Origin of the sequence: Mucilaginibacter sp. (genome assembly GCF_964263795.1) — a bacterium.
Lineage (GTDB): Bacteria > Bacteroidota > Bacteroidia > Sphingobacteriales > Sphingobacteriaceae > Mucilaginibacter.
Genome location: NZ_CAXVWK010000097.1, coordinates 1 through 57671 on the forward strand (window position 1 = coordinate 1; position 57671 = coordinate 57671).

Annotated in this window: 51 protein-coding genes, 1 tRNA gene and 1 pseudogene (1 of these 53 running past the window's edge); 15 read left to right on the forward strand and 38 right to left on the reverse strand. The window is 41.0% G+C overall.

Annotated elements, in window-relative coordinates; translation table 11 throughout:
* The 19 genes and pseudogenes from ACE5CV_RS15690 to ACE5CV_RS15780 all read right to left on the reverse strand — a co-directional run.
* Positions 1-368: pseudogene (locus ACE5CV_RS15690) on the reverse strand (UDP-GlcNAc--UDP-phosphate GlcNAc-1-phosphate transferase); the annotation flags it as partial.
* 42 nt (positions 369-410) lie between these two features.
* Positions 411-1301, reverse strand: a complete 891-nt coding sequence (locus tag ACE5CV_RS15695) for an NAD-dependent epimerase/dehydratase family protein (protein ID WP_374951139.1) — start codon at positions 1299-1301, stop codon at positions 411-413.
* A gap of 1 nt (position 1302) precedes the next feature.
* On the reverse strand, positions 1303-2139 hold the full coding sequence (locus ACE5CV_RS15700; RefSeq protein ID WP_374951140.1) for a glycosyltransferase: 837 nt from the start codon (positions 2137-2139) through the stop codon (positions 1303-1305).
* Positions 2129-3061, reverse strand: a complete 933-nt coding sequence (locus ACE5CV_RS15705) for an NAD-dependent epimerase/dehydratase family protein (RefSeq protein ID WP_374951141.1) — start codon at positions 3059-3061, stop codon at positions 2129-2131. The genes ACE5CV_RS15700 and ACE5CV_RS15705 overlap by 11 nt, the downstream gene beginning before the upstream one ends.
* A gap of 7 nt (positions 3062-3068) precedes the next feature.
* Entirely contained in the window at positions 3069-4181 is a 1113-nt protein-coding gene (locus ACE5CV_RS15710) for a glycosyltransferase family 4 protein (RefSeq protein ID WP_374951142.1), read from the reverse strand.
* Positions 4178-5089: a glycosyltransferase family 2 protein gene (locus ACE5CV_RS15715; RefSeq protein WP_374951143.1), complete on the reverse strand. Its 912-nt coding sequence runs from the start codon at positions 5087-5089 to the stop codon at positions 4178-4180. The genes ACE5CV_RS15710 and ACE5CV_RS15715 overlap by 4 nt, the downstream gene beginning before the upstream one ends.
* Positions 5068-6417, reverse strand: a complete 1350-nt coding sequence (locus ACE5CV_RS15720) for an oligosaccharide repeat unit polymerase (RefSeq protein ID WP_374951144.1) — start codon at positions 6415-6417, stop codon at positions 5068-5070. Before ACE5CV_RS15720 ends, ACE5CV_RS15715 begins: the two co-directional genes overlap by 22 nt.
* On the reverse strand, positions 6417-7121 hold the full coding sequence (locus ACE5CV_RS15725) for a glycosyltransferase family 2 protein (protein WP_374951145.1): 705 nt from the start codon (positions 7119-7121) through the stop codon (positions 6417-6419). Before ACE5CV_RS15725 ends, ACE5CV_RS15720 begins: the two co-directional genes overlap by 1 nt.
* 53 nt (positions 7122-7174) lie before the next feature.
* Entirely contained in the window at positions 7175-8389 is a 1215-nt protein-coding gene (locus ACE5CV_RS15730) for a glycosyltransferase (RefSeq protein ID WP_374951146.1), read from the reverse strand.
* Positions 8390-8439: 50 nt separating this feature from the next.
* Positions 8440-9567, reverse strand: a complete 1128-nt coding sequence (locus tag ACE5CV_RS15735) for a DegT/DnrJ/EryC1/StrS family aminotransferase (protein ID WP_374951147.1) — start codon at positions 9565-9567, stop codon at positions 8440-8442.
* Between the two features lie 7 nt (positions 9568-9574).
* Positions 9575-10930 carry a lipopolysaccharide biosynthesis protein gene (locus tag ACE5CV_RS15740; RefSeq protein WP_374951148.1) on the reverse strand — a complete coding sequence of 452 codons (1356 nt, stop codon included), beginning with the start codon at positions 10928-10930 and terminating at the stop codon, positions 9575-9577.
* Positions 10931-10958: 28 nt separating this feature from the next.
* Complete coding sequence (locus tag ACE5CV_RS15745) at positions 10959-11588, reverse strand: acetyltransferase (protein WP_374951149.1); 630 nt, start codon at positions 11586-11588, stop codon at positions 10959-10961.
* 3 nt (positions 11589-11591) lie between these two features.
* Complete coding sequence (locus ACE5CV_RS15750) at positions 11592-12680, reverse strand: lipopolysaccharide biosynthesis protein (RefSeq protein WP_374951150.1); 1089 nt, start codon at positions 12678-12680, stop codon at positions 11592-11594.
* Between the two features lies 1 nt (position 12681).
* The gene (locus tag ACE5CV_RS15755; RefSeq protein ID WP_374951151.1) at positions 12682-15195 is read right to left on the reverse strand and encodes an SLBB domain-containing protein; all 2514 of its coding nucleotides are present in this window, start codon (positions 15193-15195) and stop codon (positions 12682-12684) included.
* A 93-nt stretch (positions 15196-15288) separates the two neighbouring features.
* The gene (locus tag ACE5CV_RS15760; RefSeq protein WP_374951152.1) at positions 15289-16620 is read right to left on the reverse strand and encodes a nucleotide sugar dehydrogenase; all 1332 of its coding nucleotides are present in this window, start codon (positions 16618-16620) and stop codon (positions 15289-15291) included.
* A gap of 205 nt (positions 16621-16825) precedes the next feature.
* Complete coding sequence (locus ACE5CV_RS15765) at positions 16826-17371, reverse strand: DUF4199 domain-containing protein (protein WP_374951153.1); 546 nt, start codon at positions 17369-17371, stop codon at positions 16826-16828.
* 29 nt (positions 17372-17400) lie between these two features.
* Entirely contained in the window at positions 17401-18069 is a 669-nt protein-coding gene (locus tag ACE5CV_RS15770; protein WP_374951154.1) for a hypothetical protein, read from the reverse strand.
* 10 nt (positions 18070-18079) lie between these two features.
* The gene (locus tag ACE5CV_RS15775; RefSeq protein ID WP_374951155.1) at positions 18080-19333 is read right to left on the reverse strand and encodes a dihydroorotase; all 1254 of its coding nucleotides are present in this window, start codon (positions 19331-19333) and stop codon (positions 18080-18082) included.
* A 19-nt stretch (positions 19334-19352) separates the two neighbouring features.
* Positions 19353-21404, reverse strand: a complete 2052-nt coding sequence (locus tag ACE5CV_RS15780; protein ID WP_374951156.1) for a BatA domain-containing protein — start codon at positions 21402-21404, stop codon at positions 19353-19355.
* A gap of 106 nt (positions 21405-21510) precedes the next feature.
* Between ACE5CV_RS15780 and ACE5CV_RS15785 the strand changes: the two genes are divergently transcribed.
* Positions 21511-22242 carry a DUF72 domain-containing protein gene (locus ACE5CV_RS15785; RefSeq protein WP_374951189.1) on the forward strand — a complete coding sequence of 244 codons (732 nt, stop codon included), beginning with the start codon at positions 21511-21513 and terminating at the stop codon, positions 22240-22242.
* A 6-nt stretch (positions 22243-22248) separates the two neighbouring features.
* Here ACE5CV_RS15785 and ACE5CV_RS15790 read toward each other — a convergent pair whose 3' ends face one another.
* The 4 genes from ACE5CV_RS15790 to ACE5CV_RS15805 all read right to left on the reverse strand — a co-directional run bounded on the left by ACE5CV_RS15790 (position 22249) and on the right by ACE5CV_RS15805 (position 27736).
* Positions 22249-22992, reverse strand: coding sequence for a PliI family lysozyme inhibitor of I-type lysozyme (locus tag ACE5CV_RS15790; protein WP_374951157.1), 744 nt, complete (start codon positions 22990-22992; stop codon positions 22249-22251).
* A 15-nt stretch (positions 22993-23007) separates the two neighbouring features.
* Positions 23008-25323: a family 20 glycosylhydrolase gene (locus tag ACE5CV_RS15795; RefSeq protein ID WP_374951158.1), complete on the reverse strand. Its 2316-nt coding sequence runs from the start codon at positions 25321-25323 to the stop codon at positions 23008-23010.
* A gap of 201 nt (positions 25324-25524) precedes the next feature.
* The gene (gene trxB / locus ACE5CV_RS15800; protein ID WP_374951159.1) at positions 25525-26481 is read right to left on the reverse strand and encodes a thioredoxin-disulfide reductase; all 957 of its coding nucleotides are present in this window, start codon (positions 26479-26481) and stop codon (positions 25525-25527) included.
* A 79-nt stretch (positions 26482-26560) separates the two neighbouring features.
* Entirely contained in the window at positions 26561-27736 is a 1176-nt protein-coding gene (locus ACE5CV_RS15805) for a dipeptidase (protein ID WP_374951160.1), read from the reverse strand.
* Between the two features lie 112 nt (positions 27737-27848).
* On the opposite strand from ACE5CV_RS15805, the gene ACE5CV_RS15810 reads away from it, so the two are divergent.
* Entirely contained in the window at positions 27849-28991 is a 1143-nt protein-coding gene (locus ACE5CV_RS15810; RefSeq protein ID WP_374951161.1) for an FAD-dependent oxidoreductase, read from the forward strand.
* A gap of 82 nt (positions 28992-29073) precedes the next feature.
* Here ACE5CV_RS15810 and ACE5CV_RS15815 read toward each other — a convergent pair whose 3' ends face one another.
* The 8 genes from ACE5CV_RS15815 to ACE5CV_RS15850 all read right to left on the reverse strand — a co-directional run bounded on the left by ACE5CV_RS15815 (position 29074) and on the right by ACE5CV_RS15850 (position 36514).
* On the reverse strand, positions 29074-30702 hold the full coding sequence (locus tag ACE5CV_RS15815) for an acyl-CoA carboxylase subunit beta (RefSeq protein ID WP_374951162.1): 1629 nt from the start codon (positions 30700-30702) through the stop codon (positions 29074-29076).
* A 186-nt stretch (positions 30703-30888) separates the two neighbouring features.
* Positions 30889-31209, reverse strand: coding sequence for an LOG family protein (locus tag ACE5CV_RS15820; RefSeq protein WP_374951163.1), 321 nt, complete (start codon positions 31207-31209; stop codon positions 30889-30891).
* 23 nt (positions 31210-31232) lie between these two features.
* On the reverse strand, positions 31233-31466 hold the full coding sequence (locus ACE5CV_RS15825; RefSeq protein WP_374951164.1) for an LOG family protein: 234 nt from the start codon (positions 31464-31466) through the stop codon (positions 31233-31235).
* Positions 31467-31499: 33 nt separating this feature from the next.
* The gene (locus ACE5CV_RS15830; protein ID WP_374951165.1) at positions 31500-31790 is read right to left on the reverse strand and encodes a hypothetical protein; all 291 of its coding nucleotides are present in this window, start codon (positions 31788-31790) and stop codon (positions 31500-31502) included.
* A gap of 69 nt (positions 31791-31859) precedes the next feature.
* Positions 31860-33329: an IMP dehydrogenase gene (guaB, locus tag ACE5CV_RS15835; protein WP_374951166.1), complete on the reverse strand. Its 1470-nt coding sequence runs from the start codon at positions 33327-33329 to the stop codon at positions 31860-31862.
* A 189-nt stretch (positions 33330-33518) separates the two neighbouring features.
* A complete protein-coding gene (locus ACE5CV_RS15840) occupies positions 33519-34802 on the reverse strand; it encodes a M16 family metallopeptidase (RefSeq protein ID WP_374951167.1) in 1284 nt (427 codons plus the stop codon).
* 18 nt (positions 34803-34820) lie between these two features.
* The gene (locus ACE5CV_RS15845) at positions 34821-36089 is read right to left on the reverse strand and encodes a M16 family metallopeptidase (RefSeq protein ID WP_374951168.1); all 1269 of its coding nucleotides are present in this window, start codon (positions 36087-36089) and stop codon (positions 34821-34823) included.
* A gap of 119 nt (positions 36090-36208) precedes the next feature.
* Positions 36209-36514, reverse strand: a complete 306-nt coding sequence (locus ACE5CV_RS15850; protein WP_374951169.1) for a DUF3175 domain-containing protein — start codon at positions 36512-36514, stop codon at positions 36209-36211.
* Positions 36515-36578: 64 nt separating this feature from the next.
* Between ACE5CV_RS15850 and ACE5CV_RS15855 the strand changes: the two genes are divergently transcribed.
* Entirely contained in the window at positions 36579-37151 is a 573-nt protein-coding gene (locus ACE5CV_RS15855) for a hypothetical protein (RefSeq protein ID WP_374951170.1), read from the forward strand.
* 105 nt (positions 37152-37256) lie between these two features.
* On the opposite strand, the gene ACE5CV_RS15860 is transcribed toward ACE5CV_RS15855, so the two are convergent.
* From ACE5CV_RS15860 to clpB, 3 genes are all read right to left on the reverse strand, one after another.
* Complete coding sequence (locus ACE5CV_RS15860; protein WP_374951171.1) at positions 37257-37601, reverse strand: phosphoribosylpyrophosphate synthetase; 345 nt, start codon at positions 37599-37601, stop codon at positions 37257-37259.
* A gap of 150 nt (positions 37602-37751) precedes the next feature.
* A complete protein-coding gene (locus ACE5CV_RS15865; RefSeq protein ID WP_374951172.1) occupies positions 37752-39368 on the reverse strand; it encodes a hypothetical protein in 1617 nt (538 codons plus the stop codon).
* A 210-nt stretch (positions 39369-39578) separates the two neighbouring features.
* A complete protein-coding gene (gene clpB, locus ACE5CV_RS15870; RefSeq protein ID WP_374951173.1) occupies positions 39579-42170 on the reverse strand; it encodes an ATP-dependent chaperone ClpB in 2592 nt (863 codons plus the stop codon).
* Between the two features lie 184 nt (positions 42171-42354).
* Between clpB and ACE5CV_RS15875 the strand changes: the two genes are divergently transcribed.
* The gene (locus ACE5CV_RS15875) at positions 42355-43686 is read left to right on the forward strand and encodes an ATP-binding protein (RefSeq protein ID WP_374951174.1); all 1332 of its coding nucleotides are present in this window, start codon (positions 42355-42357) and stop codon (positions 43684-43686) included.
* Positions 43687-43713: 27 nt separating this feature from the next.
* Here the strand turns inward: ACE5CV_RS15875 and ACE5CV_RS15880 are convergent, their stop codons facing one another.
* Positions 43714-45141 (reverse strand): ATP-dependent RecD-like DNA helicase, encoded by a 1428-nt coding sequence (locus ACE5CV_RS15880; protein ID WP_374951175.1) that lies wholly within the window; start codon positions 45139-45141, stop codon positions 43714-43716.
* Between the two features lie 65 nt (positions 45142-45206).
* On the opposite strand from ACE5CV_RS15880, the gene ACE5CV_RS15885 reads away from it, so the two are divergent.
* From ACE5CV_RS15885 to coaD, 4 genes are read left to right on the forward strand one after another with little or no spacing between them, the layout of a single operon-like run.
* Positions 45207-46019 carry a DUF3822 family protein gene (locus ACE5CV_RS15885; protein ID WP_374951176.1) on the forward strand — a complete coding sequence of 271 codons (813 nt, stop codon included), beginning with the start codon at positions 45207-45209 and terminating at the stop codon, positions 46017-46019.
* On the forward strand, positions 45995-46546 hold the full coding sequence (gene rsmD, locus ACE5CV_RS15890; RefSeq protein ID WP_374951177.1) for a 16S rRNA (guanine(966)-N(2))-methyltransferase RsmD: 552 nt from the start codon (positions 45995-45997) through the stop codon (positions 46544-46546). The genes ACE5CV_RS15885 and rsmD overlap by 25 nt, the downstream gene beginning before the upstream one ends.
* Positions 46539-47120: a GDP-mannose pyrophosphatase NudK gene (nudK, locus tag ACE5CV_RS15895; RefSeq protein WP_374951178.1), complete on the forward strand. Its 582-nt coding sequence runs from the start codon at positions 46539-46541 to the stop codon at positions 47118-47120. Before rsmD ends, nudK begins: the two co-directional genes overlap by 8 nt.
* 42 nt (positions 47121-47162) lie before the next feature.
* Positions 47163-47624, forward strand: a complete 462-nt coding sequence (gene coaD / locus ACE5CV_RS15900; protein WP_374951179.1) for a pantetheine-phosphate adenylyltransferase — start codon at positions 47163-47165, stop codon at positions 47622-47624.
* Here coaD and ACE5CV_RS15905 read toward each other — a convergent pair whose 3' ends face one another.
* Positions 47625-48266 carry an NUDIX hydrolase gene (locus tag ACE5CV_RS15905; protein ID WP_374951180.1) on the reverse strand — a complete coding sequence of 214 codons (642 nt, stop codon included), beginning with the start codon at positions 48264-48266 and terminating at the stop codon, positions 47625-47627.
* Between ACE5CV_RS15905 and pyrE the strand changes: the two genes are divergently transcribed.
* The 6 genes from pyrE to ACE5CV_RS15935 all read left to right on the forward strand — a co-directional run bounded on the left by pyrE (position 48265) and on the right by ACE5CV_RS15935 (position 54833).
* The gene (pyrE, locus tag ACE5CV_RS15910; RefSeq protein ID WP_374951181.1) at positions 48265-48906 is read left to right on the forward strand and encodes an orotate phosphoribosyltransferase; all 642 of its coding nucleotides are present in this window, start codon (positions 48265-48267) and stop codon (positions 48904-48906) included. The two genes, ACE5CV_RS15905 and pyrE, sit on opposite strands and share 2 nt — an antisense overlap.
* Before the next feature lie 7 nt (positions 48907-48913).
* Positions 48914-49309: an SRPBCC family protein gene (locus ACE5CV_RS15915; RefSeq protein WP_374951182.1), complete on the forward strand. Its 396-nt coding sequence runs from the start codon at positions 48914-48916 to the stop codon at positions 49307-49309.
* Positions 49310-49675: 366 nt separating this feature from the next.
* Positions 49676-51304 carry an ABC-F family ATP-binding cassette domain-containing protein gene (locus tag ACE5CV_RS15920; RefSeq protein ID WP_374951183.1) on the forward strand — a complete coding sequence of 543 codons (1629 nt, stop codon included), beginning with the start codon at positions 49676-49678 and terminating at the stop codon, positions 51302-51304.
* 63 nt (positions 51305-51367) lie between these two features.
* Complete coding sequence (locus tag ACE5CV_RS15925; RefSeq protein ID WP_374951184.1) at positions 51368-52153, forward strand: carboxypeptidase-like regulatory domain-containing protein; 786 nt, start codon at positions 51368-51370, stop codon at positions 52151-52153.
* Between the two features lie 95 nt (positions 52154-52248).
* A complete protein-coding gene (locus tag ACE5CV_RS15930) occupies positions 52249-53271 on the forward strand; it encodes an LLM class flavin-dependent oxidoreductase (protein ID WP_374951185.1) in 1023 nt (340 codons plus the stop codon).
* 104 nt (positions 53272-53375) lie between these two features.
* Positions 53376-54833 carry a TonB-dependent receptor gene (locus ACE5CV_RS15935; RefSeq protein ID WP_374951186.1) on the forward strand — a complete coding sequence of 486 codons (1458 nt, stop codon included), beginning with the start codon at positions 53376-53378 and terminating at the stop codon, positions 54831-54833.
* A gap of 167 nt (positions 54834-55000) precedes the next feature.
* Here the strand turns inward: ACE5CV_RS15935 and ACE5CV_RS15940 are convergent.
* Positions 55001-55073, reverse strand: a tRNA-Lys gene (locus ACE5CV_RS15940).
* Between the two features lie 291 nt (positions 55074-55364).
* Between ACE5CV_RS15940 and ACE5CV_RS15945 the strand changes: the two genes are divergently transcribed.
* Entirely contained in the window at positions 55365-55628 is a 264-nt protein-coding gene (locus ACE5CV_RS15945; RefSeq protein ID WP_374951187.1) for a hypothetical protein, read from the forward strand.
* A gap of 2 nt (positions 55629-55630) precedes the next feature.
* Here the strand turns inward: ACE5CV_RS15945 and ACE5CV_RS15950 are convergent, their stop codons facing one another.
* A protein-coding gene (locus ACE5CV_RS15950; protein ID WP_374951188.1) for an alpha-galactosidase crosses the window boundary here: on the reverse strand, positions 55631-57671 show its 3' portion. Its footprint extends 164 nt past the window's final position; only the last 2041 of its 2205 coding nucleotides appear in the window; its start codon lies off the right edge, out of view — the gene reads right to left on this strand; the stop codon is at positions 55631-55633.

Here is a 57671-nt window from a genome sequence, read left to right on the forward strand (position 1 = left end):
CCGTCCATAAAATTAATGGCATTAATGGTTCCTATAACGAATACAAAACCAATGAGAATCAAATATATTGGCAAATTGTATAATCCAAGCTGATTAAAAAGTAAAGCCACTGCAGCAAGATGAAAAACCAATCTAATGCTGCTGCTAATGGTTTTGATATCATCTATGAAACTTATCAATCCTATGATAAACAACCCAACAAGAAAATATGGGTAATTTGTTGAGGTAAAGGGAGCGCTAATTAATAATGACAAACAAAATATGATACCTCCACCTCTAATATTTACATAGGAATGCGAACTACGGTGATTAGGGCTATCTATAATGTTAAAAATATCAGCGACTTTAAAATACAAAAGTTCAATCACTATTAGTATTAAAAAAATTGATAAATAAAACATTATTTGTAGCTATTTTATTTTGAAACCGGTCAATACTGTTGTTGGATGCCAGTTTAATATTTGCCGGGCTTTGGAATCATCAAAGGTTAGATCCGAAGTGATTTTTAATAATTTGCTGGAATTTATGGGAGCTTTTGCTCCTAATAAGTCGCCGACATTTGCAAATAGCCTTGCCAGCCATTTGGGTATATTTGGCGGATTTTTTTTATTTGTTTGTACTGCAATCAAATCAGATAGCATCTTAAAACTGGGATGATCACCGTCTGTAAGATTATAAATACCGCCAATATTGGCAACGACAGGTATCAGGACTGAAACATCCTCCGCAAGTACAATACTTTTTTTTGCCTTGCCTCCATCAATATTAAAATAAAAACCTTTTTTAATCCCGTTTATCATTGATCGCAAATTACCCGGAGGGTTAGGCCCTGCAATTAATGGCAACCTTAATATTGTACATATTACCTTGTTATGTTTGCACCAGTCTTTCACAATTAATTCGGCCTCAATTTTACTGCGGCCGTAAGGATCGGCTGCGTTCAACGGAGCTGTCTCAGGAATAAGAGTTCCAGTATCAGCCCCATATACTGCAACGGTACTTATAAAAATAAAAGACTTTGGTAATACAGCACTCTCTAAACCTTTTAGCAAGTTTAATGTACCGGTAACATTGACATCAAAAAAAGCTTGCTTTTCAACATTAGTTTTAGGCACAGAATGCGCTTTACCAGCCGCATGCACTACAATTTCTACCTCCGGCAAAAATTCGGGTATCATTTTACTTAAGTCAATTGCAAAATCGGCTTCGCTCCTGCTCAGGGTTACGATATGTTGATTGTTCAAATACTTACTTATTTCTCTACCAAGAAAACCATTTGCTCCAGTTAAAAGAATCGACATATCATTTTTTTCTTAAAAACTTTTTGTAAACAAGGCTGAGAAAACTTACAGGTAATAATCTTAAACAAAATTTCAAGCTCAAAAAGACTTTGTATTCAAAATAGTTTATAAACTTGTCTTTATAAAACTTACTCATTAATTCGTTTTCAAATTGGTAATAGGCATATCCGCTTCTGCGGCCAACCATATTGTTCCCTATTCGCGCTTTAACTAAAATATTCTGAATGTTATAAAAACGGGCGCCTACCTTGAACATTTCATACCACAGATTATAATCTTCAAAATACCTTTTTTCCCAATAACCACCGGCTTCTATAGCTTTATTTTTTCTGAAAGCTACAGTCATATGATTTATAGGGTTTCTTAGTTTCATAAATTTAATAATGTCTTCATGATGTTCTGGCATCACCCTAAGCTGTTTTAAATCTCCAACAACCTCCTTAAATTCTTCTGTAGCAGTCCCTATTACATCATACTTATTTCGCTTTATCACTTCAATCTGACGCTCAAACCGGTCATTTTCAGCAATATCATCAGAATCCATTCTGAAAATCCAATCGTACCGGCACTGATTTAAGCCAAAATTCATAGCCTTACCCATACCCTGATTTTTATCCAGTTTAATTAACCTGATTATTTGGGGATACAATTTAAAATACTTAACTAATACCTCTGTTAATGGCACTGTAAGCGGTCCATCTTCAACAATTACAATTTCTGTAGGGTTTATAGATTGGCTTCGCAAAATACTGTTTAAGGCTAAATCTATATAAGCCGGGTTTTCTTTGGCATATACCGGCATTAAAACAGAAAATTCGAAAACATCTTTAGTACTCATTCTTTAAAATTTTATGTAGATCAGCGATGCCAATTTGCAGATCTATATTTTTTTGGAAACCAAACCGTTCATTCAATAGCCGCACATCTAACACGTTAGTAGGAACATCAAAACTTCTTGATTTTAAATAGGTAACTTTTAATTGTGGCTCAAGGTTCGATTTTATCATGTCCAATATTTTATTGAGTGATGTACCTGTCCCGCTGCCCAAATTGTAAATACGTTCAGGAGTATCAATCTCAATTGCTTTAACAAGTACTTTTGTAACATCCGTTATATGTATATAATCTCTTACCACATCTCCGTCGCCCCAAACTTCAATTGTCTCGTTATGTATAGCTTTATATAAAAAAACTGGTATAACACCCTGCTTAGCTTTAGGATTCTGTTTTTTCCCATAAGGATTGGACAGCCTGAAGATGCAGGTATTAACACCCCACAATTGATTGTATAAAGTAAAATAACTTTCAATAGTCCTTTTAGTAATACCGTAAGAATTTATAGGGTTGGATGCATGATTTTCCTTAATAGGTATACTTTCCGGAATACCGTAAACGGTTCCACCCGAAGAAATAAATACAACTTTTTTAATATTGCTTTCAACACAAAATTGTAGTAATTTAATTGTGGGTATTAAATTACTTTCAACATCATAACTTGGATTCAGTACTGAATTTGCTGGTAGTGTAGTACTTATCAGATGGTAAACGTAATCAATTCCAACAAGCGCCTCTTTAATATCTATCGGGTTATTAAAATCACCTTCAACAATTTCAATATTTTGTGCATATTCATCTATATTGCGACGCGAAAAATTTTTGACATCAAAAATCTTTACATCATACCCGCCATTTAACAGGCCTTCTACCAAATGCGATCCGATAAAACCGCCGCCACCAAGAATTAAGCATTTTTGCTTCATAACTATTTTATCGTGAATATAACAGCTGATAATTTTCAGCCATTTTTGTTGAATTTATATGATCATCAATAACCTCCCTACATTTTGAACTTAAAATTGCATAATTATCTGCTTGGATTTTGTTGATCCTATCGGTAAGAACTGTGTTTTGATTTACCGGAAATAAATATTGCCAACTGTCAATTTTATCAACTAACTCTTTATGAGGATCAATTGCAGATAATATTACCGGTAAACCACAGCCCATTGCTTCCATAACCGAGGTTGGCAACCCTTCAGAATAAGCAGTGGCAATATAAAAGTCAGAAGCGCTAAGAAATTTGAGCGTTTCAGGTTGGTTTCCAAAAAAAGTAACCTTTTCTACATGCTCTGCACAAACATCTTTACAATCTTGCATCAACGGGCCATCTCCAAGTACTATTAGGTGCGAATTCTCTAAATTAGTGTTGTTGAGAAATCCTTTAATAGCGGTGACCGGATCTTTTCGAAAAATCAAACTCCCAATAAAAACAAAAACCTTTTTGCCGGCTGGTAAATCAAGATTTTTTTTAGCCGTCCTTTTATCTTCCGTCGAGCTTACCTTGTAAAGATTTTTTGGTATGCCGTTGTAAATTACTCTTGTACGTATTTTATACCTCTCATATAATTTATCAGAAACAAATTGTGAACAGGCAATCGGAGTTTTTCCTCTTAAAGATCTGATATGCAGCCAAGCCATTAACGTTCCTCTTCGCTTACCATATAACATCGAGTAATCATCAAATATATTACTGTTTAATGTACTGATTATTTCTACTCCCTTAAAATCCTTGGGAAGAATAAGTAGATCTCCCCTAAAACCCATCAGATGTATAGCATGGACACCTTGGCTTTTAACAAATCGTTTAATTTGCCGCCTGCCTGATAAAATTCCTTCCAAACGGGATAGATGAAGTGAATGAACGTCGACATTGATATCAACAAAGCTCCCTTTAGCACTCGGAAACTTAGTTTCCTCAGGTGATAACGTTAATATCACCGGTTCAAACTTGCTACGGTCCAACTCATCAATTAAATTATAAAGTACGTTTGTAGGGCCTGATCTTTTCAGAGTTGAGACAATATATAGTATTTTGATCATTTCTTTCTTTTCGCTACAAATCTTATTAATTTATTGGGTTCTAAAAAATAAATAACATTTCTCCAAAGGCCGGTTATCTTATTTATAATTTGCATATCCTCTCTTAAGGCAAACTTTACCCGCAAAATATCTTGTGCTACAGTTCTTTCATATAATCTCAAATCAGTTTCGTTCTTTAATATTTCCCAATTTTCAAGGGTGCTTCTTTTTAAATTTTCACCATCAGCACTATAATTATGATTATGTATAAAGGCGACATAATTAGAATTCTTAATGTAAAAAGGCTTTATCTTTTTGCCATTTTCAATGAATAATTTTATCCAAAAAAACCTGTCGTCAGCGCCTTTAAATGTTTTAGGCTCTGGAAAAAATTTCTCTCCAAGTAAGCCACGTGAAAATATAACTTGTCCGGGTGATCTAATGTAGTCACCTTTAAGCAAGCCGGCTATGCTTAACTGAGGGGTTAAATAATATAATTTATGGCTATTGTATTTAGTATCTGAATAATATACTATTCCGTTGGTAAGTATAAAACAGTTATCTACAAGCAATGGGGCTGCTTCTAAATAAAAGGTTTCGCTAACTGCATCATCCTGATCTATGATATGCAGATGGCTTCCCTTAGCGATTGATATAGCTGCATTACGCGTCGCTGCAACACCAATATTAATTTTATTTTTTTGAATTATTATTTCGTTAAAATCCTTCCGATAGGTATACTCGCTTATTAGTGACGTTAAAATATCTACTGATGTTTCCATAGAATCGATAAAAACTATCAATTCAAAATTTAATGTAAGTGGTTGGCAATTGCCTATAGCTACACTAATAGAATTTAATAACCTGGGCAAGTAAGTTTCACCATTATAGAACGGAATAATAATACTTATCTTTTTGTTGTGGACCATTCTACTAAAGGGTTGTATTTAAAAAATTCCATCACTATAAGATAGACAAAATATAAAAATGGAAAAATGAATACCAAGTTGTTAAAGTATGTAATAGTAAGCATAGGGTCAGTATCGATAGCGGCGCCTTTGCACATTAAATAGGTAAAGATAAATCCACCTAAAACATTGCCCGGTAACATATATGGCAGCTTGTTGCGAATAAACCCCAATGTCAATCCTATTAAAAAAGAAAAGAATATACTTCCTGAATAACCGTAGTATATCAAACCGAAAATATTATGCCGTGCATTAGGTCCTTGTAAAATATCGCTGGGATGGTGTATATTTTTTAAGGTTATACCTATTGCCTGTGGCATTTCATCCCAGCTTTGTAGCCTCAATAAGCCAAGCGTATCATCAAATAATGCCGTAAACCAATGGTCGGAAGGTATACGTAAATAAACGTTATTGGGGTAGGCATACCAGTAAACGTCGCCACTGTGCACAAACCGCAAGCCTAAAGCCAATATGGGATTCAGACCAGTAGATGTAGGATCATCGACAACGGAGCGGGACTGGATATATATAATAAAAGTAACCACTATTAAACTCAAAACAAGTATCCCTTTTATATTTCGTTTTAATAATCGCAGATATGAAACATAATCCTGACCTTTAATAATGGCGAAGATAATATAGCACCAAAAAATATTAAAAACAATTAAAAAGCTACTTTTACTTCCACTTAATAAAAATGTACAAAATATCATCATCAAAATGAAATACTTTGGTAGTTCTGTAAGCCTGAACTTGTCTAACTTGATAATAGAAAAGAAAAGATAAATGCTGATTACTGACGAAACATCAGTTATACGCCCCAATATTCCGGCCCCCCCTCCACTTGCAAATGTCTCCAGCCGTGACTCCATGAACAGCGGTATTCCTTTCAATAAGTATATCAAACACTGAAAAAAAAGGTATATAAAAGAGTAATAGTAAAAGGCCACAAGCCTGGCGTTAATATTTCTTTTTCTTAATTCTAGAGTCGGCACTGGAGATTTAAGTGATAATATTTTTAAATTAAAGGTATATAGGCCTAAAATAAAAGCCAGTTGTGTAAAAACGTAATTCGAGAAAACATACAAAGTAATATTTTGCGTGAAATAAAGCAAAAAAACATCCGCCAGGCAAAATACAGAAGAAAGTGTTGGTAAAAAATACGGATCTAAAACTGAACGAACTTGTTTACGAAAAATAAAATAATGCAACAAAAATGATCCAACCAAGATGCCGAAAAACAAATTAACATTATTCAATGCCACCGAATAAAATTCGTAGTTATTCATTAACAGTAAAATGAAACTATTTTTGTTCGTAAGTAACGATACAAGTAAATAAATAAATTGAAGTTTTGTCTTATTATTGCCATCCTATCATCCTCAAAGTTTATATCTTGAGTTTTAAGGCCAGATGCGCCGTGATCATTATAAATCGCAATTGTTAATGGTATATACTTAAATTTAAACTCTTTACTATCAAAAAGTCGTAAGTTAAGATCATAGTCTGCAAAAATAATATAACGTCTATTAAAGTTATGTTTCTTAAAAACGTTAATAGGATAAAATATACTTTGGTGGCTAATATTACGGGTAACTAATTTAAGCGAATTGAACCTGCCATCATATATTATGTTTTTGTGTTTAAAACGCACGTTACCATAATAAATCGTTTTTCGATCTGTTAGTCTGCCAACAACTTCATTTAATACGCCGGGAAGCAACACATCATCCGCCCCCAAAAAATATACCCAATTACCTGATGCTTTCGTAACGGCTTTATTCATTGCATCATAAATGCCATTATCTTTTTCACTTACAAAATAACCCAATTGGGACTGATATTTTTCAATAATCTTCAGCGTGCCATCTGTAGAGCCACCGTCAATAATTACATATTCAATATTTTTCGTATTTGTGCCGATAACACTTTTGATTGTGTCTTCAATAGTATCAACCGCATTGTAAACCACAGTAATTATAGATAATATCACTACTTAAAAATTATTATGGTAAAATACATTTGCTAAATAACAAAATAAAGAAACTAATGGGTCTGTTTTAACATTTCAGCGATCAGCTTATCCCAAAACGCAGTAAGCGTTTTTAATCTCTCTGTAAATATTATCTGTAACTTAGAAGAGGCTATTGGCTTTTTAATACGTTCCAATTGAGCTTCCATTTTTTTAGCCAAATCATTTTCATCGTTTACTTTAAAAAATGTAAGTAATTCATTATCATTTATTTCCTTGTTAACGTTGATATCAGATAGGATACAAGGCTCACCGTAAGCCACGGCATCATAAACGCTAAATCCGCCAGGGCCGCCCTCAAATTGCGTTGGTTGTAAAAGGGCATATGAATTAATCATCAGTGCCAATTGATCTGCTTTATCGATAAAGCCAACCATTTTAACCCTATCAGTTAAACCTTTTCTCTTAATTAATTCAGTTATTTCGGTGCAGTTAATAATATTTTTAGGATCTGGAAAACGGCCAGTACAGATCAAAATTGCATCCTTTCCTAATTGATTTACCAAAATATCTATGGCATTAATAGCCGTTTTATGTCCTTTATGGCTCCAAAATTGATTAGAAATTAAAAAGAAAGGTTTGTTACTAATTCCGTACTTACTGTCTAAATATTCGATAGATGGTAAACTGTATAGAATTTTGTCATCAAAAACTGGTGTAAATGGAATAACATTTAAATTGTTGCTACGGCCAAAAAACTTGTAAATGTCGTCCTTAACACTATTAGCATTAATAATAATTTGACTGCTGCTTTTTACTTGCTTTTCAAAATGCTTATCCTGTGCGTCAATTTGTGCTTTAGTAAAAAATTGCGGGAAATATTTATACTGGAAATCATATAAATAACTTAAAACCGGCACCTTTAACATATTAGTTATAGGGTAAAACGCCGGTAGAATGACATCAAATTTATTGGCAGTTTTTACAAACTGCGCGTTAGTTTTATAAGTAAAATATCCAATAAAACCTAACTGATGTTGTAAGTGGATAGTTGTGTCTTGCACAGGCGGATAAATAATCAAAGTCAGTTTTCGTCCCGCTGCTTTGTTTAATACAGTTTTAATTAAATTTTTTAATTTTAAGATGGCTGTGTTTCTATCCGGTATCAATAACGTCAATTCATATTGAGGATTACCCAGCCCCATCAAAACATATTTAATGAATTCAATCCCCCCCGGCCATTCAATAAAACCAGCAACGGTAATACCAATTTTAATCTTTTTACTCAAAATGATTATTTAATACAGTTGTCAATTGCTCTCAAAATACAATCATCAGCTTATTCCCAAACAGCTATTAAATTGTTGGCAGCATCATTTGCCTGTAGCATAGTTTGTGCTATGTACTTTATATCATCTTTTTCTAAAGCGGGATAACTTGGTAAGTTAATTCCGCGCCAGCCTAACTCTTCAGCATTTATATGGCGTTCATATCTTTGCGAATACATGGGCATAGTATGTACCGGGTAAAAAAGCGGCCTAGTTTCGATACCGGCATTTCTCATATTCTGCCTGATTTTGTCTCGACTATCAGATTTTTGAATTAAAACAGAACACATCCAATAGGAATGGTAAACCTCACCTACTTCCTTGTGAAATGTTATAGCGGTGTTTTCAAACTCTTTAGAATACCAATCAGCTATTTGGCGTTTTTTAGCAAGAATTGTATCAATCTGTTCTAACTGCGCTAAACCAATAGCTGCGCAAATGTTAGTCATACGGTAATTGTAGCCTACTACATCGTGCCAGTATTCGCGATGTTTAGCTAACCCCTGGCCTTTAAAATGCGTTGAACGGTCATATAGCGTATGGTCATTAGTTACAACCATTCCGCCCTCGCCGGTTGTTATAGTTTTATTCCCAAAAAAACTAAAGATAGAAATATCGCCGAAGGTACCAACATGCTTCCCTTTGTAGGTAGTACCAATAGCCTCGGCGCAATCTTCTATTAAAAATAAACCATTTTGTTTACAAATATCTACAAGTTCGTCCATAGGGCAAGGATGACCGTATAAATGTACAGCCATTACCGCTTTTGTGTTAGGCGTTATTTTTTGTTTAACATCCTTAGCATCTATTTGCCATGAGTCTAAAGTAGAATCTACAAAAACGGCTTTAGCACCTGTGTAAGTTATAGCGTTGACAGATGCGATGTAAGTTAAGGTTGGTACAATTATCTCGTCGCCCGCGCCGATCCCTAATGCCAATAAAGCTAAATGTATAGCAACAGTACCATTAGAAACTGTTGTTGCATATTCGACATCTATATAATTGGCAAATGAATTCTCAAACTCATTTATAAATTTTCCTTTTGACGATATCCAAGTTGAGTCCAGACATTCATTAACGTATTTTTTTTCGTTTCCCCCTAAAAAAGGCTGATAAACAGGATATTTAAAATGGTTCATATAGTAATTATTGTAGCCAAATTCCCTTGGCTGTTTTATTAATTATAGCTTTATATTGCAAATAGCCAAATACCGGGCCCGAAATAAGTGATAAACATGTTCCCATCATAATTCCACTTACACCAAAATGTACAACTACCGCGAAAAAGTATGAAAGAGGCAAATTAACTAAACCGGCAATTATACTGGTATAGAATTGTAACTTTATTTTACCAATTCCATTGATAAAATATACGTAAATATTGGCAAAGGTTGAAATAAGCACAAATAGGGCCATCATTATAGATAACAAAACTGGCACTTTAACTTTAGGCCCCAACCATAAATTATAAGAATAATTGCTTAACAGTAGAAAAACGACCACGCCCGCGAATAAAATCATCCAACACTTAAGCAAAAAGTTGATTGTTTTTTTGATCCATTCAAAATCGCCTTTTATAAAGGCTTCATTAAATGATACCCAATATGGTGCAATCACAATTGACCATGCAAAAGTAAACACACTAAAGTATTTAAACGCAATATTGTAAATTGCCACCTCAGATGGTTCAAAGAGCTGACTTATCAATAAGTTATCAGTGGAGAATATGATTATGACAGCAATCTGGATCACAAAAAATTTTGCTCCTATAGAAAGTATTTGCTTAAGTGCCGACATTTTGAAAAATTTGAATTCTGGCGTAAGACGTTTGTATTTGGTAGAGAAAAAAAACAAGGTGCATATAGTTAAAACGGCCACCGGCAACACAGAAAAGTAAAAACTTAAGTAGTATAATCGCTCAGACATTACATGCCTGGTTATGTAGTAAACACCTCCTAATAAACATGCGTTAATTAATAATGCTATTACATTTACTAACCAAACTTTTTGAAAAGCAAGCAAAATTGTATTTATAAGATCAAGTAATAATTTCACACAGAAAAATATAAACACTACTAAAAAAACGGTACTTAGCTCGCCCGACATATGCTCCGGAGCATTAAATACTTTCGAGAAATCAATGAACTTAAAAGAAGCTAAAAAAAGGACTATCGCTATCCCAACAATCAGAAATATACCTACGTATGCGCTTGTAATTAGTGCACGGGATTGGTTTTCATCGTCGTTTACTACGGCCTCAGATAGTTTATTTTTAAGTCCGTTTCCTAACCCGCCATCTAAAAAACTTATCCAGCTAACTATTGATGTCATCGTCAGCCAAATTCCGTAACTCCTAACATCTAAGTAATTAAGGCACATCGGTACAAACAAAAAACTGCATGCTATGGCGCCGCCCTTAGCTAATGCTGATATTACAATGTTGAAAAGCTGTTTTTTACTACGGGCATCAGATAAATTTTTTAGAGCGAGCTTGTTAAACATTTACGTAGATTTACTAAATTTGGGATGGTTAAATCGATTTAACGAGGGCTGGATTTCCATAAACGGTTAAACCGTCGGCAATATCCCTCAATACAACTGACCCCGCCCCAACTATTACATTACTACCAATTTTCACACCTTGCTTAACAACACTGTTTGCTCCTACAAAAGTATAATTCCCTACCGTTACATTGCCCGTAAGTACCACGCCGGGAGCGATATGAGAATAATCCCCAACTACACAATTATGCTCAATTATTGCCGACGTATTTATTATTGACGCTATACCTATTGAGGCCTGAGCATTTATTACAGCACCTTGCATAACGACAGAAGCGTTGCCAATGTTAACGCTTGAAGAGATGATAGACCTTTGATGTAAAAGATTGGGGAACGTAATTTCTTTTTCAACTGCCAATTGTTTATAAAGCGACGACCTGATTTTATTGTCGCCTATCGCTAAATAAACATTATTACACTTTAGAACTTTAACTGTTTCTTGGTTACTCTCATTACCCAGAAATGTAAGACCATAAGGATTTTCTGATACGGGCGCGTTATCACAATATCCTAAAATTTGACAATTATTGTTGTATAATATCTCTATCAACACGTAGGCGTGACCGGAGTAACCAATAAGTATAGCCTGTTTATCCATTGGCTATCTTAATGCGTTAACAAAAATCTTTTTCATTAAAATAAAAAACGAAGAGAGAAATGCAGCTGCTATAAAACCTAATATAAATGCCTTCGTTTTCCCGACAGAATATTTTTCCAACGGAAGGATCGGTATATCAATTTCCTGTATGAGCGGAGTTTCTTTGCGCAACGAAACTTTCGAGATTTCAAGATTTTTAACAAGTTCTGTCAAAATAGCCTGATTTGCCTGAACGTCTACCTGTTTGCGTTGAGACGGCGCACGCAATATTTGTAACGCCGGATTGGCGTTTGGATTTACATCGGTAGATGAGGCCACACCTGTTATAGCCATATTCAATCTATTACGAACCGAATCTGCCTGACGCTGCAAAATATTTACATTTTGGGTAGACTTTTTTGTTTTTGTTTCTATATAAAAATCTCCAACAGTTTTAACAAGTAGTTCAGTAAAGATTTTCGAAAACATCTCATCCTCGGAATTTACAACTACTGTGATGATACTTAACTTTTTATCTACTTTATCAACCGATAAATTAGTTTTAATAATTGCCTTGAAAAAGTTGCCCAAAACACTATCTTGTGTTAAGGTGAATTTAGAGCGATCCGTTCCAGGCAAAAAATTGAGGGTCTGTAAATTAGGACTCCCGCTCCATTTATCGCGGTAATGATTGAAATCTATATAGCGTTCAGCGAGTGTTTTTTGTTTCCCATTAATTAACACTGGCTTCAGGAGGGTTTGTTCAACCATTGCTCGTGATTTCATTAGTGTAAGTAAATTATCCCCGCTAAATGCTCCTCCTCCTCCTGCGCCGCCTAAATCTATGCCAAACTGACTTGCAAGTCCTAAAGCTGATCCAAGCCCTCCGGCAGATGATTTTTCATCTTCCAATGCAAACGTCAGTTCGGCTTTAAATATAGGCTTTTTCAATAAAGCGTAAGCAACACCTACTGTTGCCCCAATCAACCCAAAGACAAATATAATTTTCCAGTTAGCGATTAAAAACCTTGTTAAAACCACAATCCTTAAAAGAAAATCTTTTAAACCAAATTCTTCTTTCTCCTCTCCAATATCAAGTTTTTTGTTTTGCATTCTATTTAGACAAAGTTAAAATTCCCAAAATTATAGCACCTAACGATGCTAAACCTGTTGTAAATGCTAAAATTTCCTGGGCAGTATTACCGCGTTTCTCTGGTTTTCTTGGAACATAAATTTCGCTTCCGGGTTTAACGCCAGGGTGAGTATTGAAGAACAAAAACCTACGGGTTCCTTTAACAGTTCCGTTAGGATAGACTACGTAAGCACCACCTTTTAAACTATTGGGTGAAAACCCTCCGGCATTTAGTACATATTCCTTAAAACTTTTACCACGGCTGTAAACAACAGCGCTCGGATAAAGAACTTCACCGTTTACTCTTACAGTTTGTTGTTGCTTAGGTATTCTCAAAATGTCGCCATTTTCTAAAATAAGATCTTCATTAGTGCCTGGTTTTTGTAATATCTTCTTTAGATTAATACCAACATAGTTGTTACGCAATTGCGCAGTATCAGTTCGTGTAGTGTCGCGATAACTCTGTTGCAAGCGTCTTAACCGTTCGTTACGTTCCTTATTAAGTGCAGCAGTATCTATTTTACTTTTGTCCACACCTAAAACTGCATCGTTATCCCGCTTTAAACTTCCACCTTCAACATCGGCCGAAAGGGTTAAGCCGCCAGCACGGGCAACAAGGTCGGAAATTTTCTCATTTTTCTTTTGTATAGTATAATATCCCGGATAAATAACCTCACCCTCAACCTTAACTGTTTTTTGCGTTTCGTAGCCAGGTAAACTATAAACAGATACGATATCGTACGGTTGAAGTGCAAATTTCGAATCATCACTTTTTAAATCTGTGCTTATGTTGACACTAAATACCTGTGCGACAGTTGTATTTAAGGCCCGTGGGTCACTATCAAAAACCCTGCGGGATACTTCTATACGTTTAGCACTTGCACCTTCTGTAAAACCACCGGCACGCACAATCAAGTCTCCAACTTTCATGCTGTCCGCATAAAGAAAGTCGCCCGGTTTACGAACTTCACCTTTAATTGTAATTTTGTATGCGTTACGCAAATCAAATTTCGAGGAGATAACAACACTGTCTTCCCTTTGTAAACGCAAATCTGCCGAAGCGTTATTTAATGCTTGATTTACATCAAATGAAAGTTGTTGCTTTGAATTATCGGCGTTAAGCCTAATAATGCTACCCCGGCCAGTAAAGGCATCTTCCTTTAATCCACCGGCATTTTTAATTAGTTGGGATAATGTAAGCCCGTTTTGTAATTCAAATTCACCTGGTCTGAAAACAGCTCCAGATATAGTTACCCTATTTGTATAACGCTCTAAAATTCTATCTACAACATACATGTCGCCGCGTAAAGGGATGTAATTTTTATAATCGCTTTCAAAAACGTCAGTTAGACGGCGCTGCTGATCACTTACTTGCGTTACTTTGATCCGTTCTGTATAGGCCTGATCGGAAAAGCCACCGGCAAATCTTAAAACATCTTGTAATGTTTCACCCGGTAAAACCTCAAAAATTGCAGGCGTTTTTACTTCACCCTTCAAATCAACACGAAGGCGGTAGCTTGGTACACGGATAACATCCTGATCTTGAAGTGATATATTATCCTTTTGACTTCCTTTTACTAAAAAGTCATAAATATCAAGTGTTCGAATCACCCTGTTATTTCTGATGATCTCAATTTTTCTGAATGAGCCAATATCATTCGGCCCCCCTGCAGATGATAGTGCGTTAAATGCAGTGGCTAATGACGGTAAAGTATATGTACCGGGTTTTTTTACTTCGCCCACTAAGATAACTTTTATACTTCTGATATTGCCTAGGCTAACCTGAACACTGGTTCCTTTGCCAATAGCGTAGTTACTGGCCGCTAACTTACTTTTTATAGAAGCCGTTGCCTGCTCAATGGTCTTACCTGCTACATTTAAAATGCCGACACCGGGAATGTTGATATTTCCCTCCGGAGAAACATCAAGTTTCCAATTCACTAATGAATTACCGTAAACGTTGATGTTAAGCTGATCTTCTGGGCCAACGATATAATTTACAGGAGTTGCTATTTTAAGGTTAGGTTCAAATTTCAAATTACTATTACTAAACATATCCGCTCCAAAAATCTTGGATTGAAACGTGTTTAATATTTTTTGTGAAGCGGGAGAGTTATTAATAGTATCTGCAGAATAATTAAGTTTCCTGGTCTGACTTTCTGATTGAGAGTCCTGTCGTATACCAGTATTGTCATCCGGCGCGTTGCCGTTAGCTTTTTTTATTGTGTTAATACGATTCTGTAAAATCCTTGCCTGGTCAGCAGATAGTCCCCTAGCCTGCAATGTTTGCATCAACTGGGCATCAGTTAAATTGTTGGCTTGCGCCTGTTGCATAATCTGGCGTATTTGCGCATCAGACAATTCGTTAACATTAGCGTTATTTAAATTTGACGGTAAGGTTTGAGAAAATGCGGGGGCTGCGATTAAAGTCGCAAAACAAAGAAGTAATAGGAAAAAATATTTAAATTTAAAATTGGTCCTGTAAATTAATCTCATAATTGGGTTTTCAGTTCAACATTATCTCCTATAAAGATACCTTATTTTAAATTTTGGCAAAGTTAAAATAATTCGGGATGATTGGCTTAAAAATTACAGTCTCCCGTCAACCAGTTTTTCATCTAATACTGCTTTTATATCATAAATAACAGAAGAGGGCACTCGTTTAAATTTATTCAGATCCAGGCTTAAAAACTCATTATGAGCAACGGCTAAAATTATTGCATCGTAATTTTCTTTAAGGCCATTTAGTTTATTAACAGTTTGAGTGTTATATTCTTCAATAACTTCTTGTGGGTTAGCCCATGGGTCATATACGTCGCAATTTGTGTCAAAATCTTTCAAAACTTTAACAATGTCTATAACGCGGGTGTTTCTTACGTCCGGACAATTTTCCTTAAAAGTAAAGCCTAAAACAAGAACGTTAGCTTTTTTTACAGTTATGTCATTTTTGATCATTAATCTGATCACCTCCATTGCTACATAAGTGCCCATGCCATCGTTGAGACGCCGGCCTGCCAAAATAATTTCAGGGTGATAGCCTAATTCCTGAGCTCGCTGTGCCAGGTAATAAGGATCCACTCCGGTACAATGACCGCCCACCAATCCAGGTTTAAAATTTAAAAAATTCCACTTAGTACCTGCAGCCGCTAAAACAGATTGGGTATCAATCCCCATCAGATTAAATATCTTTGAAAGCTCGTTCACGAAGGCGATATTTATATCACGCTGCGAGTTTTCAATAACCTTGCATGCTTCCGCCACTTTAATAGTAGGCGCTTTGTGGGTTCCGGCTTTAATGATAGTACCGTACAACGCGTCTATAAAATCTGCAGCTTGTAGGGTTGAGCCTGAAGTAACCTTTAGAATATTGGTTAGTGTATGCACTTTATCACCAGGGTTGATCCGTTCAGGCGAATAACCCGCATAAAAATCTTCGTTCAGTTTTAAACCCGATATAGTTTCGATGATCGCAACGCAAATTTCCTCGGTCACTCCAGGGTAGACTGTGGATTCTAAAATAAAAATATCCCCTTTTGATAACACTGATCCAACCGTGCTACATGCCTTTTTCAACATTTCCATATCCGGCCTGTTATGCTTGTCGGTTGGTGTAGGTACAGATACGATAAAGACATTACAGGATTTAAGTTCCTGCTCAGAGGTTGTTACCAACAGCCCATTACTACTGCCTGAATGTCGTTTTACAAGCTTAAGTTCGTCGCTTGCAATCTCTAAGGTACGATCCACACCGGCGTTTAATTCATCTACACGTGCCTGCTTTTTATCGAACCCTACTACGGGGAAAACTTTAGAAAATTCAACAGCAAGGGGTAAGCCAACGTATCCTAGTCCTATAATGGCAATTTTTACGTTATTTGATGTTAGCGAATTGAATGTGGGTAATAAAACTTGATCAGGCATTTTTTTTGGTGTCCAAACAGGTCACAAATATATACTTTATAAATTATGTGCCGTCGACATCAGATTTAGCACAATGTCAAAGTCGCAAATAGTCTCATTCCAAACACCCTATTAAGCTCAGATGAGATATCTATATTGTTCTCAGAATCAATAAAAGTAAAAGGCCATTCAGTTTGAATGGCCTTTTACTTTTATTATGAAACGCTTAAATAGTTGGGTCTTGCGCAGATTCAATAATATCATAAGCAGTACGCTCTTTTTTGAAAATCGCTGCGCCAATTAAAGCTATTATACACCCTAAAATCAAAGAGCCGATAGCCGTTGCTACTGCACCAAATATGGCACCGTACTTTGTACCCATGTCCATGGCCTTGTCTATCTGATCCTGAGACATTCCTTGTTCTGATAAGGCCACTTGCTGCTGTTCAATTGATTTCACCAACATATCCGGGCTTAAAAACTTAAGGTAAATGAATACGAAAACGGCTAATAGTAAACCTGAAAAAAGGCCGAAACGGAAGCCTACAGAAAAACCCTGTCCAAAGGACATGTAGCCACCTGACTGATCTCTCAACTCTTTTTGCGCAAGAAAACAAAATGCGATAAAAGGTATGTAGCTAATGTATTTTGCCGGTGAGTTTTGATCAATGCTCAAAAATTCAAAAGCGTAAGTAATTACTATTGAAACTAAAAGGTAAATAAATGCCCATTTAGTAGCAATTTTGGTAGGATTAACCGCAAGCGTTTCCATTGTTTTAAAAGTTAAGGTTATAGTATATATCAGTTAAAGCTAACCAATATTTCTAATACCGCCATATCAAATGATTTATTTACCGCGCTATCGGCAATGGTAGTCTTGTCGTCCTGGCCAGGATCCGGGTTTTGGAAAAAACACATAATAGGATAAAATAATTCTCGGAGTTCCGATTCCTCGTCAACCTTTTCGGCTACTTTGCGGATTTCGCTTACAGGGCTTTCAATCAGAATCTGGTTGGTAATAACGGGTTCATAAATACGGTATTCGTCCTGAAACTCGTCCTCATCGACCAATAAAAACTCTTTTAAAAAGTCTTCAAGTTCCGGTTCAATGTCTTCATCCTGGCATTCGTTCAGGTAAAGTAATACGTTCAATAGTTCGGTACCGCGATCGATAGTATCTTCTTCAATAGCTTCCCATTCAGGGGTTTCCAGGTAGTCGTCCTCTAATTTTTTAACATCTTCGCTGAAAAAGTTAATCATTAATAAGTCGAAGAACACTTCGCGTAATTCATCAACTTGGGGGTTCTCGTCAAAAATTGCGTCAAGCAGGTCAACTTTGGTTAAAAAATCGTCGTCGGAGGAGAAAACTTCGTCGAATTTGGAGTTAATGGCGGTTGCGTCGTAATCACCGTATTGAGAGAAAGATTGCAGCGATCGGGTAATTGCTGAAGATACTTTTGGGTCAGTCATGATGTTTTATTTAAAATTTAGATAGTTGATTGTTGTTAACAGTTAACAACACTTTGCCTGTTAAGTTCTGGCCGATAAATGGGGAATTGTAACTTTTAGAACGATTGTTGCTGCGGGTATATTCCCAGCGTGCGCCGGCCTCCAGCAAAACTACATTTGCTTTTTGCCCTTCGGCGATTTTTGGCAACGAGATATTCAATATTTGACGTGGGTTTATCGCCAACTTTTCTACAACAAGCTCAACTGGTAGGCCTGCATTGATTGCCAAAGAGAATGCGGTTTGCAGCCCTGTTATGCCATACTCCGCAACTTCAAACTCTACATCTTTAAATTCAATTTCATGCGGTGTGTGCTGTGATACTATTGCGTCGATGGTGCCGTCTTTAAGACCGGCTATTAAAGCGTCCACATCGCTGCGGGTGCGCAATGGTGGCTTAACTTTATACAAACTGTCAAACCCACTTAAGGCTTCGTCAGTAAGTACCAGATTATGGGCCGCTACGTCACAGGTAACCTTAAGCCCTTTGCGCTTAGCTTCGCGGATTAATTCCACCGATCGTTCTGTAGATATAGTGGTAAAGTGGATCTCGGACCCGGTGTCCTCCGCTAAATAAAGGTCGCGTGCTATCATCAATTCCTCTGCAAGTGAAGGTATCCCCTTCATACCCAGCATTGTGCTCACCACACCCTCGTGCATCTTTGCCTTGCCGGCTATCGAAGTATCTTCGGGATATGAAATCACTTTCGCGCCAAAGCCCTGTACATACAGCATGGCACGTTCCATCAAGCCTGCATCTTGCACCGGGCGGTTTCCATCTGTAAATGCCCTGGCGCCGCTTTTATACATATCGTACATTTCGGCCATATCCTTACCTTCGCGGTTGTGAGATATAGTTCCCAAAGGATAAATATCAACTAAATTATTACTTGCCCGATTTAGCAGGTACTCCACTTCTGCCTTTGAGTGTACAGGAGGATAACTATTGGGCGCCAGTGCAAGACCGGTAAAACCCCCAGCAGCAGCAGCAGCTGTACCCGTTTGCAGATCTTCCTTGGTTTCTAACCCAAGTTCGCCGATGTTACAATTTAAATCAAAAAATCCGGGAGCCAGATAGCTGCCATTTGCATCAATCAATTCGGCATCATCTAAGTTAAGCTGGCCCATTTGAGTAATTAATCCATCTTTTATATGAATATCAGTTACCTGGTTATTAAATGGCGAGGCGGGATCAATAACAGTGGCGGATTTGATAAGCAAATTCATTATCGCTATATAAGGTGGGTTATGTGTTATAACCCGGTTGCGTAGCGCTGCTTTTGTGGGTTTTGTAAAACCTGATGAGCATTGTTTCGGCAGCCAGGAATACCAACGCCAAAATTATACAAAGTTTCCATAATTGCAGACCCGAATTTGCGCCGGCAGTAATATTTGCCGCGTTGAACTTGTTACCATCAATAAAGTTGCCTTTCTTATCAATAAGTCTGGCTATTTCAGTATCGGTGAAATAACTCAGATCAGATTCACTTCGGTTGTCATTAAAGGCCATGATAGCGGCAACACTATCCTGTTTTCTGAGCTCATATATACCGGTTTCCATTAGTTGATCTGGCAGGAGAAGCTTGGTGCTTCCATCCTGCTGCTGCACATCAGGAATGATACTTTGCTCCCTTTTTACTAATTTGAGCAATTGTTTTTCTGCTGATTGAACATTTACAGTTTCTATTACCTGGTTAGCACCTAGTGTATAAAATAAGGGTTGATCGTGCCCGCTTAAAATTGCTATCCGGAACATTAGGGGTACAAAAAGCGCATGCACGGGAAGATTGCTAAAGGTTTCGTCAAGCGGCAATCCGCTTACATAAATGTTCCCTTTTTTGTAACGATATCTTTCTAAAATACCCTGGCCTGTTGCCAACCGCATTAAATATGTGCCAGTCTGCACCCCAGGGTTCAGGGAATAAAATTTTTTAATGCCCGGCAGGTCCGGATTTGACGGAACGCTCTCGAACATGTTTTTAAATACTGCATCCTGCAAGTTTATGGTAGAAATCCGTGTGGCTTCAGTTACCGTTTTATCAAAATATGATGAACCCAGGGATTGCAGCAATGCCCGATAACTGGCCAGATCGACATCGACCGCAGGGAAAATCATCAGCGTGCCGCCTTTAATCACATAGTTTTTTAATTGTTGTGCCAACCCTACCGAGACAAAACGGATATCACTTAAAATCACCAGTGGATAAGTGTTTAGCGCCCCATAGTCTAAATTACCGTCCTGCACCCTTTTGATGGTAAAAAATGGATCGGACGCGAAAACTAAATTCAGATATCTGTTGGGTACTCCGCCGTCTACCAGCAATACTGGCAACGCTTTAATAACGTTAAAGGTGAAGTAAAACGAATTATCAAACGTTACCGGATTATCCTGCAACTGAATCTCGGCGCGCTGCCATCCCGGTTGTAATCCCGAAAAAGTTAAGGTATCTGTTTGTACCGAACGGGCTTTAACGGTAAAACTGCCAATAGATTTTTGCACTCCATTTATCAATAATTTCAACGGAATTCTATTGGCCATCTTTGTAGCGTAATTATGCAAACGGACAATCAGCTTTTCAGTCTCTCCGGGGCGATGGGTCGCGTTAAGCAACCAAACCGAGTCAATTGCCACATTTGGCAACGCGTTGGCCTTAAGCTGAACCATGTTGACAATACCGTTATCGACAATTTTATAGGAAGTTTCCCCAGCGATATTAGTTTGAAAATCCGACAGGATGTAACTTTCTTTAGAGTTTGCGGAATGCATATTGAGTAAACTCTGCTGACGGGCAATCACTTCTCCTATTTTCCTGCTTTGCGGGCTTATCTTAACTGCGTCAACAGCATCGTTAAATTCATCCCGGCTAAGCAACCGTTGGTGCTTACCCTCAAAATCTTGTGTAAGAAGCTGAAACCGGTCATTTATAGAATATGCTGCGGCTATTTGCTTTGCTTTTTGTTTAGCTTGGTCCAGGAGGCTGCCCTCGCGGTTGAGCGTTTGCATTGAGTAGGAATTATCTATAAAGATGCTTACCAATTGCTGCCTTCCTGCATTCGCTTCGTTTTGCCCGGGGACAAAGGGCCTTGTAAATGCAAGCACCAAAAAAAATAGGGCCAATAACCGGCAAGCCAAAATTAACCGCTCTTTGATATTGCGGCGGCTGGATTGTTGCTCCTGTACCTCTTTTAAGAACTGTACATTGCTAAACAGCACTTTTTTATGTCGCCTGAAATTAAAAAGGTGCACGATCACAGGGATAGCTAGTGTAAGCAACGCGAATAAAAAAGCTGGATACAAAAAGTGCATTTAACAAATTTGCAAATTTAAGCGCAGATTATCCGGCTGAACTGATAGATACCGGATAGTTTTGAAAACAAAATTCACTCCATTGCTTTTATTCTTTATGGAGTCGCATGTTGGTTGTTCTGGGTTTCATTATAAACACTGGCGTGGTACGTTTTACCCCGATAAGTTGCCTATGACTAAATGGTTTGATTACTATTGCAGGCACTTTAGCACGCTGGAACTTAATGTAACTTTTTATCGGTTCCCTCAGTTGTCATTCCTTCAAAATTGGTATAATAGCAGCCCGCCGGATTTCAGATTTGCAGTTAAGGCACCAAGGGCCATAACGCATTTCAAAAAGTTTAACAATACAACACAAATGCTTACCAGCTTTTATCAAACGTTAAATGACGGGTTACAGGATAAGCTTGGGCCGGTATTGTTCCAACTGCCGCCAAATTATAATTATACCGATGAGAAATTAGCAAAGATATTGAATGCTTTGAACCCCGCTTTCAACAACGTATTAGAGCCAAGGCATACAAGTTGGTGGAACGACGAGATCTTCCAAAAACTTACGGATCACAACGTGACGTTTTGCGGGATGAGCCACCCCTTATTACCAGATGCAGTTATACAAAACACAAAGTTAGTGTATTACCGGTTTCACGGCATACCGGATCTGTACCGGTCGCGTTATACAACCAACTTCCTGAAAAAAATAGTTAATGAAGTGAAGCAACATCCTAAAACCCGCGATGCATGGTTTTATTTTAATAATGATGTAGAAACGTATGCTATCGATAACGCGAAGGAAATGACTGCGCTGTTAACCGGGCAGACAAGCTGATTTTCACTATCGTCTATGTCGGCGTTTTTTCCTTTTCGGTTCGGATTGTTTCCGTCTTTTTGTTGACGATGTTACTTTCTTTTCCTGCTTTGGCGCCGTTGCTACAACGGCTTTATTACTGCTATGTGCAATAGAGTCTTTGCTCAACTGCTTTACCGAAAAACTGTTGCTGCGTAAGCTGTATTCCAGTTGTCGCCTGGCACCAGTCGGTTTGGCTGCGCTGTCATTACTTTCGTAGATTGGAAACTCGCGTACAAGTTTGCCTTCACGGATATAGAAGTTGTCTTCGCCACGATAGCCTTTACGCTGCGAGTTTGTCAATTTAGGAAAATCGAGTTTGTTGGCATCATTATCGTTGAATTCAAAAGCATAAACCTTCGCATAGTTTACGGTATCCTTGCCTTTTGACTGAATAAGAATTTCCGGGTTACCATCAGTATCCATGTCTGCGTTATAAACATCGGTAATGGTACCGTCAAGATTGCCCGTAGTAGTGGTGTATTTCATTCCGGCCGAATCGGAATGCAAAATGGCAAATGAACCTACGGCCAGTGAGCCTCTGCCCCAACTTACTACATCGTAAGTTTGCCCGGGCGACACCTCTATAGCTTTATGGAAACGAAACGGCTGCATCAACGCTGCCTTAGCGGCAACTGGCGAAGATGCAGTAGCAGGATTTTTATCGCCATTGCTGCAGCTTGCCAAAACGATGCATGCAGTTGATAATAGAAAATAATATTTTAAGTTCATTTATCAATTGATTGATTAATTATAAAGCATATCGGGAGACACTTCGCCTTTGGGCTTGCCGGGAATTGTCATGTAAACGCGCAACCCGCTGCCCGACGAATTGGCATCAACATACTTAATCGTAATTTTATGGACTCCTCGGAGCAAAGGGACCACGCCATTTTGTTCAACAGGTCCTGTACGGCCATCATTATCAACTATTGTTACATCATCTATCATCAGGATCGATCCATTTGAAGATGCTGTAGAAAAACCGTAATTACCATCTACATCCACCCGTAGATAACCGGTGAACACCACGCCATATTTGTTGAACGCTTTTTTAAATGCACTTAGCGCCGTGCTAAAGCTTTTTGCAACACCTGTATCTATAACCGCTGCAGGATTGATTTGGGTAGTATTAACATAGGTACCCGCAGATACCTGATATTTTAAACCAGGCGTTGTACCTGTGTATGCAACGGGAGGCATCGGTGCTTTATTAAATACTTTGGCAGCTGTGATAACACTGCGTTTCCCAGACGGAGTAATTACTATAGTTTTAAGATCGCGGTATTCGTTAAGTGGAACAGGATAGGTCATCGGGATTGTGTAAAGTAACTCCGTTTCGCGTGGCGTATAACCGTCAATTGTATAATAAATTTTTGCCCCCTTAACTGGAGATTTTAAATTTACACTCATACTTGACCCGATCATCACTGTATCTGTAGCACCGATAGCCGCCGGCACGCGAAAGTTGTAACCGGTTTTATCCAGCCAGGCTAAATGCTGCGGAAGACGTATTTCTGAAAAATCCTTATAGTTTTTATTAGCAAGCGGTGTCCAGGCAACTTCAGATAAAGCCAGCATACGGGGCAATATCATGTATTCTACCTTGGTTTCGGTAGTGATATACTCTGTCCAAAGGTTAGCCTGCACCCCTTTAATATGTTTTTGTTGCGCAGGTGTTAAAGCGGCCGGCGTAGGGTTATAGGCATACGTTTTTTGAATAGGTGCATTGCCACCAATACCTACTGGCTCCTGGTTGATCTTTCCCTGGGCGTGGTCAAAGTACAACGCCTGGCTGCTTGGGGTCATGATCACATCATGGTTTTGCTTGGCGGCTTCTATACCACCTTCTTCACCCCTCCAGCTCATCACTGTCGCGTTAGGCGCAAGGCCGCCTTCCAATATCTCATCCCAACCGATAATGCTACGGCCCTTACTGTTAACAAATTTCTCCATTCGTTGAACGAAATAGCTTTGCAGTCCATGCTCATCTTTTAACTTAAGGCGTTTGATCAGGTCCTGGCAAAACTTTGATTGTTTCCAAATGTCCTTAGGTGCCTCGTCGCCTCCAATGTGAATGTATTTACTTGGAAAAAGGTCTATTACCTCTGTTAATACATCCTGCAAAAAGCTAAATGTTTTTTCTGACGGACAAAATATGTTGTTGAATACGCCCCATTTTTCGGCCAATTCATATTTCTGGCTGGGGTCGCAGCTCAATTCAGGGTACGCGGTTAATGCAGCTAATGCGTGGCCTGGCATTTCAATTTCCGGTACAATTGTAACGTAACGGTCTGCTGCGTATTTGATCACATCTTTGATCTGCTCCTGAGTGTAGTAACCGGTAACAGGTACGCCATCGTACTGTAGTGGCTGGCGGTCGCGGTAGTTACCAATAACACTTTGCGCGCGCCGGCTACCTATGGACGTTAGTCTCGGATACTTTTTGATTTCGATGCGCCAACCCTGATCATCAGTTAAATGCCAGTGAAAAGTGTTGAGTTTATAGCTTGCCATCAGGTCTATATATCGCTTCACAAATTCTACCGAGAAAAAGTGACGGCAAACATCGAGCATCATACCACGGTAACCAAAACGCGGGTAATCTTCAATCGTCGCAGCCGGAATTTTAGCTGTGGCACCACGTTCTAATGGCATAAGTTGGATAAGGGTCTGAATGCCGTAAAATAAACCTGCGCCCCTTCCTATTACGGTAATTTGTTGTGGCGTAATAGTTAAGCGGTAACCATCGGCCGGCAAATTTTCGGCACCTGTTGATGTAAAATATATAGACGTAGTACTTACGCGGGCATTTCTTAAAGCCACCTGCTTGTTGTACGCCATATTATTGGCCAAAAATGATGAAAAGAACTGAACCGCCTTATTACCTGGGGTATCTGCCTGTACTACCGTTTCCTGGCTTAGTATAAATTCGCCCACTGCTTTTTTAACGGATACCGGTGCCGGGATAATTCCCAAGTTAGGGTCGATGTCCTGACCGTTTGTAAAAACAGCGGAAAATGTAAATGCACTAAAAATTAAGGCGAGGATCTTTTTATTCATAGCAGGAATTTAACCAGGTTATAATGAGGTTGTGAATTTAGCATAATTTTAAAAAAGGTGGATCTTTCCTCCGCTAAATATTAAAAAAGGTTCAAAAAAAAAGCCGGTTTTCATAACGAAAACCGGCTTTAAATATCTGGTTTGTTCTACTGAATCGGTTGACAAGCGCCAAATCTGGCAGATACCTACACAATCAATAGGTCAGGCTGTAACTACGTGTTCCTTAGCAGCAAGGTACCGCTCGGCGTCTATGGCAGCCATACACCCTGTACCTGCAGCGGTAACTGCCTGGCGGTAAATATGATCCTGGGCATCGCCGCAGCAAAAGACGCCTTCGATATTAGTTTCTGTTGATCCCGGACGGGTGATAATGTAACCGGTTTCGTCCATATTGATAGCACCGCGAAATATTTCTGTATTCGGTTTATGGCCAATAGCCACAAAAAAGCCGGTAACATCCAAAATTGTATTTTCCTGAGTTTGAGTGTCACAAACTTTAACAGCGTTTACACTTTGCCCGTCGCCCATTATTTCAATAGTCTCGGTATTGTAAAGCACTTCAATATTGGAAGTATTCAACACACGGTGCACCATAGCTCTTGATGCACGGAACTCGTCACGGCGAACAATCATATAAACTTTGCGGCACATTTTAGCCAGATAAGTTGCTTCTTCAGCAGCAGTATCGCCGGCGCCAACTATTGCTACGTCCTGTCCCTTAAAGAAAAAACCATCGCATACAGCACAGGCCGAAACACCGAAACCGCTATATTTTTGCTCAGACTCCAGGCCTAACCATTTAGCCGATGCACCGGTAGATATGATCACCGTATCAGCAAGGATGGTTCTGCTTTCATCCACAACTACCTTATGCGGAAGGGAAGAGAAATCAACAGAACTTACGTAGCCAAAGCGGATATCAGTACCCAAACGCTCGGCCTGTTTGCGGAAGTCTTCCATCATCTCCGGCCCCATGATACCATCTGGATAACCCGGAAAGTTCTCAACATCAGTAGTTTGAGTAAGCTGCCCGCCGGCAAGCATACCTGTGTACATAACAGGTTTAAGATCAGCGCGCGAAGCATAGATCGCAGCTGTATAACCGGCCGGGCCCGAACCTATAATTAAGCATTTAACGTGTTCAGTATCTTGTGACATTTATTATATTTTTATGATGCGAATTTAACAAAAAGAAAAAATCGGATAGTCAACTATCCGTAAAACTTATCAACGTTAACTACTTACCCACATTAGCTTTCAAAACCCGGATAAAGTTACCGCCCAAGATCTTTTCGACATCCTTTTTGCTGTAATTAAGCCTCAACAATCCTTCGGTAATCTTGTAATAATCGTTTACGCTGTCTAAACCTAAGGGATACGATTCCGCACCGTCGAAATCCGATCCGATACCTACATGGTCCGGCCCCATTAACTTAACCATGTAATCAATATGTTTAATAAGCACGCTTAGCGGGGGACGCAACTGGTCGGCCTCCGTTTTATAAATTGCGTTTAAACGAATGCTGGCCAGATCGTAGTCATTATAAATCACACGAAGCGAATCAAATTGTGGCTTGTATCTAGCCATAAATTTAGTGTGCTTACCCTCATAAGCAGTATCAATAAACCCGCTATAAAAATTTACAAACACCACGCCGTTGTTTTTGGCTATCGCCTTAAGCTGATCGTCTTTGAGGTTACGGCGATGCGGCGCTAAAGCATAGGCGCAACTGTGCGATGCAATAACAGGTTTGGTGGTTTGGGCCATTACATCATAAAAAGTCTTTTCGCCAGGATGCGAAAGGTCTATCATAACCCCCAGATCGTTAAGCCGTTTTACTACCTGTTTGCCAAATGCCGTTAAGCCGGGCCGGGACAGCCTGTCGGGATGCAGTGTTTCATCACGGGCTGACGATGCCCAGGATGTGCTATTATTCCAGGTAAGTGTAAGGTAACTCATTCCGCGTTTGTGCAGGCTGTCGATATAATCGAGCCTGTCTTCAATCATGTGGCCGCCTTCAACCCCTATCATGGCGGCCAGCTTTTCTTCTTTCACAATCTTTTTCAGATCCTTCGCATTACGCACTAACGCAATTTTATCAGGATTGCGTTTAATGAGCGCGTCCAGCGAGTCGATCTCGCGGTTGGCAAATTTATAAGCAGTACCGTTGCCATATTGGTCGCCGCACCAGATAGAGAACACCTGTACATCCAACCCTGCCTGCTTAGCTCGGATCAGGTCAAAATTACCTTCGGTTTGCAGTTTACCCAAATCAGCTTTAGTTATAAGTTGATTAGATATCGCATCATTATGAGTATCAACCAAAATGGCTTTCCGGTGGATTTTTTGTGCGTTCTGCGCATAAGCAAATAATGTGAACAGTGTAACAATAAGTAATAACAGATATTTCATGTTTGGAAGGTAGAAATTTTAAGTCGATTGCTCCTGCTTTCGTGCAATATTGTTTCACTTTAATTGAAAGATTCGCGCTGTTCAATCGTCTAACTGATTAGAAACATATAAAATGAAACTCCTGAAAGATAAGAAAATAGCGATTGTTGGCGGCGGCCCGGGCGGTTTAACCCTCGCTCGCCTCTTGCAAATGAATGGTGCCGATGTAACAGTTTATGAACGCAATGCGCATAAAGATGCCAGGCCGCAAGGTGCTTCGCTCGACTTGCATGACGAAGCGGGCTTGTTGGCTTTAAAAGAGGCTGGCCTGATGGATCCGTTTAACGCGAATTACCGCCCCGGTGCCGACCAGTTGCGCATTGCCGACAAAGATGGCCGAGTAGTATTTGATGACCACTCAGGCGGCCAAAACGACCGCTCAAGGCCAGAAATTGACCGCGGGCCGTTGCAGCATATTTTACTTCAGTCTTTATCGCCGGATACGGTAGTTTGGGACAGTCAATTTGTTAATATGACACCATCTATTGGCGGCTGGCAACTTAACTTTAAAAACGGTTTGTCTGCATACGCTGATTTGGTTGTAGCGGCAGACGGTGCAAATTCAAAAATCCGACCATACCTTACATCGATCAAGCCCTTTTACTCGGGAGTAACAGCAATTGAAGGAGCCATAAATTGTTCAAAAACACAAAGTCCGCAGATTCACAAAATTTTAAACGGGGGTAAGATCTTTGCATTTGGTGATTGCAAAAGTTTGATTGTAAGCTCGAAAGGTGACGGCAGCCTGGTCTTTTACACCAGCTTCAAATGTTCTTATAATTGGGTTGACCAATCAAATATTGACTTTAGTAAAAAAATACAGGTTTCTAACTGGTTTAAGCAATCTTACAGCAACTGGGATAATATTTGGCTTGAATTATTTGAGAATGCGCATGGGCCGTTCATACCGCGCCCCCTTTATTGTATGCCGCCTGATCAAACCTGGAAAGCGCAACCAAACTTGACAATACTGGGAGATGCCGCCCACCTGATGCCGCCTTTTGCCGGCGAAGGCGTAAATATGGCTATGCTGGACGCGCTGGAACTTAGCCAATGTTTGTTAAATGATGGCCAGGATATGCCAACCGCCATTGAAAGTTACGAAATTCAGATGAGGGTAAGAGCGTCAGAGATAGCTAAGCAAACGCTGCAAAATACGGATCTATTACATTCGCCAGCGGCAATTGAATTTATCTTGAGCGTTATGCAGGGTTAATCTAACAGCTAAGGGCATAGCAAATGTTCGTTATAGCCTATGTTCAGTCGTGACCTAGAGGTGGATAATCTATTAGTAATACTTAAGTCTGTATAATTCCAACGTTAAATGGCTTTTCTATGGGGGCATGATTAGCGGCTTCTATACCCATTGAAATAACCTTGCGGGTATCAAGTGGGTCGATGATGCCATCTACCCAAAGTCTTGCGGCTGCATAATAAGGCGTTGTCTGTTCGTTGTAGCGATCTGTTGTTTGTTTAAGTAGTTCCACTTCCTTAGCGTCATCAACTTCTTCACCCTTGGCCTTTAAGCCTGCCGCCTGCATTTGTACCAGTACTTTGGCTGCCTGCGCGCCACCCATTACAGCTATTTTAGCTGATGGCCAGGCATATATCAACCGCGGATCGTAAGCCTTGCCGCACATAGCATAGTTACCAGCGCCGTACGAGTTTCCTATTACGATGGTAAATTTAGGTACTACCGAATTTGCTACCGCGTTTACCATCTTGGCGCCATCCTTAATGATGCCGCCATGTTCGCTACGGCTGCCTACCATAAAACCGGTAACATCCTGCAAAAAAACCAGCGGAATTTTCTTTTGGTTACAATTCATAATAAAGCGGGTAGCCTTATCGGCAGAATCTGAATAGATCACCCCGCCAAACTGCATTTCGCCTTTTTTTGATTTGACCACCTTGCGCTGATTGGCTACTATGCCCACCGCCCAGCCATCTATGCGGCCCAAGCCGCAAATAATGGACTGACCATAACCCGCCTTATATTCCTCAAATTCCGAGTCGTCCACCAGCCGTTTGATGATCTCGTACATATCATAAGCCTTTTCACGGCTATCCGGCAAAATACCGTAAATGTCTTTTTCGTTCAGTTTAGGCACTGATGGTCTGATCCTGTCGAAACCGGCTTTATTATAGTCACCTACTTTGTTCATGATATTACGGATCGAATCCAGGCAGTCCTTATCATTAGGATGTTTATAGTCTGTAACGCCGCTAATCTCGCATTGGGTAGTTGCGCCGCCCAAAGTCTCATTATCTACATCTTCGCCAATGGCCGATTTTACCAGGTAAGAACCTGCTAAAAATACAGAGCCCGTCCCCTCAACAATCATCGCTTCGTCGCTCATGATAGGCAGGTACGCCCCCCCGGCCACGCACGAGCCCATGATGGCTGCTATCTGAATGATACCCATGCTGCTCATCTGCGCATTATTACGAAAAATACGACCAAAATGCTCTTTATCAGGAAAGATCTCGTCCTGCAAGGGTAAATACACTCCGGCAGAATCTACAAGGTAAATGATAGGCAGGCGGTTTTCCATGGCTATCTCTTGCGCACGAAGATTTTTTTTAGCTGTTATGGGGAACCATGCACCGGCCTTAACAGTTGCATCATTAGCAACCACTACACATTGTCGTCCGCTAATATAGCCTATACCGCATACTACGCCACCGCTTGGGCAGCCCCCATGCTCAGCATACATGCCGTCGGCGGTAAATGCACCAACTTCTAACCAGGGCTTACCCTCGTCCAGCAGGTAGGCAATGCGCTCGCGCGCCAGCATTTTACCCTTTTCCTTTTGTTTAGCAGCAGCCTTTTCGCCGCCGCCTATAAATATCTTTTTAAGCTTTGTGTTAAATTCGTAAACGAGTTGTTTGTTAACATCCTCATTTTTATTGAATTCCAAATCCATAGGGAGTAATAATCGGTTAGGTAATTTTAAGAAAATAAATCTGGATTAGATTGTTTATTATGCATGCATAATAAATAAATTACTAAAATACCGAGGTTTCTTCATCTGCGGTTTTAATTTCAGTTAATTATATTTTGTGAAGGTAATTAGTATGATTGTAGATACATACTTTGACAAAGCGCTAAGTTAGATCCTGTCCCTGAACCAGACATCATCTGGTTTTATGTCTGTATTTTCCATCAGATTGACCAGTTCAATAGCATCAGCAGATGTTAATACCAGGTTGCGATTGGCTTGTTTAAGAAAACGTTGCTCAACCATCACATCCATCTGCATTAACAGATGATCGTAAAAGCCGTTCACATTTAATACACCTACCGGGTGATTGTGCAGGCCTAACTGTAACCAGGTGAGCACTTCAAAAAACTCTTCGAGCGTGCCGAAACCACCAGGCAACATAATTATGCCATCGCACAGATCGTTCATCATTTGCTTGCGTTGATGCATATTATCAACAACGTGCAGCTGAGCTAACCCGGTATGGCCAACTTTTTACCCATTAAAAACTGTGGAATAACCCCGATGACTTTACCGCCCTTGTTCAGTACAGCATCAGCCAGTGCACCCATTACGCCTACTTTACCGCCACCATAGATCAAGGTAATGTGTTTTGCGACCATTACCTGCGCAAGTTGCTCAACTGTCGATTTTAATAGTGGATCGGCGCTAATATTAGCACCGCAGAATACACATATAGCCTTCATAAAAGTATTTAAAAAGCTAAAGATAAAAAGTTACTACTCCTGCTCGATTGTATTGATGATCAAAGCGAGGCCGATTTTCACTTTATTGATCAGTGTTTTGATCTCTTCCTCGGCCAATCCATTTTCCAAATCGTCTTCATTAAAATCAGCCATTTTATCCAAAAGCTTTTCTAAGCCAAGTTCGTACTCGGCATCTAAACGGGTGCCATCAAGTTCCAGCAGGACAAAAATGGAAGAAAGACGCGCGTAATAGGTTGCGGGCCCGAGCTGATCGATCGTGCTGTATTCGTATTTGAGACGGTTTAAAAAATCGATGAGTATCATATTTGATTAAAATAAAACAGGTGGTTTAAAATTAAACCACCTGCTATATAACTTATTGCAAGGCAACAGTTATCTTGTGTAATTTGGCGCTTCCTTCGTAATCGTAATATCGTGTGGATGGCTTTCGCGCATCCCGGCCGCTGTGATGCGGACAAACTTTGCTTTCTGCAAATCTTCAATCGTGGCGGCGCCGCAGTAGTGCATACCTGCGCGTAAGCCGCCAATGTATTGGTACACCACTTCGGCCATATTGCCTTTAAACGGAACACGTCCCACAATGCCTTCGGGAACCAGCTTGGTAACTACGTCGGTCTCGTCCTGAAAATACCGGTCTTTAGATCCTTTAGCCATGGCTTCAATGGAACCCATGCCACGATAAGATTTAAATTTACGGCCTTCGTAAATGATAGTCTCACCCGGAGATTCCTCTACCCCCGCAAACAACGAGCCTGCCATAATAGTGCTTGCGCCCGCTGCAATCGCTTTTACCATATCGCCTGTTTGTTTAATACCACCATCGGCAATAACCGGTATGCCGCGACCTTCAAGCGCCTTAGCACATTCATAAACGGCATATAATTGAGGTACACCCACACCCGCTATAATACGCGTGGTACAGATAGAACCCGGGCCAATACCCACTTTGACAGCATCAGCGCCTGCATCAGCCAAGGCAATAGCAGCATCAGCTGTAGCAATATTACCCGCAATAACCTGCAGATCAGGGTATAAAGCCTTAACGGCCTTTACCATATCGATAACCCCCTTAGAGTGTCCATGGGCGGTGTCCACCGTAATTACATCTACACCAGCGTTATAAAGGGCTTTAACACGGTCAATATTATCAGCAGCCACACCTACTGCAGCACCTACACGCAGGCGGCCGTACTGATCTTTACAAGCGTTTGGAAAGTTCTTAACTTTTTGAATGTCCTTATAGGTAATTAAGCCAACAAGGGTGCCATAATCGTTCACTACGGGCAACTTTTCAATCTTGTTACCCTGTAATATCGCAGCGGCTTCGGTTAGTGTGGTGCCTTCCGGGGCGGTGATCAGGTTGGTTTTGGTCATTACTTCGCTTACCGGCATATTTAGGTCCTTTTGGAAACGCAGGTCGCGGTTAGTGATAATTCCCTTCAGCTTATGTTCGGCATCGATAACGGGTATACCGCCGATGCTATACTCCCGCATGATGTTAATAGCATCAGACAATAGTGCATCTTCCAGCAATGTTATCGGATCCTGGATCATGCCACTTTCCGACCGTTTTACCTTGCGTACCTCATCGGCTTGCTGCTGAATGGTCATGTTTTTATGCAGCATTCCAATACCTCCAGCCTGCGCAATGGCAATAGCCAGATCAGCCTCGGTAACCGTATCCATTGCTGCCGATATGATCGGTACGTTTAAGCGGATGTTTTTAGTTAAATAAGTGCTGGTATTAACTTCGCGCGGTAAAACTTCTGAGTAAGCGGGGAGTAAAAGCACGTCGTCATAAGTTAATCCTTCGGCGACAAATTTATATGGGTCTAACTGCATAGCAAATAATGTATTTGGAGTTATTATTTGCCGGGCAAAGATACGCTTCAATATGCAGATATGCAAATAAGCGTTCGTTCAAACGTGAAGATTATTCCGGTTTATTTGGATTTGACATTTGTTTGATGAATCAGATATCCAAACATGCATATGACAGCACATTCGCATGTTTGAATATCTGTGCATGTGTTAATATTTTCCTACAATAACCTTGTAAAAATTGTTGAAATTCCAATACTGTTGTGCCAATTGCTGCACTCGATCAGGTTTGATAGTTTTTACCGTGTCGGTGTAACGATCGTAATAATCGTAATCTAATCCGGCGAAATACAGGTTTTTAAATTTATCCGCATGCGAAAAGACATTCTCCAAACTACCCAATAACGAGCCCAGCATGTAATTACGCACCAATGAAAGTTCCTCTTCTGCTACCAGTTCATTCTTTAGGAGGTTAATTTCTTTCTCAATCTCTGAAACGGCTGATCTGCAAACATCGGCCCCGACCTCTGAAGCGATAAAGAATGTACCGGCATTTTTCAGCGACGTAACACCTGACCCGATACCATAGGTATAACCTTTATCCTCGCGGATGTTGGCCATTAGCCTTGATCCAAAATAGCCGCCCAAAATAGTGTTGAGCACCTGCAACGCCGGAAAATCGGGATGATTACGGTTTACGAATGGAGTACCTATGCGGATCGCTGATTGTAAAGCATCAGGTTTTTCCTGGTAAAAAAAGCGTTCTGCAGATGGTTCCGGCTTGGGTTGTGTGATATCTGTAAGGGTGGCAGTCCCTCCCCAACTACCTTCAAATGTGCTGTTCACCGCATACAGTATTTCCGGATCAGCCTTGCCTGCTATAATAATTGTACAGTTGGCAGGCTGATACATTTTTTTAAAATGCGCAAGCAAGTCTGCCCTTGTAAGCGATTTAAAATCATCGGGCTCGGCAGCTAAACCATAATTAGTGTTACCATAAAGGGCCTTATTGAAAATGCGGCGTGCAACAAAATCATTTTTTTGCATACTTACCTGCAATTTTTGCTGCTGGTTGCGCACAAAAGTCTCCAGTTCTTTTTCCGGGAAGATGGAATCGGTAAGCACATCTTTTACCACATCCAATGTGGTTTTAAGGTGTTTAGTTAAACTGTATAGTGTTACTTGCGAAAGGTCATAGCTGTAATCAACCTGAAAGAAGGCACCATAGTAATCAATCCGGTCGGCAATCTGCGCGGCTGTACGTTTAGTGGTACCATCAGTAAGCATGGTATTTACAGCCACATTTAATAGTGGCTTTGCCGCGTCAAAACGCAAATTATTGAATATCAATTCTATGCGAACTAAGTCCTGGTCGCCGGAGTCGAACGTGAAAACATTGCATCCGTTTGCAAGCGTTGATTGCTGTGGGCGGATAAATTGTATATTATCTACCCCATTAAACTGAGGCGGAGTTTGTCTGTTTAAAATGCTCATATTATTTAATTAGATGCATTATTCGCTAATCACCTCTGCAGGCGTTTCAATTTTTTCAGCCAGGTAAATTAAGGTCGACGAATTCTCCGTCCGGAATAATTTATTAGCCTGCTCCCTGATCTGAGCCGCGGTAACTGCCAAAAACTTTTCCGTTTCCTGGTTTAATCTTTCGGCATCGCCCATCAATTCATGAAAAGCAAGGTTCATGGCCTTGTCCAGTAAAGACATCTCTGAGAAAACCATCGTCGATTCGGTTTTGTTCTTCACTTTTGTAAGTTCGTCAGCAGGGACATCTTCTGTCTTTAGCTTGTCCAGTTCAGCCCAAAGCGCTTGCTCAGCTTCAGAGGTGGTTACGCCATCAAGCGGTTTACCTTCTAAAATAAACATGCCTTTATCCATACTACCGGTTATATAAGCATGCACCTCGCTGAACAATTGTTTGTCTTTAACGAGGCTTTTGTATAACCGCGATGAATTACCACGCGACAAGATATCAGACATCAGTTCTATCGCATAGTAAGTGGCATCCATTCGCCCTTCCATTTGGAAAGCGATATAAACATCGTTCAGCGGTACCCTGGCAGTCACCGTTTCGCGGCGTCCTTCTTTCTGGGGTTCTTCCTGCGGCAAATCACGGTTGTACTTTTCGCCTGCAGGTATCTGGCCGAACCATTTTTCGGCAAGCGCCTTAACATCCTCTGTTTTAACATCGCCGCCCACCACCATAATTGCATTTTGCGGATTGTAATGTTTTTTGAAAAAAGCTTTTACGTCTTCGATTTTTGCATCCTCGATATGCTTTATAGTTTTACCTATGGTAGCCCAGCGGTACGGATGATTTTTGTAAACCAGCGGGCGCAGCTTTAACCAAACATCGCCGTAGGGCTGGTTCAGGTAGCGCTGTTTAAACTCCTCAATTACCACATTCCGCTGCACCTCAAGGCTTTTTTCGCTGAATGCAAGGCTTAACATTCTATCGCTTTCCAGCCAAAAGGCGGTCTCCAAATTGGCAGATGGCAGGGTGATGTAATAGTTGGTAATATCGTTACTGGTAAACGCATTATTTTCGCCACCTACACGCTGTAAAGGGCCATCATAGTTGGGGATGTTCACAGATCCACCGAACATTAAATGCTCAAACAAATGCGCAAAACCTGTTTGGTCGGGATTTTCATCACGTGCGCCAACATCATATAGTATGTTGAGCACTGCCATCGGGGTTGTATTATCTTCATGAACAATAACTTTTAAGCCATTGTCTAATTTAAATCGGTTGAATTTAACCATCTATTTACGATTAATTTACGGTAGGCAAATGTATAGTTTTTGTTTAAAGGTTATAATTGTTGGAACGGTTATCTACTCTAATGATGTTCCGGGGATTTAAACGTTGCAATTTACTGACGCTACTTTAGCGGCCGCCCGTACAATTTGCGGAGTTTATTCTTTGCGCGCTCCAATGGTTTCTTTTGTGTTTTTGTTAGGTTTTTGCCGGCGCGGTTAATGTAAAAATTCAGCATCGACATTGCGCTTTGGAAGGGCGAACCTTTACGACGGTGGCTATCGTCTGCTGAGTGTTTTAAAGATTCCGCTATCTTTTCAGGGTCCTTTAATTTAAAAACTTTATTCTTTAAGTCGAGCGCGTCACTTGTTTCAGTTACTTTTGCCGACCACTTTCTACCGGCCGTTTTTGCTTTACGTTTTACTGCCATTACTGTAAATTAGTTATATAGATAATCGGATGTTTTAAATTAAAGTTTTCATAAACTTATTTTAATGCCTGCCGATAAAATATTTACCACTGAAGATATTATTCATTACCTTAATACCGACCGGCATAAAGGTTTTGTTGACCGCCTTGCCACGATCTTAAAGACAAAAGGATTTGAATTAACAAAGCTCATCGATCTCACCTTCCATCACGACAAGCAAATTGCCTTCAGAGTGGCCTGGCTGTTAGATACCATGATACTGGAAAACGTCCTTTATTATTCCGACGCTATACCCTACCTCACAGCCAGAGTTAAAGAGGTGACTAACGAAAGCTGCAAAAGGCATTACAGCCGCATACTGTTCCGTTTAACCGAGCCAAAAGCACCTGCGGCAATCAAAAATATTATTCAGAATATAGAAATGGACGAGGTCGTTGAACAACTGTTTGATTGGGTGATTGATCCAAAAGTAAAGGTAGCTGTAAAGGTTTTTGCTGCAGATACTCTTTACAATTTAAGCACCCGCTACGACTGGATAAATGATGAATTAGCCAACCAGGTCGAATTTATGATGCGCAGAGGCAGTGCCGCCATACAATCGAGAGGAAAAAAGATTTTAGCGTTACTTCAAAAGTAAAAAGTCAAAATTAAAAAAAGCTAAGTGCTCATTTCAATTCTAACTTTTTAGCGTTTGGTTTCTTTTAGCTATAAACCTCCGGCTTTAAACTTCCGGGTTTTAAGCTTACTCAGTAGGCCTATCGCTGCCATGCAAGTTATCGCTTACCTGGCCATGGTGCAGTTTCGCACTTATAGCAGATGAACTATCGTTAGCATAAGCACCGTAAGCATTTACCAAAATACCTTTCAGGTTGTATTTAGATGAACTGATGCCGTAAACTATTGCCGCATCATCCGGGTTACTTTGTCCCTCAAAACGGTAAAATTCATCGATTTCAAAATCATCGGCACCCATGTGGATGTCCTGAGATTTGTCATCTATGGTGTCGCCTTCCAGGCTTAGGTTGGCAAAATATCCTCTTTTTGTTAAATCGTTAGTAGCATCTACTAAGGTTTCAAAATTTTTCATGGTAGTAATTTTTTGTTTTGTGATCTGGTATCAACTATTAAACCATTAACCGATGGCGTTGTTTTAGCTAACGCTAATCATGTTAAATAAAAAGCGGCAGGCTTTTAGCCCGCCGCAACACACTTATTAAACGAAAACTAATCAAATTTTTTATTGTGCCTTAGCTGCCCAAAGCGCACCATTCAGGTGCAAAGCAGGATGCGATGTGAAACCCGAAGGTGAATCGCCCGACCAGCCATTGAACAGATTATCGTTTGTGTCACCCGTGCCGTCGTCTGATGGAGAGCTATCCCCTACAAAGAAAATACGGCCGCTGCCATAGGTGGATAGTAAGGCCATTACACCAGCATTGCCACCGTTAGAGACGCTGTTGCGCCAAAATAAACCCTGTACGTTAGCATTTGTTGCAGGTGTTAATGTAGCAACCGACCCGTTATAAAAAGCCAGCTTAGGCGCTGCACCAGCAGCACCATTCAACACTTTAGCCGCATTGGCATCAGTACCGGCATAAACGTTTGTAGACGGGCCTTCGCTGATGTCGACATAGTTGATGGTGAAACCAAATGGATTGTTATTATTGATGCCGTTGTTTGTCATTAAATCATTCCAAACGCGCGGCGAATCGTAACCGTCACCATCCCTGTCGGATGGATTATAGCCATTGGCATCGGTACCGGCGGTTGTTGCCGCCGTATGGTCTGCAATCATCACTAAACCACCGCCGTTGGCTACAAAATTCATGATAGCTGTTTTTTCTGCAGCGGTAAACAAGCGGTTAGGTTCTACTACTACAAACACATCATAATTGCTTAGGTCCTGCACGTTAGATGCATCGCCATAAGTAAGCGCTGTACCATTGGGCAAAGTTTCAACCAACTCACCTTTTTTAACCAATTCTACCGCCCATGCAGACATAGCGCCTTTCCAGTAATTTTCAGGAGTAGATGCTGTAATGCCCGTGTAAGATGGTGTAGGGAAACGTTGCGCCTTGGTTTCGGTAGTAGTGCCGCCGGTGTACATCGGCACGCTTTCTGTACCGTCGGCATCTATTTGCCAATCGGCGCTGCCCGCATTTTCCAGGTGACTGGCATCAAATAGAAATTTTTTTCCGGTGATAACTGAGCCGCCGCCCGGTGGAATAGTACCCCCCGGATTATCGTTTATAGTTATATCGTCAATATTGATCCGGTTGCTGCCACCGCTCAATTTGCGCACCTCGATACGTACATTACCTGTTTGAGTAATGGTGAAGGTTTTTAAAGTAAGCGCGGAGGTTGTGGTAATTGCTGAGCCGGATTGTGTCCAGCTGCTACCGCCATTGGTTGAATAAAAAAGCCCCCAGGTGCTGGCTGCATCGCCGCTGTAGGTGGCTGATTTAAGCGTAATTGTACTGATGCCGGTAGTAACATCAAACAGCATGGTAATTTTGCCGGTATTACGCATTCTAACAGACCATGATCCTGCCTTGATATCAGCGGTAAGATTACCGATAAGTGCATCATAGAGGTTCCATGAATTCCCGGAGAGCGTTACATTATCTCCACTTGACGAGCCTGTCGGCGATACGTCGTAAGCCGTTTTTGGGCTGGTACTGCCAACCTCGAAACCCTGTGTTAAAGACACCGACTGCACCTGCACCGAATTGCCTGCAACAGTCGCTGATGCAACCGGCGCTTTAACGCCTTCAGATTTCTGACAGCTTGTAAACAAGGAACCTGCCGCTGCCAGCACAAGTGCCGACAGTTTAATTTTGTTAAAATAATTCATAAAAATGTGAGAATGTGTTTGTTTATGTTTCTCAAATTATACGATCAATCCTCACAAAAAAGTTACATGTAGTTATTCACAGTTGTTGACACAAACAAAAAAAGCCGCCTTTTGTGGCAGCTCCTTTTATTATCATATGTAAAGTTAGATTTTTAAAATAAGCCTATGGAGTGGTAAGCACACACCATAGGCTATCCTCACTTATCACCCTCACGAATTCATGAACACAAAGTTATTGTCAAACATATCCAGCTTTATCTTACTGTCCCTATCCACCTTGCCTGCCAGAATCTGTTTGGATAACTCGTTCAAAATTTTCTTTTGTATGACCCGCTTTAACGGCCTTGCGCCAAACTGCGGATCGTAGCCCAATTGTGCCAGCCAATCCAGTGCCTCGTCTGATGCATCGATGGTAACGCCCATCTCAGCTAGGGTATTTTGTACCTGCTTAAATTGCAGCTTAACAATATCAGTGATCTCATCGCGGCTTAACGGTGTAAACATGATGATCTCGTCTATCCGGTTCAAAAACTCCGGCCTAATGGTTTGTCTTAACAGGTTAAACAGGTCGCTTTTGGTCTTGGCAATCACTTCTTCACGATTATCGTCCTGTAATTCCTGGAAATTCTCCTGAATCAGATTAGAGCCGATGTTCGAGGTCATGATGATAATTGTATTTTTAAAGTTCACCACGCGGCCTTTATTATCGGTAAGGTGGCCATCGTCCAGCACTTGCAGCAAAATATTAAATACATCCGGATGTGCCTTCTCAATCTCATCCAGCAGCACTACGCTGTAAGGTTTACGGCGTACAGCCTCGGTTAATTGCCCGCCCTCATCATAACCCACATACCCCGGAGGCGCCCCTATTAACCTGGACACCGAGTGACGTTCCTGATATTCACTCATATCTATCCTTACCAACGAATTCTCATCATTGAAAAGATATTCGGCCAGGGCTTTAGCGAGTTCGGTTTTACCAACGCCCGTTGTGCCCAAAAATATAAATGAACCGATAGGCTTGCGTTTGTCCTGTAAACCTGCACGGCTGCGGCGGATTGCATCGCTTATAGCTTCAATCGCTTCCTCCTGCCCCGCCACACGTTTATGCAACTCATCTTCCAGGCTCAGTAGTTTTTCTCGCTCGCTCTGGATCATCTTACTTACCGGAATGCCTGTCCAACGGCTAACTACGCCGGCAATATCATCGGCAGTAACTTCTTCTTTCAGCATCCGGCTGTCCTGTTGGTTTTCCAGCAAAGCAGCCTTCAATTTCTCCACCTCGTTCTGTGCTTCAACAATAGTTCCGTAACGTAACTCTGCTACCTTGCCATAATCACCTGCACGTTCGGCCTGTTCGGCTTCCAGTTTTAAATTTTCAATGTGTTCAACCTTTTGATTGATTCCATCTACAAGGTCTTTTTCACCCTTCCATCGCGCCCGCAATGAATCGCGCTCGGCAGATAGGTTAGCAATTTCTTCGCTTAATTCTTTAACCTTTGCATCATCTTTTTCGCGTTTGATGGCTTCGCGCTCGATCTCCAATTGCATAATGCTGCGCTCCAGCACGTCCACTGCTTCAGGCACAGAGTCCATCTCCAACCGAAGTTTGGAAGCGGCTTCATCCATCAGATCGATAGCTTTATCGGGCAGGAAACGGTCTGAAATATAGCGCTGTGACATCTCTACCGAAGCGATTATGGCCTCATCTTTAATGCGCACTTTGTGGTGTGCCTCATAACGCTCCTTCAAGCCACGGAGTATAGATATTGCATCGGCCGTATCCGGCTCATCTACCATAACCTTTTGGAAACGGCGCTCCAGCGCTTTATCTTTTTCGACATATTTTTGATATTCGTTAAGCGTAGTTGCCCCTATAGCACGCAACTCGCCGCGGGCAAGGGCTGGTTTCAAAATATTTGCAGCATCCATAGCACCTTCGCCACCGCCGGCACCAACCAAAGTATGGATCTCGTCTATAAACAGTACGATCTCACCATCGCTTTGGATCACTTCTTTGATAACAGCCTTTAAGCGCTCTTCAAATTCACCCTTATATTTTGCGCCTGCTATCAGTGCGCCCATATCCAGCGAGTAAACTGTCTTCGTTTTCAGGCTTTCAGGCACGTCGCCCTTAATAATACGAAACGCAATACCTTCGGCAATAGCGGTTTTACCTACACCGGGCTCGCCTACCAATATCGGGTTGTTTTTTGTACGGCGCGATAAGATCTGGATCACCCTTCGGATTTCTTCATCACGGCCGATTACCGGATCAAGTTTGCCGCTTTCGGCATACTCGTTTAAGTTGCGTGCATACTTATTCAACGCATTGTATGTAGCTTCTGCATTTTGATCGATTACTTTATTGTCACCCCTTAGGCTTACGATGGCTTTTTTGAGATCTTTCTCATTAACGCCGAAATCTTTTAGCGCGCCGGATGTTTTATCGCTTAAAGAAAGCAACCCGAGCAAAATGTGCTCTATCGAGACAAATTCGTCTTTAAATTCCTTTAAATAAGCTTGCGCTTTTTGCAAGGCAGAATTAACGTTAGATGAGAGATAGGCATTGCTGCCGCTTACTTTAGGAAAAGAGGCAATCTGCTCATCAAGTATAGTATTTAACCTGTTAAGGTTAACGTTGAGTTTTTTTAACAGGTATGTAATTACATTTTCATCAACCAGTAAAAGCCCTTTCAATAAGTGCGCTGTTTCAATGGCTTGTTGTTGATTACCGGTTGCTATCTCAGAAGCCTTTTGAACGGCCTCCTGTGCTTTAATGGTAAAGTTGTTAAAATTCATAGTATTTAATCTTGCTCAAATCATTTGCCAGGTATCATTTTCTGAACAAATGGCATATAAAGATTGTCGCACCCGTCATTTTGTCAAAATCCGTTAATACTCTTGCACAACTGTAAGGAATTATAATATTTTTGATACCGACAGTAATAATTGATAATTTTGAGTCCCCCCGAATCATTAAACATTGGAAACTCATTTTTTCACGCAGTTAGCGCCCCGGTATAGCAATGCTTTTCGTAATTACTACACTTATCAAAACCTGTTGAGTGTACGTACGGCCAGCTTCATATTTCTTACACTGAATCTGGTTATCCGCATACTTTACTATGCTTTTCCATCAAGTTTAACCAAGGCCCAAAACTTCCCGGAGTTTAATTTTATTAATTGGATTTTTATTGCCTCCACGCCCATATTTTATCTTCTGAGCCATCTGTTAGTAAAGCAATTACGCAAAACAAAAATAGCAACAGCCGAAATGGCACTTTTTGTATTCGCATTTTGCTTGTACCTTATTACCTGTGGTATGTATTCCAGTTTCATTGCTACGTCCGACCCCAGTAATGCTTTGACGCTTTACCTGATAGCATTGAGCATTGTAAGCTTCCTTTTTATTTTTGAGTGGTACGAAACCCTTGTGCTCTTGTTCGGCATTGAAATGATATTTACAATGATGTTGTTCCATGCGCAGGCAGGCCCTACCGAAATGACACATAACCAACTGATTTCTGTCATATTACTCTGCTGTTTCTACTTAACATCGCGATATTTTTTCTCTTACAAGGCCAGTTATTATGGGCAGATAGTAGAGATCCGCCAAAAGAATGTTGAGATAGAAAAGGCTAATACTTTTAAAAATCAGGTTTTAGGCACCGTTGCCCATGACTTAAGAAACCCTATCGCAGCGGTAGAATCGTTAGCCATGATGATGGAAATGGAAGATATTGACGAAGATACCCAAGACAATTTAAATATGATGCGCGAATCGTGCGTTAAGGCCCGCACCATTATCGACGATCTGCTTGATGCCGCCCGCAACGAGAGTGCCGGCAGTATGGAGCTGAAACGCACTGAGCTAAATAAATTTTTACAGGGCATTGCCGATACCTGGAAAGTACAACAAGGCGGTAAAGATAACGTAGTGCTTTTGAGCAACGCCATGTCGGCATATTCGCTGATTAGCCCGGATAAATTCCCAAGGGTGATTGATAACCTGATAAGTAACGCACTTAAATTTTGTAAAGACGGCGATAAGGTTGAGCTGCACCTGAATATTGTAAAAAATAAAGTGGTGATCGAGGTGAAAGATTATGGTATGGGTATCCCCCAAGAAATGATCTCCAAATTATTCGAACGCTTCTCTGGCGCTGGCCGTACAGGGCTCAACGGTGAGCAATCGACCGGTATTGGTTTAAGTATAGTAAAAGACATTGTTGAAGGCCACAGCGGCACTATCCGTGTGAGTAGCGTTGAAGGAAAAGGCAGTACATTCACTATCGAATTGCCAAAGGTTGATTAACGGGAATACATGTAATAGCGGAAAATATTAAAATTCTTCCTTTACCATTCCCGGGAAAAATTTATCACTAAAATTTACCAGATATAGTTCCTGCGTTGCACGGGTACAGGCAGTGTAAAACCAGCGCAAAAAATCGGTATTCACCATCTCATCAGTAAGGTAACCCTGGTCTATAAACACCGCGCCCCATTGGCCGCCCTGCGCTTTATGACAGGTTATAGCATATGCAAATTTTACCTGTAAAGCGTTGTAATAAGGGTTAAGCTTTAGTTCGTTATGCTTTGCACGTTTATTGGGGATGTGATCGTAATCTTTCATCGCTTCCAGGTAAAAGCGCTTCTGATCTTCGGGCTTAAGTGCAGGCGACTCTGAATACAATGTATCGAGCAGTATCTTACAATCCAGCACGGGATCTTCGGCGTAGTCTATAAACTCCAGTTGTACATCAGCAAACCTAAAGCCATACATATCTTCGGTTTTACGCACTTTGCGAATGCGGCATATATCGCCATTGGCAATAAATCCGGTACTACCTTCCTCCTGATCCTGAAGCCAGAAGTAATTGTTGCGAACCACCATCAGTTGGTCGCCGCCGGTAAGTTCTTCTTCCCGCATCAGGATGCGACCGCGAATTTGCCGGTTATATAAATTCGCGTTCTTATTGCTCCGGCAAATAATCAATGTATCATCATAACCATACTTATTGTAGGCATAGTTAAGCCCTTCTTCCAATAGCTGGCTACCCATGCGGTAAACATCTTTATACCCCTTGGTAATTATTTGCGGCATAGTTTCCTGCCCCTGCCTGATGATATCCCGCACGTTAGTCACGTTATATAGAATACCTGAGTCTTTTTGCTGGCGCAATACATCTGTTAACTCATAGGCGTGGATATCCAAGCCGAAACGATCTTTCATTAGCCCGGCATCCAGCGCAGGGCTATCATCTGAACCTACCGGGGGTAACTGGGCGGTATCGCCCACCAACATCAGCTTACAGTTTTTTGTGTTGTAAACGTAATTTACCAGGTCATTTAAAAGGCTGCCATGAAAGCCGCCGGCCTCGTCGGACACCATCGAGGCTTCGTCAACAATAAAAAGCGTGTTGGCGCTTAAATTGTCGGATATTGCGAATGCTTCATCAACGTTAATTGCAGATTTTTTACGGTAAATACGTTTATGTATTGTAAAAGCCTTTTTGCCAGAGTAATTAGTAATCACTTTGGCGGCACGGCCTGTAGGTGCCAGCAACACCGATTTGAAATTGTAATTGGCTAATGCCTTTACCAGTGCAGCTACAATGGTAGTTTTACCCGTACCCGCATAGCCGCGCAAAATGAAGCACTCGTCGCCATCATCGCTCAGCAAAAATTTATGAAGTTTGCCAAAAAGCTCTTGTTGCTGAGCCGTAGGCTGATGCGGGAACGAACTGCTGATATGATCTGATGCGGGCACATGCAAAAATGGTTATAAGTATGTTAATTAAGTAATTCAAAAAATATTACTTTTGTTTAAACTGCATGAGCGAACAAAAACATCAATTTACCCACGACAGCTTTAGCCTATCCCGGGCCAGTAGTTACAATTTGTTGTTACAAATTAATGCCGGCTCCTTCAACTATGCTATTTGCGCTGACAAACAGTTGTTGGCATGGGCTGAAAATTTCCCGCTGGAAGAACTGAAGAACCCGCAGAATCTACGTGATGTGCTTACGGCTAACTACGGGCAGGTTATAGTTGGGCTGGCATCAACCGGTTTTACGCTTGTGCCAACCGCCCTGTTTGATAAGGATCGTGTTGCAGATCTTGCGCGTTTCTTAGATGTTCAGGATAACGAGGATGTTTACGCTCAACCGGTGGATGATGCCAATGTTGTTGTTTACAAGATTAACCAATACTTGAGTAGCACCCTTAATGATTTTGATTATCCGGTAATTAATTATAACGCTAAAGGGTGGATAAAAGCGGTTGCTAATAATCATCCGCTCGATAAAACCCTGTACGTTAACCTTACTAAAGACGTGGTTGAAATTCTAAATTTTAATAATGAGTCGATTCGATTTTATAACACCTTTACCTATAAAAATCACGAAGAACTGGCTTATTATTGCACCTTTGCTGCGAATGAATTAGCACTTACGCCAGATGAAACTACCATAGTGCTTAGCGGCGATATCAGCGATACCGACCGTTGTTTTACGTTCCTTAAAGAGTTTTTTATCGAAGTTAAGTTGAACTACACCGAAGTGCTGAGCTTGCCTCAAGACGTCCAACCGCACAAAATATTAACCCTTGCCGCCCTGTTGTTATGCGTATCATCGGAGGAAGACTAAAAGGCCTGAGGCTTAACCCGCCAAAAACTTTACCTGTACGCCCTACTACCGACCTGGCAAAGGAAGCCCTGTTTAATATTCTGCTTAACCAGATAGAATTTGAAGGCATCACTGTACTTGACCTGTTTAGCGGCACCGGTAATATTGCAATGGAATTTGCATCTCGCGGTGCCGACAAAGTTACCGGAGTCGACCGTAGCGTCCACTGTGTTCATTACCTGAAAGACGTTGCACGCCAACATGGTTTAACAGAAATTGAAACTTTTAAGGCTGATGTTTTTAAATATCTGGCGATGGAAACCGAGCAATACGACCTTATATTTGCCGATCCGCCTTATGACCTGAACAACATCCCTGAGATAGCGAAGATCGTGTTCGAAAAAAATATCCTTAAACCGGGCGGCATGCTAATAGTAGAGCATCAGTCTATGCAAAACTTAAGCAATCATCCTGCATTTATAGAGCAGCGTAAGTATGGGCACTCCTCTTTCTCTTTTTTTAAATTGCAGGGAATAAATCATGAATGATAAGATCAGAAACGTAAAGACCGAAGTTTTATCAGACAACTGGTACACATTGCGAAAAGTGATATATGAGGCATTGCAAAAAGATGGAACATGGCAAACGCAATATCGCGAAGCATATGATCGGGGTAATGGCGCAACCATCCTTTTGTATAACCGCGAAAAGCAAAACGTAATTCTTACCCGCCAGTTCAGGATGCCGACTTATTTAAATGGCAATGCCGATGGCTACTTAATTGAAGCCTGTGCAGGCTTGCTGGATAAAGATAACCCCGAAGATTGTATCCGTAAGGAAACTGAAGAAGAAACCGGGTACCGCATCTCTTCTGTGCAAAAGATATTTGAGGTTTACATGTCACCGGGTTCGGTTACCGAGATCCTTTACTTTTTTGTGGCCGAGTACAACAACGATATGAAAGTTAGTGAGGGTGGCGGATTAGCTCATGAAAGTGAACACATCGAAGTTTTAGAAGTTTCGTTTACAACGGCTGTCAAAATGATCAGCACCGGAGAAATAAAAGACGCGAAAACCATTATGTTGCTGCAATACGCACAGTTGAATAATTTATTAGGTTAAAACGATAATCGTTACTTTTGATAGTAGCATAACATCCCGTTTATGAAAATAGCGCTTTTCCCCGGTTCATTTGATCCTGTTACCAAGGCCCACGTTGATATTGTTAAGCGCAGTGTAGATCTGTTCGATCAGGTTTACATAGGCATTGGAGTAAATAGCACCAAACAAGGATTGCTAACAGTGGGCAAACGTGAGGATATGCTACGCGCAGTATTTGCAAATGACGATAGGATTCATGTGGTAGCTTATGAAGGTTTGACGGTTAATTTTTGTAAAAGCATAGGTGCCGATTATATGATCCGTGGCATCCGTACCGTATCTGATTTTGAATACGAAAAAGCAATTGCTCAAATGAATCACGCTCTTGAGCCCGAAATTGAAAGCATTTTTATTGTGAGCAAGCCCGGCTACTCCTCAATCAGCTCCAGCATTGTACGTGAAATTATCCGTTACAATGGCGATGTAGCGCAATTTATACCGAAGGAGGCGTTGCCTTATTTGTAATCAAATATTGGCAATATCAGTGTCGCGGGCTGCAATCAGATCCGCTTTTTCCAGCACATCCACAATTGATGGAAATGTGTTTTGCATGATCATTTCAATTTGTCCGGCACCCAGCCAGCGGGCATCGGTAATCCCCTCTTCTAGTTGCGGTATCAGCTTACCTTTACCCTTATGGCCCATGATAAACCAGTGCGTTTTCTTCAAAACGGTTTTGCCCTTCCAGTGATACATATGGTAGGTTTTGCAAATCTTTTCGCCCAGGTTGGCAACCTTAATTCCGCACTCCTCCTCTACTTCACGCACTGCAGCTACTTTGGTTTTTTCGTCTTTTTCGATCTTGCCTTTAGGCAGGTCCCATCTGTCGTTCCGGTAAATAAAAAGGTATTTATCGGCCTCATTTTTCACCAGGCCGCCGGCTGCTTCAACAAGTTTGGCGGTTTTGGTTATTTCTTTTAAAAACGCTTTTGGCTCATCGACAACAACGTAAAAAAGTTTCCCCCGCTGGTTGTCAACCCAGGGGAATATAATTTTCAGATCAAAATACTCACTGTCAATCTTTTGATACTTGTTTATTTCCTTTGGTGGGTTTGCGGTAAGCAAAATCACTTTTTCGTTAATATAAATTCTGTATTTTTGAGCCATGTTTACCAATAGTGAGACAGAACAGCAAGTAGCTGAATTTCTGCTGCAAATTAAAGCAATTAAATTACAACCTAATAATCCTTTTACCTGGGCATCCGGCTGGAAATCGCCTATTTACTGCGATAATCGTGTTACCTTATCACACCCAACCATACGCACTTACATCCGTCAGCAATTAACTTCTGCGATACAGGAAATGTTTGGTTCGGTAGGTTGTATTGCAGGTGTTGCTACCGCCGGTATACCGCAGGGTGCTTTGGTAGCGCAAGAATTGGGGTTGCCTTTTATTTACGTACGTGCCAAACCTAAAGAGCATGGTACCGGCAATTTAATTGAAGGCGAAATTTCACCCGGTAAACGCGTTGTGGTTATTGAAGATTTGATTTCTACTGGCAAAAGCAGCCTGCAAGCCGTTGAAGCGCTGCGCGATGCAGGGTATACCGTTGCCGGCCTTGCCGCAATTTTTAGCTACGGTTTTGATGTAGCTGCCGAAAATTTTAAGAACGCAAAATGTCCTTATTTCACTCTGTCGAATTATAATGCGCTTATTAAGTATGCCGAAGAGCACCAGTACATCACTAACGGCGACGTGCAAATGCTGAAACAATGGCGCGATCAGCCATCAACATGGGGACAATAGTTTTATTATGAGTGTTTTTGAAAGTACGGTTACAGTAAAAAAGCCTATTGAGCATGTTTACGCCTTTTTAGCTGATATGAACAACCACCGCCAGCTAATGCCCGATAATATTGCCGATTGGGAGTCGACTGCAGATGTGGCAACCTTCAATATAGAAAACATCACCAGGCTTGCACTAAAGATAAGCCACCGGATGACTGACAGGGAGATTATTATCACTCCGGCAGAAAAGCCCCCGTTCGATATGGAGTTGAAGTGGGAACTTGCCCCGATACAAAACACTTGTCAGGCTACATTTACCATTACAGCAGATCTTAGTATGCTGATGAAAATGCTGGCTTCCGCCCCGCTGAAAAAACTGGTAGAAGAGGAAACTCAAAATTTAGCAGAACTGTTTAAATAACGTTTTACTAACTTACAATTAAAAGTCTTTATTAACTTTTACGTCGTAAACCATAATAACAGCGTTAATCACAAACAGACACACAACAATTGTAACTATCATCTTTACATAATTTAAGGTAACTGGTTTATTTATTGGTATTTGATAGAACTTGGCAAATTCTATTCCAGGTCGATAATTATCTATTTAATACGGAAAAGTTAAAACTTTGTTGCGATTATGTTAAACAATTGAGGAATAAAAGCCTGTGTCAGCGCCGCAAGTTGTAGAAATCTTGCCCGGCAAAATATCTGCCATTGAAAAAAACGGGCGCACTTATTTAAATTAAGTATTTACCGTATTTTTGCACCAAATTACAAGTACAGCATGATTACGGTATCTAATTTATCCCTACGTTACGGCAAACGCACCTTATTTGAAGATGTTAACCTTAAGTTTAGCCACGGTAACTGTTATGGCATTATCGGAGCTAACGGCGCAGGTAAATCCACATTTTTAAAAATACTTTCAGGCGAGATTGACCCTACCAGCGGTTCGGTAAGTTTTACCCCTGGTGAGCGCATGGCGGTATTAAGTCAAAACCATTATGCTTTTGATGATTTCACCGTGTTAGAAACCGTTATGATGGGCTACAAAGAAATGTATGCCATTATGAAGGAAAAAGACGCCATTTATCTTAAAGAAGATTTTAGCGATGCCGATGGCGAACGTGCCGGTGAACTGGAAAACCTTTTTGCCGAAATGGATGGTTGGAACGCAGAGAGCAACGCTGCTACTTTGCTAAGCAATCTCGGTATAAAAGAAGAGTTTCATTACAGCCTTGTTAAGGATTTAGATAACACTCAAAAAGTAAGGGTATTGTTAGCACAAGCCCTGTTCGGTAAGCCTGACATTTTGTTACTGGATGAGCCCACCAACGATTTGGATATCCACACCATTAGCTGGCTGGAAGATTTCCTGGCATCTTATGAAGCGATTGTTTTAGTGGTATCGCACGACAGGCATTTCCTTGATACTGTTTGCACGCACGTTGTAGATATCGACTTTGCTAAAATGACCATTTACACCGGTAACTACACATTCTGGTACGAGTCGAGCCAGCTGGCATTAAAACAGCGCAGTGATCAAAACAAGAAAACTGAAGAGCGTGTAAAAGAGTTGCAGGAATTTATCCGCAGGTTTAGTGCCAATGCATCTAAATCTAAACAGGCAACCAGCCGTAAAAAGGCGCTGGATAAGATCAATCTTGACGAGATCAAGCCATCTAACCGTAAATATCCGGGTATTATATTCAACAACCAGGGCCGCGAAATTGGCGACCAGGTTTTACAGGTAGAAAATCTCACCAAAACGCTTAACGGCGAAGTACTGTTCGGCAATATTAGCTTTATGCTCAACAAAGGCGATAAGGTGGCTATCCTCTCACAAAACAGTTTGGCAACTTCTGCTTTATATGATGTACTTACCGGCCGAGATACCGATTATAAAGGCAACTTTAAATGGGGTGTTACGGTAAACGCTGCAGATATACCTATCGATAACTCAGCATATTTTGCAGGCAAAAACGACAACCTGATAGATTGGTTACGTGAATACTCCACAGGTGATAAAGACGATCAATTTATCCGCGGGTTTTTAGGCCGCATGTTATTTAGCGGTGAGGAGGTGTTAAAGAAAAGCAACGTATTGAGCGGTGGTGAAAAGATGCGCTGCATGTTTAGCCGCATGATGCTGCAGTCGGCCAACTTGCTGATGCTTGATGAACCAACCAACCACCTTGATTTGGAATCAATAACGGCTTTAAATAATGGCATGAAAGATTTTAGGGGCAACATTATCTTAACCTCAAGGGATCATGAGCTGGTAGAAACCGTTGCCAACCGAATTATCGAATTAACACCTGCCGGAGTCATTGATAAATTGATGACCTATGACGAATATATTAATAGCGAAGCTGTACTAAAACAACGCGAAGAAATGTACGCAAGCGCGTAACTATTTTATCAATTAGTGCATCTTAGTAGTATGAAACATTGTTACTTTGTTGCACTAATTTTGTTGACAAGCTTATTTGCTTCTGCACAAAGCTTTGAAGGTGTGGTCAAGGATGCCAAAACAAGGCAACCTTTGCCCTATGTTAACATCGGAATAGTTGGTAAAAGTGTTGGTACTGTTACTGACAGCGCTGGTCGGTATAAAATGAATTTTGCCGGCCACGAGGGAGATGTAATTAAGTTCTCTATGATAGGGTACACAGCGCAATCTTTTAAGGTTGCAGATTTCTTAGCCGATAACAAGCAAACTATATTCCTGCAGCCCTCCGTTACCGAATTAAAGGAAGTTAAAGTAAGCAACCGCAAGTGGAAAGAAGGCATTTTAGGAAATGCTTCAAAATCAGAAAGCACTAATGCCGGGTTTTCTACCGATCGTCTTGGCCATGAGATCGGTTCGATAATTAAGATCAAGAGATCACCTACGTTTCTTAAAAAATTCAATGTTCATATTACCGATGCACCCGCTTACCCGGTGAAACTGCGCCTTAACTTCTACACCCTTAAAAAAGGCCTACCCGATCAACTACTGCAAAATCAAAATATTTTTGTAGACGTACAACCAGGCCAAAAAGATATACACTTAAACCTGGAGCCATACAACATTTACGTGGACGACAACTTTTTTGCGGGGCTGGAGTGGATAGAAAACGGCAAAGGTCACGGCCTGATGTTCTCAGCTTACTTAAGCCTGCTTGGCAGCGGTGCAATAATAGCGCGAGAAACCAGCCAGGCCAATTGGGAAAAAGTGGGTATTGCCGGTTTAGCCTTCAACATACTGGCCGAATATTAAGGGCATCACAAAGTTGCCTCGACGTCATATTGATTGTTACATGCGAACATTTTATTGGTAAACCGTATTTTGGCTGTAAATAAACCATCGTCTTTATGGAAATTGGAATTGATAGTTTTGCAGCCTCTTATAAAGGATCGGGGCCGGATGTTACCGATGCCGAGGCAATGGGCCAACTGCTGGATCGGATGGAACAAGCTGACCATGTTGGGCTTGATATCTTTGGTATTGGCGAACATCACCGCAAAGAATTTTTAGATTCTGCCCCTTCCGTTATTTTAGCTCCTGCTGCTGCGCGTACTCAAAATATCCGGCTTACAAGCGCAGTTACCGTTTTAAGCGCCGCCGACCCGGTAAGAGTCTTTCAGAACGCCGCTACTTTAGATCTTATCTCGAACGGCCGGGCCGAAATGGTTGTTGGCCGCGGCTCTTTTACAGAATCATTCCCTTTATTTGGTTTTAACCTGCAAGACTACGATCAGCTGTTTTCAGAAAAACTGGAACTTTTGTTAAAGATCATTGATAATGAAAAAGTACATTGGTCGGGCAGGTTTAGGCCGGCGCTAACGGGCCAAGGTATTTATCCGCGCCCTGCACAGGACAAGCTACCGGTTTGGCTGGGCGTGGGCGGCACGCCCGAGTCATTTGTACGGGCAGGCGTTTTGGGGCTACCACTAATGGTGGCCATAATTGGTGGCGAAACGCACCGTTTTCGCCCACTGATAGATCTGTACCGTGAAGCGGGCAAACGCGCAGGCCATCCGCCAGAAAAACTTAAGGTAGGCCTCCATTCTTTAGGCTACGTAGCCGATACTACTGAACAGGCCGTTAATGAATATTATCCGGGTTACGCCGAAACCTTCACTAAAATTGGTCGCGAGCGTGGCTGGCCGCCAGTTACCCGCCCTGCGTTTGATGCTGTAGCAGGGCCGAAAGGCGCTATAATAATTGGCGGGCCAGAAGATGTGGCTGCCAAGATCATTCGCCATAGTGAAGCTTTGGGCGGCATTAGCCGTGTTACTTTCCAAATGGATAACGCCAACTTGCCCCATCAAAAATTGCTCAACGCAATCGAACTTTTGGGGCAAAGCGTTAAGCCATTGTTAGCTGGTAAATAACATTGCAGTATTTTTAAGCGGCTGCACATAAACCGCGAAAGAAATGCGTTATTTAAATATTCTTTCGTCGTAAGCCCCAACTTGTCAACTAAATCCGTACCCTCATGGATATCAGTCACAATAAAGATATCGGCACCAAGCAAAAAGCGCTTACCATCAACCTTGATCCAATTATTTATGGTTCATTTGCCGAAATAGGTGCAGGTCAAGATGTTGCGGCTCACTTTTTCAAAGCCGGGGCATCATCAGGCACCATCGCCAAAACCATGTCTGCCTATGATATGATCTTTTCGGATGCAATCTATGGTACGCAGCAGGTTAAGCGCTACGTAAGCGAACAGCGCTTAATTGCAATGCTGGATAGGGAGTATGAACTGCTGTTGGAGCGGCTGGCCGAGCAGCGGGGTGCATCATCTACGTTCTTTGCATTTTCTGGCACCTTTTCAACCCTCAATTATCATAAAACCAACGAAGGCCACGGATGGATGGGTGTACGTTTCCAGTTGGAGCCTAATGGCCCATCGCATAACGTAGTACTGCACGTTAAACTGCTGGACAATGATAACAACTTGCAACAGCAGGCGGTAGGTGTGCTGGGTGTTAATCTTATTTACGCTTGCTTTTATTACAACACCAAGCCCAATATCTTTTTGCTATCGCTGATGGACGACCTTAGTAAAGATCGTATCCAGATAGATATGATTCACTTTGAAGGGCCACAGTTTAGCCGTGTTGATAACCGGTTAATGAGCCTTTATCTGGTCAAATACGGTTTTAGTGATGCAGCAGTGTTTGGCCCGAGTGGTAAAAATCAACAACCTTCAGAAGTATTATATAAAAAGCACATTGTAGTTATCCGTGGTCGGTTCCGCCCGGTTATTAACGTGCACCTGGATATGCTGAACAACGGTGTAAAGCAGTTTTTACAAGAGCCAGAGGTTGACAAGGAGCGCGTAGTTGTGGTTACCGAGCTAACCCTGCAATCCTTAAAGGAGCGCAACGCAGATGCATCTGCCGAAATAGACGAAAAGGATTTTTTGGACCGTGTTGATATCCTGAGCTCCCTTGGGCAAACGGTAATGATTTCTAACTTTCACGAATATTACAAGCTGGTAGCTTACCTTTCAAAGATCACTAAATTAAAAATGGGCGTTGTTTTGGGCTATCCCAACCTGGAATATATATTTTCTGAAGAGCACTACCAAAACCTTCCCGGAGGTATCCTGGAATCTTTTGCTACGCTATTTAGCCGCAAGGTTAAGCTATTTATATATCCTACGCTAAGGGATGGTGTGATATATAATTGTGAAAAATTTACGCTTCCGCTCCATTTAATTGATCTTTATCAGTATTTGATAGCCAACAACAAGATCGAAGATATTGCCAACTATTTAAAAACCAATCTTAACGTACAAACCGACCGCGTGCTACAGCTAATTAAAGAAGGCGCAACAGGCTGGGAAGAATTTGTACCGGTAGAGGTGGCAACCATTATCAAAAACCGCCTCTTGTTTGGCTATTCGCCTGATGTAAAAACAATTGGCATAAGTGATATTGATTAAGCTTCCCGGTTTATTGCAAAATAGATTTGTATCTTTCTTTGAGTTACCGATCAATCGGTGTGCGCTTCTCATCTGTCTGCCACAGGCTTTCTCTTTCCTATGAACAGTCATACTGTTTTAATCAACCCATAAAAAAACCTCCCAACGTTTGCTGAAAGGCTTTTTTGTGACCTGGGAGAGGCTCGAACTCTCGACCCACTGATTAAGAGTCAGTTGCTCTACCGGCTGAGCTACCAAGTCGTTGATTTTATCGGGAGGGCAAAGAAACGAAAATTATTTGAATAGGAAAATACTGCGTTAAGTTAATTGTAAGCATTAGCTGGATATTACGTCATTAATATTATTTATAATAACAAATAATAGTTATTATAATAAGAAATAATATTATATTTGATAGTCTCAACACCCCCATTGAGAGACACTAAGTACAAAAGATCTTATTAGGCTTTATGAACTAAACTGCATTTGCAGTAAAACCTGCAATTAATTTATCACTTACTAATCATTTTAATGGTTTACGCACAACCATAGATGAAACATTTTCCCCGATTGCTCAAAATTGCCGTACTATCAACCATGATAGTTACCGCATCATGCAAAAAAAATAGCGATGGACACGAGTACCCCGAGGGCACCAAAGTAAACTTTTCGGGCGCAATAAGGCCGGGCTGCGTAGTGCCTATTACTATTATCGGAGTAAGTTATCGTTCTCCAAAAGAGTTAAAATATTTCGCTAAAGATATGAAAGGCGTCATGATGAACGACCTATCCGAATTTGAAATAAAACCCTGGTAGTCTTATTTAACCGCATCTAACCTGATTGCCACACTTGGCCGGCCACTATTCACAATCGGGTTAAAACCTATCTTCATTAAAAAATCGCCTGTGTAAACCTTTGTTGTTTCTATACTGCTTTTGGCACCCGGGTAAAGATTTATTTCTGTAAGCCGATAGGTAAGTGCTGGATTAAGGCCCTTAAACTGAACAGGCAAACGGCTTTTTTCATCGTAGCGGTTGTTCACCAGGTAATTAAATATCACTCCAGAGGTTTTTGCACTATCCAGGTACATCATCGAAGCAACGCTGCCCTCACGCGGGTTAGCCAAACGATACTGGTCGCCCTGCCAAATGATCTGCTTTAGTGAGTTATAGGTCTTTATGGCTTCCTGGCAAAATTGCAGGTCGGTTGCACTTAATCTACTTACTACAATATCAAAGCCCAGTTTGCCCATCATCGCTACATCTGTACGGAACTTAATTGGCTGTTTACCCCAATCGGTAACGTGGTTTGAACTGGTAATGGCAGGGTAAAAGTAAGAATACTCCCATTGCATAAATATACGCTCCAGCGGGTCGGTATTGTCACTCGGCCAAAATTCCGTAAAGTACTGCAGTGCAGCGTAGTCAACCCTGCCCCCGCCGCCCGAGCACAGCATCATCGGCACGGTTGGGTATTTGGCCCTGATTCGCGCTAGTACTTTATAAAGCCCGCGCATGTACTCGACATAAAACTGTGATTGGGCTTTTCCTAAATAGTTAGAATAAGCGTTATAGATCACCGCGTTGCAATCCCATTTAATATAGGCCAGGTTAGGGTTCCTGGTAAACAATCCATCTAAAATACCAAACACAAAATCCTGTACTTTTGGATTAGCCAAATCTAACACCAACTGATTACGGTAATAATACTCCTCACGGCCAGGTTGTTTAATCACCCAATCGGGGTGCTTTTCATAAAGTTCACTTTTAGGGCTCACCATTTCAGGCTCTACCCAAATACCGAACTTGACACCATTTTGCTGTGCCTCTTTTACAAGTGAGGCTATTCCGTTAGGCAGCTTTTGTTTATTTTCCTGCCAGTCGCCCAGGCCGGTATGATCGTTATTGCGGGGATATTTGTTGGCGAACCAGCCGTCGTCGAGTAGAAACAAGTCTACACCTAGCTTCTTTGTATCCTTCAGCAGCTCGGTTAATTTGGTTTCATTAAAGTCAAAATAAGTTGCTTCCCAATTGTTCAGTAAAGTTAACCTGGAACCTTTTCCGTCCAAAATCTTATAATTACGTGCCCAATTATGCAATTTTCGGCTCGCGTCGCCTTTGCCATGATCACTAAAAGTATACCAAAAGGCCGGCGTAACAAAATCAGTGTTCGGCTTTAAAACATAGGGGGATGCATAATTATTAATGCCGGATATTATCCGCAGGTTGTCTTGAGGATCAAGTTCCAGATCAGTTCGAAAGTTCCCGCTCCATTCCAATCCGCCATATAAAACGCTGCCTTCATCTTCTGTTGCAGGCTTATCTAACGATACCATGAAAACTGAAGGTTGAAATAAGTTTGCCCTGGTTCCCAGTTTGGTATCCAGCGTTTTAATACCATGGGTTAGCTTACTTTCTTCGGGCTGCATTTCTTTGGCCCAGTCTCCGTGGTATTGAGTAAGCCAGTAGTTGCGCGCCCGGATATGCAGGTTAGCAGACGCGAACTTTTGCAACGTAATGTTACCCTTTTCTCTATGCCTTATAACACTCCATTGCTCCACCACATCCGAATTATAGTATGCTTTATAATAAAGTGTAACTTCAAAATCATATATCGGGTCTTTAAGCAAAACACTTAGCAATGACACACCATTGGCAACCGCTTTAACCTGGTGACTTACATATTTAAGGTCAAGTGAATTGTTTCCGTCAGCGTGGGTTACAGATATAGCAGGCTCGGCAAGGTTACGTGAACCCGACGAGGTATAAGCGGAATTCAACTGCAAAGTATAATCTTCGGATTGTTTATATTGGCGCTGTATTTCACTGTATTCCTGTTGATTAATTAACTTCTTACCA

What these genes read in the sequence shown, in the direction of transcription:
- ACE5CV_RS15815 (WP_374951162.1), bottom strand. Translation starts at nt 30,702, where the DNA reads ATGGATTTGGAATTCAATAAAAATGAGGATGTTAACAAACAACTCGTT.
- ACE5CV_RS15710 (WP_374951142.1), bottom strand. Translation starts at nt 4,181, where the DNA reads ATGATCAAAATACTATATATTGTCTCAACTCTGAAAAGATCAGGCCCT.
- ACE5CV_RS15820 (WP_374951163.1), bottom strand. Translation starts at nt 31,209, where the DNA reads ATGCATCAACGCAAGCAAATGATGAACGATCTGTGCGATGGCATAATT.
- ACE5CV_RS15845 (WP_374951168.1), bottom strand. Translation starts at nt 36,089, where the DNA reads ATGGTTAAATTCAACCGATTTAAATTAGACAATGGCTTAAAAGTTATT.
- ACE5CV_RS15755 (WP_374951151.1), bottom strand. Translation starts at nt 15,195, where the DNA reads ATGAGATTAATTTACAGGACCAATTTTAAATTTAAATATTTTTTCCTA.
- ACE5CV_RS15860 (WP_374951171.1), bottom strand. Translation starts at nt 37,601, where the DNA reads ATGAAAAATTTTGAAACCTTAGTAGATGCTACTAACGATTTAACAAAA.
- ACE5CV_RS15885 (WP_374951176.1), top strand. Translation starts at nt 45,207, where the DNA reads ATGAGCGAACAAAAACATCAATTTACCCACGACAGCTTTAGCCTATCC.
- ACE5CV_RS15830 (WP_374951165.1), bottom strand. Translation starts at nt 31,790, where the DNA reads ATGATACTCATCGATTTTTTAAACCGTCTCAAATACGAATACAGCACG.
- ACE5CV_RS15905 (WP_374951180.1), bottom strand. Translation starts at nt 48,266, where the DNA reads ATGGCTCAAAAATACAGAATTTATATTAACGAAAAAGTGATTTTGCTT.
- ACE5CV_RS15825 (WP_374951164.1), bottom strand. Translation starts at nt 31,466, where the DNA reads ATGAAGGCTATATGTGTATTCTGCGGTGCTAATATTAGCGCCGATCCA.
- ACE5CV_RS15760 (WP_374951152.1), bottom strand. Translation starts at nt 16,620, where the DNA reads ATGCCTGATCAAGTTTTATTACCCACATTCAATTCGCTAACATCAAAT.
- ACE5CV_RS15705 (WP_374951141.1), bottom strand. Translation starts at nt 3,061, where the DNA reads ATGAAGCAAAAATGCTTAATTCTTGGTGGCGGCGGTTTTATCGGATCG.
- ACE5CV_RS15750 (WP_374951150.1), bottom strand. Translation starts at nt 12,680, where the DNA reads ATGCAAAACAAAAAACTTGATATTGGAGAGGAGAAAGAAGAATTTGGT.
- ACE5CV_RS15855 (WP_374951170.1), top strand. Translation starts at nt 36,579, where the DNA reads ATGCCTGCCGATAAAATATTTACCACTGAAGATATTATTCATTACCTT.
- ACE5CV_RS15720 (WP_374951144.1), bottom strand. Translation starts at nt 6,417, where the DNA reads ATGAATAACTACGAATTTTATTCGGTGGCATTGAATAATGTTAATTTG.
- ACE5CV_RS15945 (WP_374951187.1), top strand. Translation starts at nt 55,365, where the DNA reads ATGAAACATTTTCCCCGATTGCTCAAAATTGCCGTACTATCAACCATG.
- ACE5CV_RS15700 (WP_374951140.1), bottom strand. Translation starts at nt 2,139, where the DNA reads ATGAGTACTAAAGATGTTTTCGAATTTTCTGTTTTAATGCCGGTATAT.
- trxB (WP_374951159.1), bottom strand. Translation starts at nt 26,481, where the DNA reads ATGTCACAAGATACTGAACACGTTAAATGCTTAATTATAGGTTCGGGC.
- ACE5CV_RS15765 (WP_374951153.1), bottom strand. Translation starts at nt 17,371, where the DNA reads ATGGAAACGCTTGCGGTTAATCCTACCAAAATTGCTACTAAATGGGCA.
- ACE5CV_RS15920 (WP_374951183.1), top strand. Translation starts at nt 49,676, where the DNA reads ATGATTACGGTATCTAATTTATCCCTACGTTACGGCAAACGCACCTTA.
- guaB (WP_374951166.1), bottom strand. Translation starts at nt 33,329, where the DNA reads ATGCAGTTAGACCCATATAAATTTGTCGCCGAAGGATTAACTTATGAC.
- ACE5CV_RS15790 (WP_374951157.1), bottom strand. Translation starts at nt 22,992, where the DNA reads ATGAACTTAAAATATTATTTTCTATTATCAACTGCATGCATCGTTTTG.
- ACE5CV_RS15740 (WP_374951148.1), bottom strand. Translation starts at nt 10,930, where the DNA reads ATGTTTAACAAGCTCGCTCTAAAAAATTTATCTGATGCCCGTAGTAAA.
- nudK (WP_374951178.1), top strand. Translation starts at nt 46,539, where the DNA reads ATGAATGATAAGATCAGAAACGTAAAGACCGAAGTTTTATCAGACAAC.
- ACE5CV_RS15795 (WP_374951158.1), bottom strand. Translation starts at nt 25,323, where the DNA reads ATGAATAAAAAGATCCTCGCCTTAATTTTTAGTGCATTTACATTTTCC.
- coaD (WP_374951179.1), top strand. Translation starts at nt 47,163, where the DNA reads ATGAAAATAGCGCTTTTCCCCGGTTCATTTGATCCTGTTACCAAGGCC.
- ACE5CV_RS15915 (WP_374951182.1), top strand. Translation starts at nt 48,914, where the DNA reads ATGAGTGTTTTTGAAAGTACGGTTACAGTAAAAAAGCCTATTGAGCAT.
- ACE5CV_RS15805 (WP_374951160.1), bottom strand. Translation starts at nt 27,736, where the DNA reads ATGAAATATCTGTTATTACTTATTGTTACACTGTTCACATTATTTGCT.
- ACE5CV_RS15840 (WP_374951167.1), bottom strand. Translation starts at nt 34,802, where the DNA reads ATGAGCATTTTAAACAGACAAACTCCGCCTCAGTTTAATGGGGTAGAT.
- pyrE (WP_374951181.1), top strand. Translation starts at nt 48,265, where the DNA reads ATGTTTACCAATAGTGAGACAGAACAGCAAGTAGCTGAATTTCTGCTG.
- ACE5CV_RS15850 (WP_374951169.1), bottom strand. Translation starts at nt 36,514, where the DNA reads ATGGCAGTAAAACGTAAAGCAAAAACGGCCGGTAGAAAGTGGTCGGCA.
- ACE5CV_RS15785 (WP_374951189.1), top strand. Translation starts at nt 21,511, where the DNA reads ATGGAGTCGCATGTTGGTTGTTCTGGGTTTCATTATAAACACTGGCGT.
- ACE5CV_RS15745 (WP_374951149.1), bottom strand. Translation starts at nt 11,588, where the DNA reads ATGGATAAACAGGCTATACTTATTGGTTACTCCGGTCACGCCTACGTG.
- ACE5CV_RS15735 (WP_374951147.1), bottom strand. Translation starts at nt 9,567, where the DNA reads ATGAACCATTTTAAATATCCTGTTTATCAGCCTTTTTTAGGGGGAAAC.
- ACE5CV_RS15775 (WP_374951155.1), bottom strand. Translation starts at nt 19,333, where the DNA reads ATGAATTTGCTTATCAAATCCGCCACTGTTATTGATCCCGCCTCGCCA.
- clpB (WP_374951173.1), bottom strand. Translation starts at nt 42,170, where the DNA reads ATGAATTTTAACAACTTTACCATTAAAGCACAGGAGGCCGTTCAAAAG.
- ACE5CV_RS15810 (WP_374951161.1), top strand. Translation starts at nt 27,849, where the DNA reads ATGAAACTCCTGAAAGATAAGAAAATAGCGATTGTTGGCGGCGGCCCG.
- ACE5CV_RS15770 (WP_374951154.1), bottom strand. Translation starts at nt 18,069, where the DNA reads ATGACTGACCCAAAAGTATCTTCAGCAATTACCCGATCGCTGCAATCT.
- ACE5CV_RS15935 (WP_374951186.1), top strand. Translation starts at nt 53,376, where the DNA reads ATGGATATCAGTCACAATAAAGATATCGGCACCAAGCAAAAAGCGCTT.
- ACE5CV_RS15715 (WP_374951143.1), bottom strand. Translation starts at nt 5,089, where the DNA reads ATGGTCCACAACAAAAAGATAAGTATTATTATTCCGTTCTATAATGGT.
- ACE5CV_RS15695 (WP_374951139.1), bottom strand. Translation starts at nt 1,301, where the DNA reads ATGTCGATTCTTTTAACTGGAGCAAATGGTTTTCTTGGTAGAGAAATA.
- ACE5CV_RS15930 (WP_374951185.1), top strand. Translation starts at nt 52,249, where the DNA reads ATGGAAATTGGAATTGATAGTTTTGCAGCCTCTTATAAAGGATCGGGG.
- ACE5CV_RS15865 (WP_374951172.1), bottom strand. Translation starts at nt 39,368, where the DNA reads ATGAATTATTTTAACAAAATTAAACTGTCGGCACTTGTGCTGGCAGCG.
- rsmD (WP_374951177.1), top strand. Translation starts at nt 45,995, where the DNA reads ATGCGTATCATCGGAGGAAGACTAAAAGGCCTGAGGCTTAACCCGCCA.